Origin of the sequence: Nocardia sp. NPDC004151 (assembly GCF_042874235.1) — a bacterium.
Lineage (GTDB): Bacteria > Actinomycetota > Actinomycetes > Mycobacteriales > Mycobacteriaceae > Nocardia.
In genome coordinates this window covers 115,344-169,157 of record NZ_JBIAMR010000012.1, presented here as the reverse complement: position 1 = coordinate 169,157, position 53,814 = coordinate 115,344, and the positions used below count along the sequence as shown (strand labels likewise).

The window sequence follows — 53,814 nt, the reverse complement described above, 5'->3', positions numbered from 1 at the left end:
ATGCGCGCGGTTAGCTGAAGATCAACGGCCCCGGGTCATCTCGGGGCCGCCGTCGTGTCCGCCCGCACCGACGAGCGGACATCAACCGGCGAACTTCGCGGCGGCCTGCGCGGTGACCGGGGTGAAGAGGTTGATCAGGTTGCCGTCGGGATCGCGAAACAGCAACGACCGGTTCCCCCACGGCATCGTCGTGGGCTCGTTGACGAAATCCTCGACCGTATCTCGCAACCGCCGGTAATCGGCATCGACGTCGGGGACCAGGAATTCGATGATCGCCGTGTGATTGTCGGCTGGGTGCGCGCTGCCCGCGGCGAACAGCGCCACGGTGCGGGTGCTTCCGATCGCGAGGGTGCCGGCCGGCGTGACGATTTCGGCGAAATCCGGTGTAGCCCAGTTCGCTTCGATGCCGGTCACGTGCTGATAGAAACTGGCCAGCCGCTGGATGTCGTCAGTGATCAGACGGATCGAGACGAGCTTCATGGTGTGCTCCTGCTGTCGGATGAGGCGGAGGTTCCACCGCCGCACGCCACGGTAGAGCCAATACCGGACAGTTTCCGCCCGGTATGGATGCGAGAATTTCCTGATGACGCGCCCCACCGCCCGAGTGCTGGCCCTGCTGGAGCTGTTGCAGACCGGCGGTACTCATACCGTCGGCGAACTCGCCGGACGGCTCGGCGTCGATGAACGCACCGTCAGGCGATACGTCACACATCTCACCGACCTGGATATCCCGGTCCGATCGGTGCGGGGCCGCTACGGGGGATACCGGCTCGCTCCCGGATACCGAATGCCACCGCTGATGCTGACCGACGACGAGGCGGTGGCCGTGCTACTCGGGCTCCTCACCAGCCGCGCCGACCGGCCGACAGCGGCCGCCCGCGCAGCCGACAGCGCGACGGCCAAACTCCGCCGCGTCCTACCCCCACGTCTGACGGCCCGGCTGGACGCACTGATCGACACCGTCGAATTCACCGCCGACACGCGCCCGGAAGTGGCTGCCGAGACCGCCGTCCTGCTCCGGCTCGCCGAGGCCACCCGCGAGCACCGACCGGTCGCAATCGGGTACACCGACCGAAACGGGCGGTCCAGCCAACGGACCGTGCACCCCTACGGGCTCGTCGACCACTCCGGCCGGTGGTATCTGACAGGGATGGACAGCGACAGCGACGAATTACGCCAGTTCCGGCTGGACCGCATCACCGCGGTGAGCACACAGCCCGGAACGTTCACTCCGCCCACCGAATTCGAACCAGCCGCTCATCTGCTGTCCGCATTGGCCAACGCGCCCTATCGGCACGAGGTATCGGTCCGAGTCCAGGGCACACTCACCCAGGTCCGCCCACTGCTCCCTGCGACGATCGCGACCGTGCAGGAGATCGACTCGCAGCCCGCTGACACCAGCCCGTGGGTCCGGATCCGAATCCGCGCCGAACAACTCGACTGGATTCCCGCCCTGCTCGCCGGCCTGAACCGTCCGTTCATCATCGAGCACCCCGACACACTCAACGACGCCGTACGCGCCCTGGCCGGCCGACTCACCGCGGCCGCCGACGGCCGATACCAAACCCAGCCGCGCTGACCGCACCGGCCAGGGCAGGCATCGGAAGATCAACGGGCAGAGCGTCGTACGACCGCCGGTAGTGCCCGCTCATAGCCGACTACCGTGCTCGCCGGTCGGAAGTTGCTGTGAGGGGGATTCAGGTCGACTACCACACATTCATGTGCTTTCTGTAACGACCGTTGAGGGCGTCGGTTGCGGCGTCGGCGACGTCCTGTCGACTGTCTTGTGAGCATCGGGTCAGAAATGCCCGCACGCGAGGCCCGGACCACCCGGCTGCCGCGATCGCCGGCCAGTACGTCAGATTCATGCGGTTGGAATCATTGGCCTCGACGTAGTCGAGGATGGCGTCGACCGTGGTGTCGGGGAGCTGCAGTCGCAGCATCGCGACCGCGCGCAGCGCGCCGTATGCGAGAAGTTCGACGTCTTGTTGCAGGCACCACACGACAGGAGCCGGGTCGTTGTCGAAGTCTCGACCCAGGCGAACGATGGAGTCGCCGAGGGCACTGTTGACCGCTGTTGCCGATCGAGGTTGCAGCGCTAGTCTTTTCAACAGTTCGACATCCTCACGGCTGCCGGTCGTTCCGAGCGCCATGCTCAATTGGTACTTCGCCTCCCAGGTGGTTTCACGTTCGAGCGCGGCGCGGACCTGGGCCGCTGTGGTCGGGTCCGCGAGCGCGCGCAGCCGTTTCGCGCCGCGTCGCCGCCGTGCCGGGAGCGAGTCCGTCAATAGCGTCAACGCCTCATCGCGTGAAAGTGCCATCCAGTTCGGCCTATCCCATGTTCGCAGATTGTCGATACATCGCGGATAGTTCCACATCCCGGTGACAGGAATGGACTCCTGTTCCTCCACGAGCATCCGCTCATACCGCATACCGCGCTGACCGAACCGGCCAGCGCGGGGCGACGCCAGCCGGAACCTGGTGCGCCGCAGAACGTCCCCTACTGCCGCGACCCGGGCGGGTCCGGGTTAGTGGGCGATTGTCGGTACCCGCGCCTATGTTCAGCGCGGGAGGACACCATGAGCATGACCAAGATCATCTACAAGACCGGGGACGCGACGGTCCCCGATACCAGCGGATCCGCGGTCATCGCTCAAATCTGCAACGACCTCGGCCGCTGGGGCAAAGGCTTCGTCGTCGCCGTGTCAGCACGATGGAAGCAACCCGAGCTCGCCTACCGCGACTGGTACGAGCAGCGCGAGTTCAACGACTTCGGTCTGGGCGCGGTGCAGTTCGTCCGGGTCACACCAGATGTCCACGTGGCCAACATGATCGGCCAACACGGCATCCGGTCGAGCGCCGGCGGAGCGCCCATTCGCTACGAGGCGGTCGATCAGGCCCTGGAGAAACTCGCCGAGTTTGCCGCAGTATCCAACGCCTCGGTACAAATGCCGCGGATAGGGTGCGGCCTGGCAGGCGGAAGTTGGGACCGGATCGAACCGCTCATTCACGCGCGCTTGTCGAGCCGTAGCATCAGTGTCGTTGTCTACGACCTGGAATGATCCCGGCTCTCGAGAACGTCCTGAACTGCCGGATGGCGCTGTTAGAAGCGGCCAAGTCCGAGCCTCCTGGGCCGCAGCGTGATCAACTCTCAGGAGATAGCCGATGCGACGAGATCAAGTCCCAGGTGAATGTTCCCGCACTGGGGTCCTGGTGGACGGCGACGAAACATAGCTCGTCGATGGCGAGTTCGGTGGAAATATCGACAGCTTGCAGCGCACTTTCGAGTTGTTGCGAGTCGGCGTCGGCGACGCAGTAGCCAAGCGACACATGGGGCCTGGTCGGTGGCGTGGGTAGCATCCGACCGGCTCCGAAGATCTGCACAGCGGCGTCACGGGTGTCGTCGAGGAGCCGTCGCCACGGTGTGTTCGAGCGGGCCTCCATGCCGACGCTGGTCTCATGAGGAGTCGGACCAAGCATCTTGATCGTGAAGGCCGCCCTCTCGGTCGTCATCGCGTCGAGAGCCCGACCGAACTCCCGGAGTGCGCGATCGTCGACTTCGTGTCGCCACCAGGGAATCCGGGTGACTGTGGCGTGCATCCACTGTGGTGCCACCGGCACGCAGAAATCGAATTGCGCGATCACGTCGACCGCTGGCTGGACTGCACCAGCGAACTCCGGTCGAGGCAGGACGTAAACGTGCAGTGAGTCCAGCAGCTGCGGCCATCCGAGAGCACTGGGGCCGAACAGATTTCGCACGGTCGAATCGTAGAGAATGAAGCTCTGACACGGCGTCGACGAACGTCCGCAACTGCCGCTGATCGCACTGAGTGAACCGGTCAGCGCGGCGCCGCGGAAGATCAATGCGGTTCAAGGCTGGCGTGCCGGTCCTGGGGTACCCGACCGTGGCCTGCCCGCGTCAGTATCGGCCGGCGAAAGGTCCTGGCGTGATATTCACTTGACCGATCCGAATGAGACGGCAACTCATCCCTGCTCACCGCTCTGCACCTGATCCGGATCATACGGTTCGCCAGAAGGCGGGTCGGTGAAGATCTGGACGGGTACTGGAGGCAGGTCCAACTCCTCGCGGGCTGCTCTGACAAATCGTTCGAACGTAAGCCGCGCCGGCCTTCTGGCAGCGTTCCACTCAGATACGGTCGCGATTTTCTGTTCGACGACTGCGTACAGCTGTTGACCGACCGCTTCGTCCAATTCAGTCACCGCCTTAACCACATCAGCTGACCCGTGCAACCAGACAGCCGCCACCGCGCTGTCCCACGGTGCAAAGTCGTTGGTGCGGGTACGCGCAGCAAGGGCCTCGAACGTTCCGTCATCACCATCGGTGAGAGTGGCGGCTCGAATATTCTCGTAGAGAGCCTGGAATTGTTCGACAACCCGCTGATAGCAGGCCGTCTTCTGATCGCGGCGCCAGCGCGCAGACTCCGCGCGTACATCCCAGAGCCGACCGATCGCAATCCCGACGATCGCTGCCAGTGCCGCCAGCAGAGCTGATGTCACGGCAATCCTCCCCGCCCTGCACGAACAGTCAGCATCTTTCATCGTATTCGTGAGGGCCACAGCGGATTAGCAAAATCAAGCGATCCTTCCGACGAGTGAGCTTCGGGCGTGGGTTCCACAGTCAACTGGGGCGATTTTGCGGATCAGTTCTGGCAGACCGGGTAGGCGGCGGCCGGGTGGCAGTGGGTGGGGCAGGCCAGGATGTAGATCATGTTGCCCAGGAGGAGGCCGTCGTCGAATGCGGCGGGGTAGTCGGCGGAGTCGTCGAGGTCGTCGGGGAGGTAGTCGTCGAAGCCGAAGTCCTCTGGGACCTGGCAGAGGAAGGTCAGGTCGGCTCCGCATGGGCAGCGGTACTGCTCGGCGTCCTGTACCCAGTACGGTGCGCCGCCGACCTTGAAATCCTGCAGCGGGGAATCCTCGTTGTGGTGGTCGACATCTTCATCGCGGTGCAAGGTCAGGCGACTCGGCCGCAGGAAGGGGTCCGGGGTTTGCGCGGGGATACCATTGCGCTGCAGCAGGATTCGCCAGAAGGCGTGGGAGTTTGCGGGTGGTTTGTCCCAGAATCGCTCCGGCAGCCGGGAATCAGAGGCGGAGAAGCAGGCGTCGCTTTCCAAGGGGCACTGGAAGGCCAGTAGTTGGTCGCCGCCGAAATGCGGGACGTCATCAGGGATCCGGACCTGGAAGTACAGGGCCATCTGGGCGCCGCAGTCGCAGACCGGCCAGGGTTGGTCCGCATCGAGGATCGGCCAGCCGCCGATCGTGTTGCGGTCACCGGCGGCGGCGGGCTCGTCGCTGACGTCTATCACATAGGTCAGCGATGGTGTCGAACTCATTCTTCCCCGTTCCTCTGTGCGCTCGGTCGGCACTCAGGCGAACGATAACCACGATCTCTGACACGCCGACAGACATAACGCGACCTGGGCGGGAAAGCCGGGCGCAGTGGGCGCCCGGCGGGTGGGGCGCTCAGTTTCCGGCCGCGGCGCTGCCTGTGCCGAGGAGGCGCTCCAGCGTGCTGCAGCCGGCGGGCTTGGCGCTCGGGGGCGCGGGGGTGCTTCCGGCGGGGGCCGGCTGGACGGTCACGGAGAGCGTTTTGGCGGCCGTGCCGTCATCGGCGGTAATGATGTGGGTGCCCGCTGTCGAGGGGGTCCAGCTCACATAGGCGTAGGGGTCCAGTTCGGTTTCCGAACTGAACGTCGTTCTCGTGCCTCCGACGCACTGGCCGTTGTCGTAGAAGGTGATCCAGTGCGATCCCCAACCGGTCGATGCGTACAGCTGGTAGCTGGTGCCGGCGACGATGGTCTGATCGGCCGGGTGGATCGAGAGTCTCTGGACATCGGCGGACGCAGTGGGAGCGATGGCGACGACAGCCGTGGCGGCGGACAGTCCTGTTATGCCCCAGCCGATTCGGCGGCTGGGGCGGGTATGTGTGGTCATCGTTCTCCGGGATCGCTGGGCGAGGGGTCGGGGAACGTTACCGTCCGGAAAGACTGAAACGTGGGGATTTCAGTCGTTGGGTGTGCCTCGAGTTTTCGGGGCGAAACGGTTGGGGGTCAGTGGGGTTCGCGCCAAGGGGCCAGGAGGAGGGTGCAGGCTCGGTGGACGTCGGAGACGGCTTGGGGAGTGGTCAGGCGGCCGGCGATGGTCCAAGTGAGGATGCCGTAGACGCACTGTTCGAGGAGGCGGGCCAGACGGCGGTCCTCGTCGGTGGGGGTGGTGATGCCGGCGGCGGAGAGGATGCGCTCGGGCATGACGTGGTCGGTTTCGAGGGCGGCTGCCGCTGCGGAGGAAGCCGCGGCGGGGGGTTCGGCGCGCAGTGCGTGGCCTTCGGCGCGGACCGCGTTCATCGAGACGATCATGGCGCGGGCCAGGTGGGGATGACGGAGGAGTTCGTCGACCGCGGCGGCCAGGAATTCGGACGAGCCCGTGATCGGGTCGCCGGGAACCGGGGTGGGGTGGGGTAGTTCGCGGACGGCGCCGTCGAGGACGCCTGCGAAGAGGTGGTGTTTGGAGGGGTAGTAGCGGTACAGGGTGCCGAGGGCTACTCCGGCCGACTGGGCTACCTCGGACATCTGGACGCGTTCCAAGCCGTGCTCGGCGCCCAGGCGGGCGGCGGATCGGAGGATGGCCCGCTGGCGTTCCAGCTGCCGGGCCGTCGAGACGCGGCCGGGGGCGCGGGAGTCCTGGATGCGCGGCATGGAACCACCTTCTGTCCGATAACTAGAATTCACTCTAGTTTTTCTGGGCGGAAGTTTGTAGAACTGGAGGGTACCGAGTTCGATCTCACAGGCGAGGGAGTCGCAATGAGCGGTGTGGACCCGCAGCATTATGGGCCGTGGGCGGTCATCACCGGGGGATCGGAGGGGGTCGGGCGGTCGTTCGCGATAGAGCTAGCGCGAGCGGGGATCGGGCTGCTGCTGGTGGCTCGGCGCGCCGAACCGCTGGAGGCCACGGCCATGGAATGCCGGGAGCTCGGGGTCGAGGTGCGGACGCTCGCAACCGATCTGACCGACCCGGCCGCCGTGGGGCGGATCGTGGCCGCGGTCGAGGACGTGGAGGTCGGGCTGCTGGTGCTCAATGCCGGGGCCAACACCCACAGTGCGCCGTTCGTCGACGGGGATCTCACCGCGTTCCAGCAGGTCATCGATCTGAACATCACCGCGCCGCTCGGGCTGATCCACCATTTCGGGGCGCGCATGAAAACCCGTGGGCGGGGCGGGATCCTGATGGTCGGGTCGCTGGCGGGATATCTGGGGTCGCAGCATCACACCGTGTACGGCGGGGTGAAGGCATTCGGGCGGATCTTCGCCGAAAGCCTGTGGCTCGAACTCGGCGAATACGGGGTCGATGTCCTGGAACTGGTGCTCGGCGTGACGCGGACACCCGCCATGGAGCGGGTCGGACTCAACTTCGACGTGCCGGGCATGGCGGTGTCCGAACCCGATGACGTGGCGCGCGAAGGACTTTCGAATCTCGGACGTGGGCCGGTCCACATCATGTCCGGCAACGAGGCCGGGGCCGCGCAGCGCAACGATCCGGATCGGGCGACCGCGGTGCTGCGCGCCGATCGCGGGATGCGGCGGCTCATGGGTCTGCCGGAGCGGGTGGCGCGATGACGGTGAAGCTCGGGCTGTCCACGCCCATCGTCGTACAAGTACCGGGGATCGCATCGCCGTGGGAGGCCACGGCCGGGCCGGAGGAACTGACCCGGATCGCCAGAGCCGCCGACGAACTCGGATTCGACCACCTCACCTGCGCCGACCACGTCGGGGTGCCCGCCGCGGCGGCCGCGGTGCGGGGCGCGACCTACTGGGATCCCCTCGCGACGCTGTCCTACCTGGCCGCGCACACCAGCCGGATCCGGCTCGCCACCTCGGTGCTCGTGCTCGGGTATCACCATCCGCTGGCGCTGGCCAAGAGCTACGGGACCCTGGACCGGCTGAGCAATGGCCGTGTGGTGCTCGGCGTCGGAGTCGGTTCTCTCGCGGAGGAATTCGCGCTGCTCGGCGCGGCCTGGGAGGACCGGGGCGCCCTCGCCGACGCGGCCCTGGCGCGACTGAAGCGGGCCTGGGGTCGTCGAGAAGCCGAGGACTTCGTCATCGAACCCCATGCGATCGACCACGCCGTGCCGATCTGGGTCGGCGGCCGCACCCGCCGGTCCCTGCGCCGGGCGGTGACGCTCGGCACCGGGTGGGTGCCGTTCGGGCTGAAGGCCGAACAGATCGCCGACCTGCTCGCCACCGTCACCGTCCCCGAAAGGTTCGACATCGTGCTCTCGCCCGGCGCCCCGCTGGATCCGCAAGGCGACGAAGCGGATTCGCTGCGCAGGCTGACCGCATTGCGCGACGCGGGCGCCACCCACCTGACCTGCACCGTGCGCGCCACCGACGCCGGACACTACTGCGAGCAACTCGCCGCACTCCGCGAACTCGTCGACCGCCATCTCCGCTAGAAGAAGGACTCTCATGACCGACGAGCGTCTCGCCGCCCTCGAAGCCCGGCTGCTGCGCCTCGAGGACGAGCTCGCCATCACGCGCCTGATCGCCTCCTACGGCCCGCTCGTGGACGCCGGAGTCGCCGACGAGGTCGCCGAATTGTGGACCGAGGACGGCGAATACGACGTGGAGGGCTGGCACATGCGCAGCCGCGACGACGTGCGCGTGATGGTCGGCTCGACCGCGCATCAATCACTGATCGCGGCCGGATCGGCGCATTTCCTGGGCCCGGCGGCGGTCACCCTGGACGGCGACACCGCCGAAGCGGTGTGCGAATCCCTCCTGATCCGTCACCGCGACGGCGAGTTCTTCGTCTGGCGCGCCGGGGCCAATCATTTCCGGCTCGCCCGCACCCCCGGAGGCTGGCGGATCACCAGCCGCGTCACCCGCGTTCTGGACGGTTCCGACACGGCTCGCGGACTGCTCCGCGCACCCTGGACCGGCGCGAATATCACTTCCGAATAGAAATGAGGGTCCCCTAACGACAGGGCCGCTTCATCCAGTTATGGTTAGCGTCACCTAACGCCGAACCTGGGCGTTTCGTTGGAAGGACTGACATGAACGGACGAGCGAGCGGTACCCCGGGCCGCAACACCCTGCTGCGGCTGTCCGCGCTGGGTGCGGCGCTGGTCGTGGCGGCGGCGTGCAGCAGCACGAAGTCGGACTCCGACGACGTCAAGGCCCTTGACGGCAACCATTACGCCCAGGTCAACATCGCCTCCAACAAGGCCTCCGACAAGGCCCAGTTCACCGACCCCAACTTCATCAACGCCTGGGGCATCGCGGACCGGCCCAAGGGCGCGGGCGGCCACTTCTGGGTCGGCGCGGGCGGCTACTCCTTCCAGTACGTCGGCGACGTCACCAAGTCCCCGGACGCCAAGTACCAGAAGATGTTCCAGGACCAGCTCAAGCTGGTCACCATCCCCGGCGCCGACTCCATCCCGGACGAGGACGGCGACGAGGGCGAGGGCAAGACCACCGGCGTCGTCTTCAACCCGGCCCCCATCACCTCCGACATCTTCCTGGTGAAGGATCAGCCCGTCAGCTACGACGGCAAGGACGAGAAGCTCACCGGCTCCGCGCGATTCATCTTCGCCACCGACTCCGGCAAGATCTCCGGCTGGACCGAGCAGGGCGCGGGCGGCGCCATCGTCCGCCACGACGGCCCGGCCGTCCTCGAATACGACGGCACCGCCCAGGGCATGAACTTCAAGGGCATCGCCCTCGACCCGTCCGGCACCAAGCTGCTGGCCGCCGACTTCGGCAAGGACCCGCAGGTCCGCACCTTCGACAAGGACTGGAAGCTGGTGCCCACCACCGGTTTCGCCAACCCCTTCGCCACCGGTGACGCCGTCGACCCGGCCGACGCCACCAAGGGCAAGAAGATCAAGGTCGGCGACCCGGCCCCGTTCAACGTCGCCACCATCGGCGACCGGGTGTTCGTCACCTACGCCATCACCGGCTCCGAGGGCGGCGACCCGAACAAGCTCAAGGTCGGCGAAGAGGACTCCCTCGACAAGGACCAGGAGAAGAAGGAAGGCAACAAGGCCAAGAAGGGTCAGGTCGCCGAATTCGACAAGAGCGGCAAGCTGGTTCGCACCATCGACGCCGACGGCCGCCTCAACGCGCCGTGGGCCGTCGTCGTCGCCCCGCAGGGCTTCGGGCCGCTCTCCGGCAAGCTGCTGATCGGCAACTTCGCCGGCGCCGGCCACATCCTCGCCCTCGACGACCAGTCCGGCAAGTTCGTCGACTACCTGCGTGACGCCGACGGCAAGCCCGCCGAGATCGACGGCCTGTGGGGCCTGATGTTCGGCAACGGTGAGAGCCTCGGCGACGCCGACGCCCTGTACTTCACCGCCGGGCCGAACTCCGAGAAGGAAGGCCTCTTCGGCAGCCTGCGGCTGAAGTAAGCCGCGAAACCTGCGGGCCCCGAGCTGAACTCAGCTCGGGGCCCGAGTTCGTTTCCGGGGTCTCAGGGTGCGCCGTGGCGGAGGCCGTAGATGGCGAGGCGGACGCGGTTGGAGGAGCCGGTTTTCGCCATCAGGTTGGTGACGTGGGTTTTGACGGTGGTCACGCCGAGCATCAGGCGGGCGGCTATCTCGGCGTTGGACAGGCCCTCGGTGAGCAGCGCCAGCACGTCCGCTTCGCGGCGGGTCAACGGGAACAGGTCCGGGGGAGTGGCGAGTTCGGTGTCGGAGCGGGCGGCCACCGCGGATTCGACCAGGCGGTGCAGGACGTCCGGGGAGAACGGGCGTTCGCCGATCGCGGCGCGGCGGATGCCGTCGAGCAGGTCGGCGGGGGCGGCGTCCTTGACGAGGAATCCGCAGGCTCCGGCTTCCAGCGCCGGGTAGAGGTGATCGTCGTCGTCGAAGGTGGTCAGGGCCAGCACCCGGGCGGACGGGCGGGCGGCCAGGATTCGTTCGGTCGCGCGGATTCCGTCCATGCCGGGCATGCGCAAGTCCATCAGGATGACATCGGGTGTGGTGTCGGCGGCCAGTCGCACTGCGTCCGAACCGCCGGAGGCCTCGCCGATCACCTCGAGGTCGTCGGCGGTGTGGCACAGCATGCGCAGGCCCGCGCGGACCAGTTGCTGATCATCGACGATGAGGACGCGGATCGTCATGCGGCCGCACCGATGCGGCGGGGGAGGCGGGCGGTGATCCGCCAGCCGGAGCCGTTCGGTCCCGCGTCGAACACGCCGTCGAGCAGCTCGACGCGTTCACGCAGCCCGATCAGGCCTACCCCGCCGGGCAGCCGGGACCGGTCCGGTCGTGGAGAGCCGTTGTCCCGCAAGGTGAAATCGAGTTCACCGGAGGCGTCGACGGAGACGGTCAGCCACACGGTGGCCTCCGGCCCGGCATGTTTGACGACATTGGCCAGTCCTTCCTGGGTCAGTCTCAGCACGGTCAGAGCACGCAACGCGTCCACCGCGGTGACGTCCTCGGCCACGTTCGCGGTGACGGCCAGGCCACCGCGGCGGGCGCGCTCGACCGTCCCGGTGAGCGCGGCGGGCAGGTCCGCGGGAGCCAGGAAGGATGCGCCGTCACCCGCCGGGTCTCGCAGGATCGTCACCAATTTCCGCAGATCGGTGAGGGTTTGCTTGCCGGTCGAGTGAATGTCGTCGAGGACTTCCAGCAGTGCGGGCGGCGCGTCCGGCACCGCGTGGCGGGCGACTCCGACCCGCAGCACGGTCGAGGAGACATGATGGGCGATCAGGTCGTGGAGTTCGCGGGCGATGGCGGTCCGCTCGGTCTCCCGGGCCGCGGCGATCTCACTCGCCCGGCGCTGTTCGAGCGCGTCCGCCTCGCGGGCGGACTGTTCGGCGCGGGCCCACGCGGAGCGCAGCAGACCGCCGACGAACAGCGGCAATACGGCCATGACGACCGCGCGATACAGCATCACCGCGGTTCCGCCGACCGGATGCAGCAGGTAAGCCGCACCCAGTCCGCCCGCCGCCGGCCAGGAAGGCCGGCCGCCACGGCGAGCGGTCAGTTCGCCGAGCGCGAAGGCCGCCGCGACCTTCGCGACAATCGGTCCGGTATGGCCGAATTCGAAGCCGAGGACCAGCAGCCCGGTCGTCAGCAGCGAGGCCGCCATCGGGCGGCGCACCCCGAGGGCCGTCGCCAGCACCGCGAGCAGGCCTGTCGCCCAGTCGAAGACAGTCGGCTCGTTCCCGAGCAGCAGCAGACAACCCGCTGCCAGCGCTGTCAGCACGGCGAGCCGGACCGGCAGCATGCGCTCGCCGAGCAGCGACTCGGCACTTCGGGTCACGCCGGAGGAACCAACCACGCTCCCATCATGGCGTAACCGTGAGGACCGGCGATTCCTCCGCAGGGAGGAGATCGGTCTCCGACATCGGGCCGATCGGAGGGGCCCGTGGTCGGATCCCGCACGCCGGTTCGGCGGCGAGAGTGAAAGGCATGAGCAGCAACGACAATCCGGCGAACGACGACGCGAAGACGGGCAAGCTGGACGATCCGGCGGCGCAGCCACCGCAGCGCGGTCCCAGCCGCAGACGGGTCCTGGGCGCGGTGGCCGGGGGACTGGTGGCCGGCGCGGCCGCGGGCGTCGCGGGCGGAGTCGCGCTCGCGTCCGACGCGAATCCACCACACCTGCGGCCCTCGGCGCGACGGTTCGAGAACAAGGTCGTCGTGATCACGGGAGCCACCTCCGGGATCGGCGCCGCCGCGGCCCGGCTGTTCGCCGCCGAGGGCGCCCGCGTCGCGTTCTGCGGACGCCGCGTCGACCGGGGCCGCGCCGTCGAGCGCGAGATCCGCTCGGCGGGAGGCGAAGCCACCTACATCCACGCCGACGTGCTGATCGAATCCGACGTCCGCGACTTCGTCGACGCCGCCGTACAGCGCTACGGCGGACTCGATGTCGCGTTCAACAACGCGGGCATCACCATCCAGAAGCCGCTGCACGAGTACTCCGCCGACGAGTTCGACCGCGTCGTGAACACCAACCTGCGCGGCAGCTTCCTGGCCATGAAATACGAAGTCCCGCACCTGATCCGCCGCGGCGGCGGAACGATCGTGGTCACGGCGTCGAGCAATGCGCTGGCCACCGATTCCGGCCGTGCCGCCTACACGGCGAGCAAACGCGGTCTGGTCGGTCTGGTCCAGTCCGCGGCACTGGATTACGCGGGCCAGGGGATTCGGGTCAATGCCCTGGTCCCGGGTACAACGGACACCGACCTCGTCCGCGATGCCAGCCCGATCGGCCACCTACCCGACGACGTGTACCGGCTCGCGATGAAGCAGTGGGCGGCATCGAATGTGCCCGGCCTGGGCAGGCTCGCCACGCCGGAGGAGATCGCGGCCTTCGCGCTGACCCTGGCGTCACCGGAGTTCCCCTACCTGACCGGTGCGCAACTGGTGATCGACGGCGGAAAGACCGCGCACGCCTGATGGTTTCCTCAGCTGGCTCCTACCCCCAGCGCGGTGAGCAGCACCAGCACGACGGTGATCACGGCGAACAGGCCGTGGCCGCCGACGATCAACACGGGGAAATGTCGTTCGGCGGGTTCCCGCGCCGGGATCGATACCGGAGCCGGTTCCGCGGCAAGCGTCCGCGACTCCCGGAACACCGGGAGCCAGCGCAGCAGCATCACGAACCCGAGCGCCGCTACCGGCACCAGGAAGCCGAAGGCGACCCAGGCCAGGGCGTCGGAATCGACGACAAGATAGATGATCCACAGCACCAGCCCGATCACGGCCAGCAGGAAGTGGCCGAAGACGACAGGCGGGGGCAGATGGCTGGTACGCGGTTCGCGCACACCGCCTTTGGCGATCCAGGTGCCGAGCAGGACGAAGCCGCCCGTTGCGGTGAGCAGCCAGGTGATCAGTGCCGCGATGGCCATGACGAACTCCTGTCGAATGCGAGGGGATGGGGATTCAGCGGCGGAAACCCTCCGCCTGGGTGGACTCGTCGGCGACCCGGACGCCGTAGCGGTAGGCGAGCTTGCCGCCGAGATAGCCGGAGACCGACAACGTCGCCAGCGCGACGAGCGACAACACCAGCGGGCCGATCGGCACCGCGCCGTCCGGCGTGCCGCGCCACCAGAAATCCAGCGCGAACGCCACGGTCACCGCCAGATTCAGGCTCAGGTGCGTCAACCCGATGCGGAAGGCCGGGGTTCCGGCCGGAATGGCCAGGAAATCCAGGAACCCGACGGTCGCCGCGGCCAGCGCGCCCAGCACGCCGATGGCGATCAGCCACCGCGCGCCGTACGCCAGCGCGTCCGGATCCCCGGCGATGTGTGAGGCCAGATCGAACACCACGCTCGCCACCCACGCCCCGATGGGCACGGTGACCAGGATCGGATGGAACGGATGGCCGTAGGGCCCGGCCAGCGCCGCACTCACCGGACGCTTCGCCCGCTGTGGATCAGCGGTCATCGCAACCTCCCAACCAGGTCGAGCAGGACTACCTGCCGCATACCCGTTCCCGCTCGGAGATCACGATCGGCGCTATCGTGAGTCGCGTGACCAGCACTTCCGTGCCCGAGCCGACCTTGACCGCCGTGCTGGCCGACCTGGCCGCCCTGGAAGACCCCAAGGCCCGTGCCGTCAACGAGCGGCACGGCGACGACCACGGCGTCAACCTGACCACGTTGCGCGCCCTCGCCAAGCGTCTCGGCCCCCGCGAGGACTTGGCCCGCCAACTGTGGAAGACCGGCGACAGCGCCGCCAGACTCCTCGCGATCCTCATCTCCCGCCCCAAGCAGTACGGCCGCGCCGACCTCGACACCATGCTCCGCGAAGCGCGCACCCCCAAGGTCCACGACTGGCTCGTCGGCTACCTCGTGAAGAAGAACCCGAACACCGAGGTACTGCGCCTGGCTTGGATGAACGACCCCGACCCGGTCGTAGCGAGCGCCGGGTGGGCCCTCACCGCCGACCGTGTCACCAAACGCCCTGACGGCCTCGATCTACCCGCCCTCCTCGACACCATCGAAGCCGAGATGAAGGACGCTCCCGATCGCCTGCAATGGGCGATGAACACCTGCCTGGCCCAGATCGGCATCGCGCACCCGGACCTGCGTGCCCGCGCCATCGACATCGGCGAACGCCTGGAGGTTCTGAAGGACTATCCGACCCCGCCCCACTGCACCTCGCCGTACGCACCCATCTGGATCAACGAGATCGTGCGCCGGCAGCGATAGCCGAACGGTTCAGGAGTCCATCGCCTTGCCGACGAACCAGAGGGTGAGGACCGCGCCGGCGGCGATGACCGCGCCGTAGTGGCCGGGGGAGATGGCGTAGGTGTAGGTGGACGCGGCGAAGATGATCGCTGCCGCCAGGAAGAGCAGGCGCTTCACGGTGGGCTCCACAAGTCGGGATTCAACCGTATGAGGGGCGGGAGCGGGCGCACCATGGGATGGGCGGCGTGGTGGCGGCGGTGGGGCGCGCGGGGAGGAATCGGGGGGAATTGGGCAGGGAGCGATGAGATTCGGGCGGGGACGCCGTCGTATCAGGTGAGCGCGCGAGACATTCGACTACTGATCGGCGAGGAGCACACTGATGCGCAAGGTAACGGCGGGACTGTTCATCTCACTCGACGGAATCGTGGCGGAGCCCCAGGACTGGCACTTCCCGTACTTCAATGACGAGATGGGGGAAGCGGTTTCGGCTCAGGTCGCCGGGGCGGACACCCTGGTGTTCGGACGCGCCACCTATGAGGGGTTCGCGGGAGCGTGGCCCGAGCGGGAGGCCGCGGGCGGCGAGGACGCCGGGTTCGCGAAGGCGCTCGGCGATCTGCGGAAAGTCGTGGTCTCGCATGAGGAGCTGGAGTTCACGTGGCGAAACTCCGAGCAGCTGCGCGGCGACCTGGTCGAGGGCGTCGCGGCGCTCAAGGCGGAAGCGGGCGGAGACATCGCGATGAGCGGCTCGCCGTCGGTGGTGGTGCAGCTGCTCGCCGCCGGACTGGTGGATGAGCTGCACCTGCTCGTGCATCCGGTGGCCCTGCGCAACGGCGGGGTGCGGCTGTTCGACGAGGGGAATTCGGTTCCGCTGCGGTTGATCTCGGCCACGCCGTTCAAGACCGGGGTGGTGCACATGGTGTACGGGCCCGCCGAGGAGCCCGCTCCCGCGGGGTACGCGGACGCGGCGGGGCTCATCTCCTGATCACCCATCCACGGGAAAGCCGGTCCCGGGAACCGAACCCGGGACCGGCTTTTGGGCGTCGCGAAGCCTACTTGCCGTAGGAGCCGCCGGCCGATCCGCTGGCCACCAGGCACAGCGGGTTGTTGACCATCAGCATCTGCGCCGAACCCGACGACGAACCGGTGAGCCCGGAATCGAGGGCGGGCGTGTTCGGCGGGGTCACGGCGGGGTCGCCCGAGCCGCCCAGCCGCATGGACCGGCCGTCGGAGTTCGGATCGGCCGGGGCGCCCAGCAGATCCAGCACCGTCGGGGTGATGTCGGCCAGCGCGTAGCCGTTGTTCTGGGCGCCCGCGGTGAAGTCGGGGCCGCGCGCGATCACGAAACTCGCTGTCTCGTAAGCGCTCTGGCCGCCGTGGCCCCCCTCGGGCTTGTGGCCGTGATCGGTGGTCACCAGAATCGTCCAGCGCTCGTCGGCGTGCGTGCGGGCCCGGTCGTCCACCGCCTTGGTGATATTGCCGACCAGCGTGTCCACCCGGCCGATGGCGTCACGGTAGGCCTGCGGCCAGACCCCGCGCAGCGTGTGGCCGACGATATCGACCTGATCGAGGTGGGTGAAGGTGAAATCGGCGCCGTCGTCGGTGATCGAGGACACCACCTTCGCCGCCGCGGCCGAATCCGCCGTCGTCTCACAGACTCCCGCGCCCGTCGGGTCGACCTGCGTCACCGACACCTTGTCCGCCGCCGGACTTCCGGTCCGGGCGATCATGCCGATCTTGTCCCAGGTGCCCAGCGACGCCGTCGCCAGACTCGGCTTGTAGCGCTCCAACTGCGTGAACACCGTCGGATACTGCGCGAAAGGCGCGGGGTTGCAAGTGGCGTCGTTGTCCTTGATGCCGTGCTTGGTGTCCCACACGCCGGTCAACGCCGTCGCCCAGGAGACACAGGACATGGTGGTGTGCGGGGCGATCGAGGTCCGGGCCAGGGTGCCCTGCGCGGCGAGCAGGCCCAGGTTCGGCGCGTTCGCCGCCTGCACCTCGCTCCACAGCGTGCCGTCGATGCCGATCACCACGACCTTGTTCACCACGGGAGCGGCCGTGGCCGGGGCGGCCGACGCCAGCGGGAGTGCGGCCAGCGCGACGGCGGCCACCCATGCACGAGTTCCAGACATGCGCGGCAGGTTAGCGGGGGTGCGGCACTTCCGCAGCAAATTCGGACAATTGACCAGAATTGTCCCGCAGAGTGAAACTCCTGCGGGTCTCATTTCTGGTCGGCGCGGGGGTTCGAGCGCGACTGCCGGCGGCGGGCCCGCTCCCGCTCGATCGCGTCGAAGCGCAGTTGCAGGCCGTCGAGGAAGGCCGACAGGGCCAATTCGAAACTCTCCGCGTCGATTTCGTCGGCTTTGGCGCGCAAGAGGTGGGCCTGCTCCAGGTGCGGGTACCGGTCCCGGTAGACCTGCACGTCGTCGACGAAGCCGCGCGAGAACGAGCCCATGGTGGCGCCCATGACCAGGTAGCGGGTCGCCGCACCGATATTGGTGGCGTCGCGCGGGGGCCAGCCCGCGGCGACCAGGCCGCCGTGGACGGCGTCCGCGGTGCGCAGATTCTCGTCGCGGGTGCCGGGGCCCGCGGCCAGGTACGCGACGAAATTGGGGTGGCGGACCAGGGCGTCGCGGTAGGAGTGGGCCCAGTGGGTGATACCGATGCGCCAGCCTCGATCGAAGGATGAAGCGTCGACTCGGGACATGAGCATGCCGCCGATGTCGTCGAGGACGGCGTCCTTGGTGGGGTAGTGGGTGTAGAGCGAAGCGGCCTGCACGCCCAGCTCGGCGGCGAGCTTGCGCATGGACAGTTCGGCGAGGCCGTCGCGGTCGATCAGGGTCAGCGCGGCGTCGCGAATGCGTTCGCGGCTCAGCAGCGGCACTTTCGGCCTTGCCATGCGGCTCACCTCCTGGGGGTCCGGCGACACCGGTGGCGCTCCGGTGGCTCTCGAACTTATCACCGGATCCTTGATAAACCGAACGCTGTTAGGATACCGTCGAGTCATAAACCTAACAACGTTTGGTTAGGAGCTATCGCAACCATGGACTTCGAACTCGGCGAGTCGCGGCGCGAACTGCGCGAACTGGCCCGCGCCTGGGTCGACAGGGAAGTCGTCCCGTACGCCGCCGCCTGGGACCGGGCCGAATCGGTGGACACCGCCATCGTCGGCAAGCTCGGCGACATGGGCTTCCTCGGCATCGAGATCCCCGAGGCGTACGGCGGCTCCGGCGGCACCGCCCTGGACTACTGCCTGCTGCTCGAAGAACTCGGCCGCGGCGACAGCTCGGTGCGCGGCATCGTGTCGGTGTCACTGGGCCTGGTGTCGAAGTCGATCAAGACCTACGGGACCGAGGCGCAGAAACGAGAATGGCTGCCGCGGCTGTGCGCCGGGCAAGCGCTCGGGTGCTTCGGCCTCACCGAACCCGGCACCGGCTCGGACGCGGGCAGTCTGATCACCAAAGCCGTTGCCGACGGCGACGATTGGGTGCTGTCCGGCACCAAGATCTTCATCACCAACGGCACCTGGGCCGAGGTCGCCATCATCTTCGCGCGCACCGGCGGACCCGGCCCCAAGGGCGTCACCGCGTTCCTGGTGCCCACCGACGCGCCCGGATTCACCCGCACCGAGATCAGGGGCAAGCTCGGGCTGCGCGGCCAGGCCACCGCCGAACTGGTCCTCGACCAGGTCCGGGTGCCCGACGCCAACCGGCTCGGCGACCTCGGCCAAGGCTTCAAGATCGCCATGGCCGCCCTCGACAAGGGCCGCATGGGCGTGGCCGCCGGATGCGTCGGCGTCGCGCGCGGCTGCCTCGAGGAATCGGTGAAATACGCCGGACAGCGCGAGCAGTTCGGCAAGCCGATCGCCGCGTATCAGCTGGTCCAGGAACTGATCTCGGATATCGCCGTCGACGTGGAGGCGGCGCGGCTGCTCACCTGGCGGGTCGCGGACCTGGTGGAGAAGGGCAAGCCTTTCGGCACCGAGGCCTCGGTCGCCAAACTGTTCGCCAGCGAGGCCGCGGTGAAAGCCGCCAACAACGCCATCCAGGTGTTCGGCGGCTACGGCTACATCGACGAGTACCCGGTCGCGAGGTACCTGCGCGACGCGCGTGTCCTCACCCTCTACGAGGGCACCAGCCAGATCCAGAAACTGCTCATCGGCCGCGCCCTCACCGGCGTGAACGCCTTCAACTGACCACTCACACAGGGAGATAACCGGATGTCGAAAGTCGCAGTCGTCACCGGCGCCGCCCGCGGAATCGGCGCGGGCACCGCGGCCCGCCTGGCCGCCGACGGATTCGCCGTCGCCATCGTCGATCTCGACGAGGCCGCCTGCAAGGACGCCGTGGACGCCATCGCCGCCGCGGGCGGGACCGCGATCGCGGTGGGCTGCAACGTCACCGACGAAGCCCAGGTCGCCGCCGCGTTCGAACGCATCGCCGCGGAACTGGGCTCGGTGGACGTGCTGGTCAACAACGCGGGCGTGCTGCGCGACAACCTGCTGTTCAAGATGTCGGTCGACGACTGGGACCTGGTCATGTCCGTGCACCTCAAGGGCGCCTTCCTGTGCACCCGCGAGGCGCAGAAGTACATGGTGAGGCAGAAGTCCGGCAAGATCGTGAACACCTCCAGCGTGTCCGCGCTCGGCGCCCGCGGGCAGGCCAACTACTCGGCCGCGAAGATGGGCATCCAGGGCCTGACCCGCACGCTCGCCATGGAATTGGGGCCGTTCGGCATCAATGTGAACGCCGTCGCGCCCGGGTTCATCGTCACCGAGATGACCGACGCCACCGCCGCCCGCGTCGGTGTCTCGCCGGAGGAGTTCCGTGCCGAGGCCGCCAAGATCACCCCGCTGCGCCGCGTCGGTGAGCCCGCCGACATCGCCAACGTGGTGTCGTTCCTGGTCTCCGACGACGCCTCGTTCGTCACCGGCCAGACCATTTACGTCGACGGCGGACGCCGTCTCTAGGACACCCCGACTCTCGGGAGCTCGGGCCTCCTCGTCCCGCGGCCGGGCTTCCCCTGAAACCCCTTTCGCAAGAACGACTTCTGGAGAGCTCAGAATGCAGAGAACAGTTTTCGACAAGGATCACGAAGCCTTCCGCGAGACCGTGCGGGCCTTCCTCGAAGCCGAGGTCGTGCCGGTGTACGACCAGTGGTACGAGCAGGGCATCGCGCCGCGCGAGTTCTACTACAAGCTGGGCGAACTCGGCGTCTTCGGCATCGAGGTGCCCGAGGAGTTCGGCGGCGCGGGCATCGAATCGTTCAAGTTTCAGGCCATTCTCATCGAGGAATGCGCGCGGGCGGCGGTATCGCTCGGCGGGTCCGGGGTGCACGTCGGGCTGTGCCTGCCCTACATCCTGAACCTGGCCACCCAGGAACAGAAGGAGCGCTGGCTGCCCGGCTTCGTGTCCGGCGAGACCATGTTCGCCATCGCCATGACCGAGCCCGGCACCGGCTCGGACCTGGCCGGCATGCGCACCACCGCCAAGCTGTCCGAGGACGGCACGCACTACGTGCTCAACGGTTCCAAGACCTTCATCACCGGCGGCGTGCTCGCCGACCGCGTCATCGTCTGCGCCCGCACCGCCGCGCCCACGGAAGGCGATCGCCGCCACGGCATCTCGCTGTTCGCGGTCGACACCAAGTCGGCGGGCTACACCGTCGGCCGCAAGCTCGACAAGCTCGGCCTCAAGGTCTCCGACACCGCCGAACTCAACTTCACCGACGTCAAGGTGCCGGTCGAGGACCTGCTGGGCGAGGAGCACCAGGGCTTCTCCTACCTGGGCCAGAACCTGCCCCAGGAACGCGCCTCCATCGCAGTCGGCGCGTACGCGCAGGCCAAGGCCGCCATCCGGTTCGCCAAGGAATACACCCAGCAGCGCAACGTGTTCGGCCAGCCGGTCGCCGGCTTCCAGAACACCAAGTTCGAGCTCGCCGCCTGCCAGGCCGAGGTCGACGCCGCCGAGGCTGTGGTCGACCGCGCCCTCGACGCTCTCGACAACGGCACCCTCACCGCCGCCGACGCCGCCTCGGCCAAGCTGTTCTGCACCGAGGTCGCCCACCGCGTCATCGACCGCTGCCTGCAGTTGCACGGCGGCTACGGGTTCATCAACGAATACCCCATCGCCCGCCTCTACGCCGACAACCGCGTGAATCGGATCTACGGCGGCACCAGCGAGGTGATGAAGATGATCATCGCCAAGGACATGGGGCTCTAGGCCCGCACCCCGACCCGATCGAACCCGAGGTCTCCATGAACGCGACTCTCTCCCTGGCCAGCATCCTCGCCGAACCGGCGTGGCGGCGGCCCGACCACCTCGCTCTCATCGAGGGCGAGCAGCGCATCACCTTCCGCGACCTGTGGCGGCAAGCCCGCGAACAAGCCGGGGCGCTCATCGAACTCGGGGTACGGCCGGGGGACCGGGTTGCGCTCATGGGACCCAATACCGCCGACTTCCCGCGCGCGTACTTCGCCATCCTGGCGGCGGGCGCGACCGTGGTGCCGGTGCATCTGCTGCTCACCGCCGACGAGGCCGAGTACGTGCTGCGCGACAGCGGGGCCAAGCTGATGGTGTGTCATCCGATGGTCGAGGCCGTCGGCACGGAGGCCGCGACCCGGGTCGGCATCGATTGCGTGGATCCGAAAGAGCTTTCAGGCGAGGCGATTCCGGCGTTCGTCGCCTGCAGCCCGCTCGACACCGCCGTCGTGTTCTACACCAGCGGCACCACCGGCCGCCCCAAAGGCGCCGAGCTCAGCCACCTCAATATGGTCATGTGCGCGACGGTCAACGCATTCGACGCCAACGAGGTCACGCGTGAAGACATCGCGCTGGGCGCGCTGCCGCTGTTCCACGTGTTCGGGCAGACCGTGTCCATGAACTCGCACTGGCGGCTCGGCGCGACCCTGGTCCTGATGCCGAGATTCGATGCGGCACAGGCCATCGAGCTCATGGTGCGGGAGAACGTGAACACTTTCCACGGCGTGCCCACCATGTACCACGGGCTGCTCGAGGCCGCGGCGACCGCGACCACGCTGCCCGCGCTGCGGCTGTGCATCAGCGGCGGCGCGGCCATGCCGCCGGTCATTATCGAGGAATTCGAGAAGGTGTTCGGCGCGCACATCCTCGAGGGCTACGGGCTGTCCGAAACCTCGCCCACCGCGACGGTGAACCAGCCGCTGCTCGGCCCCGAGACCGGCACCGTCGGGCACCCGGTGTGGGGCGTCGACGTCGAGATCGCCGACGCCGCCGTCCGCGAACGCATCGACCTGCAACCCGCCGGAACCGTCGGCGAGGTCGTGATCCGCGGCCACAATGTGTTCGGCGGCTACACCGGACGGCCCGACGCCACCGCGGAAGTCATGGTGGACGGCTGGTTCCGCACCGGCGACCTCGGCGTCAAGGACGAGGACGGCTACCTGCGGATCGTGGACCGGATCAAGGAGATGATCATCCGCGGCGGGTTCAACGTGTACCCGACCGAGGTCGAGGCCGCGCTGCTGCGGCACCCGAACATCTCGCAGGTCGCGGTGATCGGTGTGCCGGACGAGAACTACGGCGAGGAGATCCTCGCGGTCGTCGTGCCGTCGGGGCCGCTCACCGCCGAGGACGTCATCGAGTACGCGAAAGAGCATGTGGCCCGGTACAAGTACCCGCGCCGCGTCGAGTTCGTCACCGAGCTCCCGATGGGCCCGACCCACAAGATCCTCAAGCGCGAATTGAAGCAGCGATACCTCTGAAGGGCAGGACCATGATCGACTTCAGCGACTTCGACGCACTGCGGGCCGCCGCCGGAACCGAACTCGGCGTCAGCGACTGGATGACCGTCGACCAGCGCCGCATCGACACCTTCGCCGACGCCACCGACGACCACCAGTGGATCCACGTCGACGCCGCCCGCGCCGCCGCCGGACCCTACGGCCGCACCATCGCCCACGGGTTCCTCACCCTGTCGCTGGTGGTGCCGATGACCGCGCGGATCATGACCGTCAGCGCGGCGACCATGGCGATCAACTACGGGCTCAACAAGGTTCGCTTCATCAACCCGGTGCTGGTGGACAGCCGCATCCGGGGACGGCTCACCCTCGACTCCGTCACCGACATCCCCGGCGGTGTGCAGGCCGTGCGCACCATGACCGTCGAGATCGAGGGCGCGGACAAGCCCGCCTGCGTCGCCGAGAGCATCGCCCGCTACCTCGCCTGAGGGCAGCGCACGCCGAAGGCCCGCCGATCGAATCGATCAGCGGGCCTTCGAGTTTCCGGGACCGGCCTACTTCATGCCCGGCCCGAACGGCTGGGCCGACAGCGGCGCGGAATCCGGGGTCAGGGTGGCCACCACCGAAATTCCGGCAGCCCGGAAATTCGTCAGCGCCCGCGCGATGTGATCCGCGGAGGTGATCAGGATCGCGGCGTGCGCGCCGATGACATCCATCAGATGCGCCGAGAAGGCGGCGTTCTGGACCGTCGAATTCGCTTTGGTCTCGGCGTGGATGCGATTGCGGTCGATGCCGCGCTCGACCAGCCAGTCGGTCATGGCATCGGCCTCGGTGACGCCGTTCTGCGGATTGCCGCCGGTCACGATGACCGGAGCCTGGGGCGACAGCAGCGCCGAGACGTAGCCGGCGTAGAGGCGGGCCATGAGTTCCGGGCGCATCTGGCCGTCGGGGAGCAGGCCGTAGCCGAGCACCACGATCGCGGTGTCCGGGGTGAACAGCGCGGGCAGATCGAGGCCCGGCAGATCCATGCCCGGAATATTGATGGACTTGACCGCGTCGAAGGTCGCCGGCAGGTCCTGGGACAGGCCGAATACCGGATCGATCTGCGGCGGCCGGTCCGCCGAGTCGCCCGGTAGTAGCCGGGTCTCCGAGACGGCCTGCTGCGGCGCCTCCCACTCGGCCGGTGGCTGGGTCCCCGAGTCCGCGAGCGGCGGGCCGGGCGTTTCGGCGGGAGCCGGGTTCACCACCTCGGCGTGCGCCGGGGTCGACACCGCCGCCAGGGCGACAACCGTCGCTCCGGGAAGCAGCGCCTGTAAGGTTTTGGTGCGCAAGGTGTTCGGTGTCTGCCGATGATGTCGGCCGGGCGGGGTGCGCCGCAGCTGCGGAACAACCCACTGCCATTGGCTCGCGGACGAGACGCGGCGGTGTCTGCCTGATTCGAGCATCGCAACCCCCTAGGTAGCCGGGATGTGACTACCGGTCGGTTCACAATCTACCGATTCATGATCGCGTGGGATCGTGCCGCGCGGAGGCGAATTGGTGAAATCCAGATTCACATTTCGCGCCAGACCCCTCTTTCCGGGGGTGACCGGGCTCACATGCGAGGCGATGTCACACCTCTGCGGGCCACGTCGTCAACCTCATGAAGCCAACGAACACCCACCAGAAAAGAGAGAACGATGACCCGCTTCGCCCTGTACGAGAACGAGATCGCCGCCAAGTTCAGCAAGCGCATCGTCACCGCCGCCCGCGTCATCGACGACTCCAGCCTGCCCAAGGCCACCCAGGAACTGGTCAAGATCCGCGCCTCGCAGATCAACAACTGCGGCATGTGCCTGGACATGCACACCAAGGACGCCGCCCACGCCGGCGAGACCCCCGTCCGCCTGGCCATGATCGCGGCCTGGCGCGAATCCACCGTCTTCACCGAGCCCGAGCGCGCCGCCCTGGCACTCACCGAGGAGGGCACCCGCCTGGCCGACACCTCCTCGGCCATCACCGAGGACACCTGGGCCCAGGTCCGCAAGCACTACGACGACGACCAGATCGGCGCGCTCATCTCCCTGATCGCGACCATCAACGCCTGGAACCGCCTCAACGTCATCTCCGGGCAACTGGGCGGCGAATACACCCCCGGCCAGTGGTGACCGCTCACCCGCCGCGGAAATTCGATACCGGTTTCCGCGGCGGGCGGCTACTGTCCTTGTCGCCACCGACGCCCTGGCGCGCAGGACGTGGGGTGGTCCAGCCGGTGTGATGGCAGAAGTCGCGGGTTCGAATCCCGCCACTGGCGCAAGGAGTTTCAGGGGGCTCCGTGTCCACTCGACGCGGTCCACAGACTATCGAGCGGGAGCACCAGGCTGCCTTCCTCATGGCGGTAGGCGTGTGGGCCGGTGTAGAGGATGATCGAGGTCGTCAGGCGGTTGCCGAGTTTGGTTCGGAGCGCGCGGATGCCGCGGAGATCTTCGCCGTGGATTCGGGTTCCGGCCTTGAACTCGAACGCGATCACGCAGCCGTCGTCCGCCTCCACCACGAGGTCGACTTTATCACCGGTACCGGTGCGGAAGTGGCCGACCGTGACCGGGGCATCCCACCAGCTGAGTTGTTTGAGAATCTCTCCGACCGCGAAGGTTTCGGTGAGATGGCCGTATTGGGTGAGGACTGCTGGATCTGCCGCGGCGATCTTGCCCGGTGTCAGGCCGAGCAGCCAGGCCGCGACGCCGGAATCGACGACATGCAGCTTCGGCTGGCGGGCAATCCGTGAGCCAAGGGTGGTTCCCCAGGCTGGCAGTCGGTGGACGAGGAAGACGGCTTCGAGCAGCCGGACATAGTTCTCGGCGCTGGACTTCTCCATGCCGATGTTCTGTGCTGCCGTGGAGATGTTGAGCACCTGCGCGGTGCGGGCGGCGAGCTGCTCGAGCAGACGTGGCAGCATCTCTCGTTGGCGAACGCGGCTGAGTTCGATCACATCCCGTTCGAGGACGAGCTCGAGGTAGTTCGCGAACCATCGGTTTCGTGATCGTCCCGGCGGGCGGCGCAGGGCGACCGGCATGCCGCCGGAGGTGATCCGGCGTGCGTACTCGTCCCGGCTGGTATCGGATGTGAAGCCGCTGAAGTCCGGCTGGTCGCCCTCCAGGAGGCTGTGAATCAAACTCTCTCGTGTGCCGGCGATTTCGCCCTGGGACAAGGGTAGGACGTCGAGGATATCGACTCGGCCGGTCAATGACTGGCCGGCCTGTGGGAGCGTTGAATAGCGAGTGGACCCTGCGAGTACGTACCGTCCCGGCCGCAGGTCGCGGTTGAGTTCGGCCTTGATCGCATCGAGTAGTTCCGGGACAAGCTGATACTCGTCGATCAGCACCAAGTCGTCTCCCCCGACGAATCGCCCCGGGTCGTTGCGGACCGCGGCCCGGGTCGCTGGATCATCACAGTCGATGACCTTCCGATTGGTGGCGGCCGCGAGGTGCGCCAACAGGGTGCTCTTGCCGACAGTGCGAGGTCCATTGAGAACGACAACGGGCTCCTCGGCGACCCGAGCCTGAAGCACGTTGCAGAGCCGACGAGGCGCGATTCCTGTGAGCAGGACATCCATGCCGTTACTATGCACTACAAGGCGGCTTTCCGGGGTAATATTTTCCGCATTTACACACTGATTTCTTCCGCGTTTTCACGGAGGATTCCTCCGTATCTGCGGAACATCGTCTCCGCACCTGCACCACTGTGATTCGTGGATACGGCAGGTTTGGATGGCTTCCGGTGTTGTGCCCGCCACCGCAATTGGGCGCAGCAGCTCGTTCGCCTCGGCTGGAATGCGCGGCCATGCAGACGGATTCGATGGAATGCGCTGTCGGAAGCTGACGGGGCTCGAAGTCGTGATACCTCGGCACAGGTCCGCAGGTTTTCCGGGGCCCCGGCACGTCCTGGGCGTCCGGGCACGGCTAGGTCATCAACAGGTCTGCGATGGTGACGGCCTCGGGCAAGGTCCAAGTCGCGGCTTCCGCAGCGAGCAGCTGTTCCCACGACGGTGCTCCGGCTTCCGCGCGGGCCGCGGCATCGGAGCGGACCTTCAGCGCGAGCATGCCGATCCGCATGAGAACAGGAATATTGAGATGTCGAGCGGCAACTGCGGTTTCACCAGCGATTGTCGCCGCCGCGGTCTTCGACAAGCTGACCGCTCCGGCTACCGAGTGCGCGGCGAGAAGCATCTCCGTGTGTTTGGCCCTCGCGGAGGTCGTCAGGCGTGCGGTGCCTGTGGAAAGGTAGGCCCCGAGGTGCGAGTGGGTTCGCACGACTATATCGGTCGCGACCATCCCCAGCCCAGGTGTCAATACTGCGGAGCGAAGGTTCAACCCGTTACCGGCATTGGTGCCTGCGTACGCGTCATTGGCGAACTTCCGCAGGTCGGGATTCGGCATCTCGCAGAGAAGCGTCCACCCGGGCAGCGGAAGGTTCATCGGGGTGACAAAGTCGGCGACCCAGTGCTTCAGCAAGAGAGCGAGCGCGAGACGTGGCTCGGGTGCCTGCACGAACGGTAGACCGGATCGAGTTGCCGTCACGCGCTCGACCATCCGTTGTCCGTCGTTCCACCAGGTTCCTTCGAAGGTTCCGGTGCGGATCTGATCGAGGGCGTTGAAGAACCGGCCGATGTCGTGGCCCGCGGACCGGACGCGATGGGCCGGACCGCCGAATCTTGGACCGGTGTAATCGATCGGAAGTCGGGCGGCCTCCCTCTCCCACCGGCGCAGCAGGTCGCTCTTCTTCAGTAAGGACAGGCCACCGAGAACCGAAGCGTCTACGCAGTTGTCGTAGAGGTTGCCGAACGCGCCGATAAGCTCCGCGATGCCGACCGTCACCAGGTCGCTTCGTTCCCACGAAATCCGTTGGGCTGCCCGCCATCCATCGAGCTGTTCCAGCGCGATCGGGTCGAGGATATCGGCCAGTTCGGGCTCTCCCCAACCCTCGACTGCGCGACGATCCTGATGACAGGATGTGAGTTCGGAATAGGTGAGGTCTGTCGGAATGCTCGCGATACGCTCACTCGCTGCCTGGTCGATCGGCTTGTCCGAAAGCGCTGTTGCGGCGATCAGCTCGATGTCGTCCAGGTCGCGTGTGAGTGCGTCCAAGTTGCCAATGTAGTCGTCATCGATCGGCGAGACCCGGTCGCTGGAGTCGTTGCCGGCGGTGCTCACGCCGCGTCCTCGAGGTCGTCTGCGAGGAGGCACACGCCCTGAGCAAGGCCCTCGACGGTCTTCTTCTCGCTCTCGAGGTCTTCGAGTTCGGCGATCAGGGCCTGGAGTTCCTCACTCTCAGGCCCGGCGACACGCTCCTTGAGCCGGTCGGCGACGATGCGGAAGCGAGCGACGCGATCTTCGGCAGCCAGGCGTTGGCCCCTCTCCGCGCTCAGCTCCGCCTGCTTGGCCTCGAGTTGCGCACGGAGATCGTCGATTCGCTCGGCAAGGGCCACGACGGTCTTGCCGAGGTTTGTGACTCGCTCGCGGAGACTGACGATGACGGCCTTCGCTGCCTCTTCGTTTCCGTCGACATCACGAAGGACAAGCTGAGTCACGACGTGGAGTCGGATGGCGTCGGCCGCGATGCGAGCTGCCGTGAACCCGGATGCCTTACCCGCGAGCGTGACTGCCCCGGCCCCTACGGCGCCGCTGACGCCGGTGATGATGGCAGCACCACCGGCCATTCCCAGACCACCGGCGGCAAGAGAGCCGCCACCGATCGCGGCCATGCCCGCGGAAGTAGCGACCGCGCCCGAATAGCCGAGAACAAGCGCTCCGTACGCACCCGCGATTGCGGGTGCGGCGAGACCGCCGGTCAGGACACCGAGTCCGAGACCGGCTCCGGCGAGGAGCGCGTACTTGCTCCAGTTACTCGCCTTCGACAGCTTCTTGATCGCGTCCTTGTATGCGGTTTCCACAGCATGGAGGTCTTCTGGATGAAGTTGATCCATCGACCCATGAGCTGCGACGAGAGCCTCGGCGCGGACAGCCTTCTCCCACCTGCCCTCCACCCATGGCTCGAAGCCATACAAGTCGATCAGCAGAAGCAGAGCTCGTGACCTTCGGGCCACGACCGAGAAGATCTCTGGCCCAGCGGATTCGAGCGCCTCGAGATTCGGAGACTCGCCCTCCACCAGGATCTGGCTGACAACCTCAGCGATAGCGCGGGACCAATCTTTCTCGCTGCGCTGCATGATCGCCGCAACCGCGGCGTCGCGGAAGGCATTGCGGATTTCGCGCTTGGACGGCAGGTGCTTGCCCTTCGATGCGGCGATGTCGCGCTGCATCATCCGGTACTGCCACACCGTGAGGATGAAGTCCTCATCAGGAGACAGCTCGAGCTTCTTCTGCACCTGCACCGCGTCCGTGCGCTCGACATTAGCGATCGAGCCTGCCAGGAAGTAGCGGTTCCGAGTACACCGGTCGCGGTTCGCATCCCGCGACCGGTGCAAAAGAATTCGGGGAGTCCGTCAGTCGGTGAAGGCGGTGCGGTGTGCCTCGCACCATGCCGCGAAGGTGTGTGGCGGGCGGCCGAGCAGTTCGGTGACGGTGTCGGTCCGGGCGTCGGCGCGATTGGCTCGCAGCAGTGCGAAGCCTTCGATGATGGCGGCGGTCAGGGCGGGGGGAGCGCCTTGGGGGTATCGGGCGGCAACCGCCTCCTCGGGTGTCGTCGTCTCGCGAACCTTGATGTCCCGGTTCAGGATTCGGGCGAGAATCGCGACCTGTTCGGCGACGGTCAGGGGGTCTGGGCCGGTGAGGTGGTAGGCCTGCCCGGTGTGGCCGGGCTCGGTCAGGCAGCGGGCCGCGACCTCGGCGATGTCGGCCGGGTCGATGGGGGCGAAACGGCCGGGGCCCGAGGGGTCCAGGATCGGGTCGCCGGAGCGGAGATGGGGGATCCACTCCAGGGCATTGGACATGTAGCCGCCGGGGCGCAGGATCGTGGCGGGAATTCCGGTGTCGCGCACCAGGTTCTCGCGATCGCGGTGCCAGGTGCCCATGGAGGGCAGGGGGTCGATCAGGACGTGGGCCGAAGAGACGAGGACGATTCGCCGCACTTCCGCTCGTTCGGCGGCGCGCAGCAGGGTGCGGGTGTGGTCGAGGCCGATGCCGGGGACCAGTAGGAACAGGGCGGTGACTCCGGACATGGCACGGTCCACGCTCGCGGGGTCGTCGAGATCGCCGAGTGCGGCCTCGGCGCGGGCGGGCAGGGTCGCCGCGCGCGCCGGATCGCGCACCAGGGCGCGGAAATCGGTGTCGCGGGAATCGAGAATCCGGGTGAGTTCGCGGCCGATGTTCCCGGTCGCTCCGGTCAGCAGTAGCATGAGATCTCCAGATCGTTAGCCGTCTAGTGAAAAACATTAGACGGCTAACGATTGAGCGTCAATGCCCGACCACACCCGTATGGAGGCTCCGTGACCGAGTTCCTCGATCTGCACGGCCGCACCTCGAAAGTCCTGCGCGCCCTGGCTGATCGCGATATGCGCCGCCTCGGCCTGCACCTGGGGCAGAACCACGTCCTGGCCGCGCTGTGGGAACGGGACGGGCGCACCCCGGGGGAGCTGGCGACCGCGCTGAACGTCACCACGCCGACCGTGGTCAAGATGGCCACCCGCATGGCCGCCGCCGGACTGCTCACCCGCCGCCGTGACGACAAGGACAACCGCCTGGTCCGGCTCTGGCTCACCGATCACGGCCGCGAACTGCGCGAACCCGTCGAAGCCGACCGGAAGGCGCTGTCGGACAAGGTCACCGCCGACCTCACCGCCGACGAACGCGAACACCTGATGTCCGCGCTCGCCAAGATCCACCACGCCGCCGCCGACCTGCTCGGCGAACCACTAGAGTTGGGCACATGATTACCGCGATCGTGTTGATCTCCGCCGAACCGGATCGGATTCCGGAGACCGCGCAGGAACTGGCCGACATCAAGGGGGTGACCGAGGTCTATTCGTGCGCGGGGGATGTGGACCTGATCGCCAAGGTCCGGGTCCGCGACCACGAGGAGATCGCCGACGTCGTCACCGGGCACATCAACAAGACGCCCGGCGTGCTGCGCACCGCCACCCACATCGCGTTCAAGTCCTACTCGCGCGCGGACGTGGAAGCCGGATTCTCGATCGGCGAATAGCCGCCCGGATCAGCGGGTCAGCACCGAGGCGCCCAGCGCCCGGCCGCTCCGACCCGGTTCGATCACGTGCGTCACCCCGCCCTTGCACCCGGGAAGCAGGTACACGCTGACCGGCAAGCTGGTCGAATTGGCGACCTCGAGCCGATGCGGCCAGCGGCGGACGGTCACACAATCGGACGGAACGCCGTAGCCGCGGCCGTCCACCGAGAGGCCTCCGGCATCGGTGGCCTCGGCCCGGGCCGAGGGATGAGCGGCGCTCACCGAGACTCCGAGGCCCAGAAGCACGACCACCAGGCCGGGTAGCACCACCGCGTATCGCATAGCGGAACTGTAACGCCGCCGTGGACGGCCGAACGACCACGCGCCGCCGAGGGACCCGAACTCCCAGGACACTCTGAGCAATCCGCCCAGGGAAAGGCAGGAACCCATGTTCGTGAAAGTCTGCGGACTGACCACCGAAGAACAGATCGACTGGGCCGTCGACCTCGGCTACACCGCCATCGGCGTGGTCGGCACCACCAAGAGCAAGCGGTACGTCGAACCCGCGAGAGCCCGCGAACTCGCCGCCTACGCGCGCGGCCGGATCGAATCGTTCGTGGTCGCCTTCGACCGGAGCGAAGTCGACGAGGTGATCGACGACTTCGACGTCATCCAGCTCTACCACTGGACCGACCTGCCGAACCTGGCCTACTGCTCGGCCGAGCGGCCCGAACCCGGCCAGAGCTGCCGGTACTTCTTCTACGACGCCAGCCACGGCTCCGGCGTCTTCGCCGAATTCCCCGACTGGCTCGAGAAAGCGCCCGGTCAGGTGGTACTGGCGGGCGGACTGACCCCCGACAATGTCGCCGAGGTCATCGCCACCCACCGGCCCTTCGGCGTCGACGTGTCCAGCTCCCTCGAAACCGCGCCCGGCATCAAGAGTTTCGATGGCATGCGCCGGTTCATCGAGGCCACGACCTAGGTGGCTAGTCCGCGCCGAGCTCGTTGGAGACGGTCACCCAGCGCTCCAGCAGCGCGGTGGCCGCACCCGAATCCACCGTCTCCGCCACCCGCTTCAGGGCCTCGGCCAGCTTGCCGTGCAGATCGGCGTGCACGTCGTCGGCGGTCAGGTCGAACGCGACCAGCGCGGCCGCCGAGTTCACCAGCACCGCGTCACGCACCGGACCCGGCTCCCCGGCGAACATCGCCCGCGCGATCGCCGCGTTCGTCACCGCGTCGCCGCCCTTCAGCGCCGACGGATCCACCCGCTCGATGCCGAGAGTCGTTGGGTCGATGGTGGTTTCGTGCAGCTTGCCGCCCGCCACCACCCAGACGTCGGAGGTGTCGGCGGTGGTGATCTCGTCCAGGCCGTCATTGCCGCGCACCACCAGGGCCGAGGCCCCGCGCTCGGCGAACACGCCCGCGATCACCGGCACCAGCTCCCGGAACGCGCAGCCGATCAGACCCGCGCCCGGCTGCGCCGGATTGGTCAGCGGGCCCAGGATATTGAAGACCGTCGGAATCCCGATCTCACCGCGCGCCTGCGAGGCGAACCGCAGCGACGGATGGAACACCGGCGCGAAACAGAACCCGATCCCGGTCCGCCGCACACACTGCTCGACCGACTCCGGGCCCAGGGCGATCTTCACGCCCAGCGCCTCCAGCACGTCCGCGCCGCCGCTCTTGGAGGAGGCCGCGCGGTTGCCGTGCTTGATCACCGGAACCCCGGAGGCCGCGACCACGATCGAGGACATGGTCGAGATGTTCACACTGCCCGAACGGTCGCCGCCGGTGCCGACGATGTCCACCGCCGCGCCGTCGTGGCGCACCCGGCGCGCGTGCGCGAGCATGCCCCCGGCCAAGCCGTTCAACTCCGACGGGGTCGGGCCCTTCATCTTCAGGGCCACACCGAAGGCCGCGATCTGCGCCGAGGTGGCGTTATCGGTGAAGATCTCGTTCATCGCCCACGCGGCCTCGTCCGAGGACAGGTCGTTGCCGTCGGTGAGGATGCCGAGAACTTCTCGCCAGCTGCGCGCGCTCATTGCCTTCTCTTCCCGTTGCCGGATGCCCGGACACCAGTGTGGTTCGGAGGCAAGCCTAGTGCCGAGAACCCGACTCCCGGGACTCTCAGGGTGCTTCGCCTCCGAACCCCCGACTATCGGGGCCGCTCGGCGGGTTGCAGGGCGTCCCAGCCCAGAGCGTCGCCGTCATGACGCTGGGCCAGGCCCGCCATGCGGGAACGCTCCTGGGAGCAGTGCACGGCGTCGAGGAGCTGCACTCGCTGCAGGACCAGCTTCGCGGGGTCCGCGGCGGAGACAGAGGCGGTTTCATAGCCGCCCTGCGCGGCAATGACTTGCACCGCATTCACCTGGGCCGCGGGCAGGCGCAAATGGTGCCTGAGCACCACCGGCTGGTCCGCCGTCCAGTCCATGGCCTTGCCCAGGGCCGCCGAACAGGCCTCCGCGTCATCGAAACTCGATGCCACCACCACCAGATCCGGGCGCGCCGGATCCAGTTGTGTTGCGCCGCCGCGCCCTCGCCACCGCCGCCACCACGACTTCACGTCCACTCCCTCTCGCGGGCCCCGAAACGGGCCTCAGCTTCCTCTTACCTGCGCAATCTAGGCTCTGCGGGGACACGCCGGGAACCCCGCGAGAGCCACGCTCGCCCTGGGCTTTCCGACACGGACGACAAAGTTTCGTACCCGCCTACACCTGTCGTACTACGACGAGTCATACTTACCGGCGTGACGACCGCAGTAGGGACCCCAGGATCGGCCATTACCCAGCGTGTGCATTCGCTGAACCGGCCCAACATGGTCAGCGTCGGTACCATCATCTGGCTGTCGAGCGAGCTGATGTTCTTCGCCGGCCTGTTCGCCATGTACTTCGTTGCTCGTGCCCAGGCACACGGCGTCTGGCCGCCGGAGCCGACCGAGCTGAATCTGAAGCTGGCCGTGCCGGTGACCACGGTGCTGGTGCTGTCCTCCTTCACCTGCCAGATGGGCGTTTTCGCCGCGGAGAAGGGCGACGTGTTCGGCCTGCGCCGCTGGTACCTGCTCACCTTCATCATGGGCGCGTTCTTCGTGGCCGGCCAGGGCTACGAGTACACCAACCTCGTGCACGAGGGCACCACGATCTCCAGCTCGGTGTACGGCTCGGTGTTCTACATCACCACCGGCTTCCACGGTCTGCACGTCATCGGCGGTCTCATCGCGTTCATCTTCCTGCTGGTGCGCACCAAGCTCAGCAAGTTCACCCCGGCGCAGGCCACCGCGGCGATCGTCGTGTCGTACTACTGGCACTTCGTCGACATCGTCTGGATCGGCCTCTTCGCGACGATCTACTTCGTCCGCTAACACCGGACACCCGCCGGAGCAGTCAGCCCCCGCCCCGGCAACCACAAACTTGTACAAGTCGGTTCCGTCTACTCCAAAGGGACACAGATGAGTTCATCTCCCCCGTCAGCGCCAGATCCCGAGGGGATCGGCCAGGCCACCAAGACCCGCAAGCAGCGCCGCATTCGCCGGAAGCTGGCCGGCGGTCTGGTCCTCCTGATGGGCCTCGTCGGAGCCGGCTTCGCGGCATCGGCCCTGACCCCGCAGGCTCAGGTGGCGACCGCGCACGAGGATCAGTCCGCGCTGATCCGCGAGGGCAAGCAGATCTACGACACCTCCTGCGTCACCTGCCACGGTGTCAACCTGCAGGGCGTCCAGGATCGCGGCCCGAGCCTGATCGGCGTCGGTGAGGCCGCGGTCTACTTCCAGGTCTCCTCCGGCCGCATGCCCGCCGCCCGCAACGAGGCGCAGATCGTGCGCAAGCCGGCGAAGTTCGACGCGCACCAGACCGACGCGATCAGCGCCTACGTCCAGGCCAACGGTGGCGGCCCCACCGTCGTGCGCGACGCCAACGGCGAGATCGCCCAGGAATCCCTCATCGAGGGCCGCGACCTCGGCCGCGGTGGCGAGCTGTTCCGCATGAACTGCGCGTCCTGCCACAACTTCACCGGCAAGGGTGGCGCGCTGTCCTCCGGCAAGTTCGCGCCGCCGCTGGAAGAAGCCAGTGAGCAGCAGATCTACCTGGCCATGCTGACCGGCCCGCAGAACATGCCCAAGTTCTCCGACCGGCAGCTGACGCCGGACGAGAAGAAGGACATCGTCGCCTACATCAAGGACCGCATGGAGACCCCGTCCGAGGGCGGCTACGGCCTCGGCGGCTTCGGTCCCGCGACCGAGGGCCTGGCCATCTGGGTCGTCGGCATCGTGGTCCTGGTCGGCTCCGCGATGTGGATCGGTTCCCGGTCATGAGCGAACAGGAGCGAAACACCATGGGGGACAACCCCACCGAACCCACCGATGAGCAGCTCGACGCCATGTCGCGTGACGAGCTGGTCAAGCTCGGCACCGAGCTCGACGGCGTCGACGTCGCCTACCGCGCCCCCCGCTGGCCGGTCGAGGGCACGCGCGCCGAGAAGCGCGCCGAGCGCCGCGTCGCCCTGTGGTTCGGCATCTCCGCGCTCGCGGGTGCCGCGCTGATCGGTGTCTTCCTGTTCTGGCCCTGGGAGTACAAGGGCCGCAACCAGGACGGCAACGCGATGTACACGCTGACCACTCCGCTGTACGGCCTGACCCTCGGCATCGCCGTGCTGGCCATCGGCATCGCGGTCGTGCTCATCCGCAAGCACTTCATCCCCGCCGAGATCTCCATCCAGGACCGCCACGACGGCCCGTCCTCGGAGGTCAACCGGCGCACCCTGGTCGCGCAGCTGCAGGACGCCGCCGACACCTCGACCCTGGGCCGCCGCAAGCTCATCACCCGCACCGCGGGTCTGGGCGCGGGCCTGGTCGGCGTCGGCGCGCTGTTCGTCTTCGTCGGCGGCATGATCAAGAACCCGTGGGCCAAGCGCGACAAGTCGCCGCTGTGGGTCTCGGGCTGGACCCCGGACTACCCGGGCGAGACCGTCTACCTGCGTCGCGACACCGGCCGTCCCGAGGACATCGTCCTCGTCAAGCCGGAGGACCTCGACGGCGGCGCCATGGAAACCGTCTTCCCCTGGAAGGAATCCTGGCGCGGTGACGAGCACGCGACCCTGCAGTCGCTGCGCGGCATCCGCAACGCGGTCATGCTGATCCGTCTGCGCCCGCACGACGCCCAGACCGCGATCAAGCGCAAGGGCCAGGAGAGCTTCAACTACGGCGACTACTTCGCCTACTCGAAGATCTGCACCCACCTCGGCTGCCCCACCTCGCTGTTCGAGCAGCAGACCAACCGGATCCTGTGCCCCTGCCACCAGTCGCAGTTCTCGGCGACCGAATGGGGTAAGCCGGTCTTCGGTCCTGCCGCCCGCGCGCTGCCGCAGCTGCCGATCACCGTCAATGCCGATGGCTACCTGGTCGCCGCCGGCGACTTCATCGAGCCGCTCGGCCCGGCCTACTGGGAGCGTCGTTCATGAGCCCTAGCAAAGCGGCCGTCCAGGCCAACGAAATGGACGAGCGCTACCACCTGGCGGCGTTCGCCAAGCGATCGATCAACAAGGTCTTCCCGACCCACTGGTCGTTCCTGCTCGGTGAGATCGCGCTATACGCGTTCATCATCCTGCTGCTGTCGGGTATCTACCTGACGCTGTACTTCGACCCGTCCATGTCGGAGACCGTGTACCAGGGCGCCTACCAGCCCCTGCGCGGTGTCACCATGTCGCGGGCCTACGAGACCGCGCTGAACATCTCCTTCGAGGTGCGCGGCGGTCTGTTCGTGCGCCAGGTGCACCACTGGGCGGCGCTGCTGTTCGCGGCGTCGATCATCATCCACCTGTTCCGCATCTTCTTCACCGGCGCGTTCCGCAAGCCGCGTGAGGCCAACTGGGTGATCGGCTCACTGCTGCTCATCCTGGCCATGTTCGAGGGCTTCTTCGGCTACTCGATCCCCGACGACCTGCTGTCGGGCACCGGTCTGCGCGCCGCCTTCGGTGGTATCACCATGGGTGTGCCGGTGATCGGCACCTGGATGCACTGGCTGATCTTCGGCGGTGACTTCCCGGGCACCATCATCATCCCGCGTCTGTACATCGCGCACGTGCTGCTGCTGCCGGGCATCATCCTGGCGCTCATCGCCGCGCACGTCGCGCTGGTCTGGTACCAGAAGCACACCCAGTTCCCCGGACCGGGCCGCACCGAGAAGAACGTCGTCGGCGCCCGCATCATCCCGGTGTTCGCCGCCGACCAGGGCGCGTTCTTCGCCTTCACCCTGGGCGTCGTCGCCATCATGGGTGGCGTCTTCCAGATCAACCCGATCTGGAACCTGGGTCCCTACAACCCGTCTCAGGTCTCCGCGGGTTCGCAGCCGGACTTCTACATGATGTGGACCGACGGCATGGCGCGTCTCATGCCGCCGTGGGAGCTGTACCTGGGTCGCTACACGATCCCGGCGCCGTTCTGGGTCGCCCTCATCATGGGCCTGGTGTTCACCGTGCTGATCGCCTACCCGTGGATCGAGAAGCGCCTCACCGGCGACACCGCCCGCCACAACCTGCTGCAGCGTCCGCGCGACGTGCCGGTCCGCACCGCCATCGGCGCCATGGCCATCACGTTCTACATGGTGCTGACCCTGGCGTGTGTCAACGACATCCTGTCGCTGAAGTTCGACATCTCGCTGAACGCCACCACCTGGTTCTTCCGCATCGCGCTGCTGCTGGCCCCGCCGCTGGCGTACTTCCTGGCCTACCGCTTCTGCATCGGCCTGCAGCGGTCCGACCGCGCGGTGCTCGAGCACGGCATCGAGACCGGTGTCATCAAGCGGCTGCCGCACGGTGAGTACATCGAGGTCCACCAGCCCCTCGGCCCGGTCGACTCGCACGGCCACCCGATCCCGCTGGAGTACCAGGGCGCCCCGGTGCCCAAGAAGATGGTCAAGCTCGGTTCCGCCGGCAAGCCCGGCACCGGCTCGTTCATGCGCCCCGACCCCGTGTCGGAGCAGGCGGAGAACGTCGCCATCGCCCACGAGGAAGAGCACAAGATGCTCTCCGTGCTGGAAGCGGCCCAGAACGCCGCCTCCGGCAAGCAGACCGATCACTGATCGGATCGTCACCAGGGAAGGCCCCGAGTCGAATTCGACTCGGGGCCTTCCCCGTTCCTAGGGCTTGGTCCAGATCAGGGAGAAGCGCCACAGGAGGTGGCGGCGGTAGCGGACGCCGGGGAGGAGTTCGGCCGCGGTGCGGCGGGTTTCGGGGTAGGTCTGGGGTGGGGGCCAGACGACGGGGGAGGGGTGGGCCCATTGGGCTCGGAAGAGACGGTCCTTGATGCTGGTGAGGAGAGCTGCCGCCTCCCAGGGGAGATCGGCGGGGAAAGTGCTGCGGGCCATGCCGATGACGGCCAGGGTGCCGCCGGGGCGGAGCAGGGTCCGCATGCGGGTGAGGGCCTCGACGGTGTCCATGTGGTGCAGGGCGGCGACGGAGACGATGCCGTCGAAGGACTCCGGCGGGAAGGAGTGGGTGAGGAAGTCGGCCTCGAGGTAGGTGATGTCGTCGTCCGGGGACTGCTCCCGGGCCAGCGCGATGCTCGCGGGATCGGGGTCGATGCCGGTGACCGTCGCGCCCGCGCGGCGGATTCGCCTGGCCAACATGCCTTCCCCGCAACCGACGTCCAGGACGTTCTCGGCGCCGGAGACCGCGTCGGCCAGCAGCGGGTGGTACTCGATGTTGTGGTTCCAGCGCTCGGCGTCGGGCAGGTACATCACGCCATTCTGGCAGCGATGGGGTGCGGCGGCTCGTCAGTCCGCTGGGTCGAGAGTCGAGCGCGCGGCCTCGGCGCGGTCGGCCCAGGCGAGCCAGGGGCCCGCGCCGAGGCGGGGTTCGCCGTAGCCGTCGGTGGTGCGGACGATGCGGGTGCCGGGCTGTTCGAGCCAGCGGACCAGCAGGCCCGCCTCCTCGGGGAGGGCGCCGCGCAGCGGAGGGAAGGCGGGGGAATCGCCGGAGTCCGGGAGCGGTTGGGGGAGGACGGTTTCGGCGGCGGCCGCGAGGCGGTCGACGACGGCCATGGGGGAGATGCCGCGGACCGCGGTGCCCGCGGCGGCCAGGCGAGCGTGGCGGATGATCGCGAACTGCCAGCCACCGGCGCCGTCGGGGTGGGCGGCAATCAGTTCGGGAATGGCGGCCAGGGCGGTGAGGCGCTGGGTGCGGCGCAGGGCGCGGACCACCGCGACCGTGCGGTCCCGGAGGCGGGCCGCTGCCTCGAAATGTTCTGCGGTGGACAGGGTTTCGAGTCTCGCGGCGATGGTGTGCAGCAGGGTGTCGTCCACCCCGGTGAACAGGGCGCGGATGGCGGCGGGCGCCGGTTCGTACTCCTCTATATATAGGGGGCTGTTCTCGGCGGCTGCGGGGCAACCGCCGACGACGGCGGGCTGGCAATCGTGGCGGCCCGTCCGCGGGATGCGGGTGGTGCACGTGCGCAGGCCCGACTGCTCGGCGAGGGTGGCCGCGATCTCCTGGGCGTCGGTGCGGGAGGTGAACGGGCCCAGCGCATCCCGGGTCGGAGTGCGCGAGACGGCGAAGCGGGGGAAGGGCTCGTCGGTGAGGGTCAGCCACCACGCGCGCTGCGGAAACTTCGAGCGCCGGTTGTAGGGCGGGGTGTGGGCGATCAGCAGCCGCAGCTCGCGCACGCCCGCCTCCAGGCCGTGCGCGCATTCGACATGATCGACGCGGGTGGCGAGCTGCACCATCTCGCGCATGCGCGGGCGGGTGTCGGAGCCGGTGAAGTAGTTGCGGACGCGGCGGCGCAGATTCACCGCCGTCCCTATATAGAGGACTTCGTCGGAGGGGCCGCGGAACAGGTACACGCCCGGGGTCGCCGGAAGGTCCGCGGCCATCACGCGTTTCGCGCGCTGGCGGCGGGTCACCTCGGGGAGATAGTCGAGCAGCTCGGTGAGACTGTGTACGCCCTGATTGCCGACCCGGGCGATGAGCGCGTGCAGCACGTCGACCGTCGCCTTGGCGTCGTCGAGGGCGCGGTGCGTCGGCCGGGTCTCCGCGCCGAGCAGTTGTGCCAGGTACCAGAGTTTGGCCGAGGGCGCCTCGTCCTTGGGCAGCACGCGGCGGGCCAGCTGGACGGTGCACACGTGTTGGAAGGCGGGCCAGGGCACTGCGCACTTCGCGGCGGCGGCCTTCAGGAAGCCCAGATCGAAGCGGGCGTTGTGGGCGACCAGCACCGCGCCCCGCGCGAACTCCAGGAATCCGGGCAGCACCTGCTCGATCCGGGGTGCGTCGATCACCATGGCGGTGGTGATGCCGGTGATCTGCACGATCTGCGGCGGGATGGCGCAGCCGGGATTGACCAGGGTCGCGAACTCGCCGAGCACCTCACCGCCGAGCACCTTGACCGCGCCGATCTCGGTGATCGAGTCGCCCTCGGGGCTGGTTCCGGTGGTCTCCAGGTCCACGACCACGAACGTTGTGTCATAGAGCGGGGTTTCGAGCTCATCGAAGGCCAGCTGTCCGGACACGAGGGGCAAGCCTAGGCGCAGGGTCCGACAACTCCGCCCGAAGTTGATCTTTCGAGGCGACCTGGGGAAATGATCGAATATGCGACGGCGATTCTCGAGATGAAATCCCCGAATTGAGCGAATATGCCGCTTTGTGGCCAGCGTCACAGTTATTCGCAAAATGGATCAAATTTGTTGGGGAGGGCGGCTGGTTCGGATTCGCGCGGGGCGGGTGCTGGCCCGGTGCCCCGCGCCCGGGCGCGCCGGATGTCGGTCCGGGAATCCCCCAGGTCGCGGTCCATGGCTCTGACCTGGGTTTATGCGGAATTCGCCAAGGTCGGAGGGGTCTTGGGTGGGCACTTGCTACCGACGGGTAGCTCTCAGGACGCTCTCAGAAAAACGGCTGCTGTTATCGTTTCGTGATTGTTGTGACGTTTGTCGCACCGAAATGCGAGTGCGCAACAATTTTGAGTCACGCGCCGGCGGCCTTGGCTTTACAAAGCACCGTTATGTCCTCGTAATCTTCCTGAGACCTCGCGGAGTCCGACGCACCACCGGGTGCGGCGTCGCGGGGCAGATTGGAAGTACCTCACCATGGCGACCACCACCGTCAAGCGACAGGTCCGGGGCATGCAGCGCACTGCGCGTCGCGCCGCCGCGGCCGGTGCCGTCGGCGCTGCCACGCTGAGCGCGCTGCTGCTGCCCGCCACGCCCGCGTCGGCCCAGCCGGTCAACACCCCCGTCGGAACCATCGACGTGCCCGACGCCATCCAGCTTCCCGCCGGGATCCCGGGCCTGCCCGAGTCCCTGCCGATCATCATCCCAGCCCTGCCCGGCATCGGGGTTCCGGGTGTCCCGGCTCCGGGCCCGCAGCGCAGCTTCCGCCAGGCCGCGGTCGACGCCGCCATGAGCCGCATCGGCGACCCCTACGTGTACGGCGCCGCCGGCCCGAACGCCTTCGACTGCTCGGGTCTGGTCCAGTGGTCCTACGCCCAGGCTGGTGTCAGCCTGCCGCGCACCAGCTACGAGCAGGCCGGCGCGGGCAGCCCGGTCTCCTACGACGCCCTCGAGCCGGGCGACGTGGTGTCGTTCTACGGCGGCGGCCACTCCGGCATCTACATCGGCGACGGCAATGTCGTGCACGCGTCGACCTCCGGTCAGCCCGTCAAGGTCGCCCCGATCTCGTCGATGCCGTTCTCGGGCGCCACGCGTATCTGATCCCTTGCTCTACCGGGGGATTCGTCTCCCAGCCGACCGTGGGCGGACGACCCGCGGGAGAAGCGGCGACCGTAATGCTTCCGTGGCCTGCTGGACACAAGCGGTCGCCGTTTCGTAATCTTACCGAGACCTTCTGACCGGCTCGGGGTAAGAGAACGGGACGACACCAGCGGTGGCAGCGCAGCAGCGACATCAGCGGACACACAGTGAGCGGACCAGGCGGCTGGTAGGAGGAGCCTTCACGGTCGGGGCCCTCATGGTCGGCACGTACGGCGGCTACGGCTTCGCCGGCGCCGATCCGGTGGCCGCACCGGCTTCCGCCGGGGACGCGGTGCAGAAGCTCATCGATCTCTCCCGGCAGTCCGAGCAGATGAATCAGCAGGCGCTCGACGCCCAGGCCGATCTCGACGCCAAGTCCGCCACCGCCGACGCCGCCGACCAGCGCGCCGCCGACGCGGCCGCCACGCTGGACGCCGCCAAGGCCGAAATCCGCCGCTACCAACCGGTCATCGAACGCGCCGCGACCTCCGCGCTGCTCGGCAGCCGCACCAACCGGATCACCTCGCTATTGGTCAGCAATTCGCCGCAGCAGCTGCTCGACCAGATGTCGATCGTGGACCTGGTGGGCGCGCGCACCAATGATCAACTGGCCCAGTATCAGAAGGCCACCACCGCGGCCGCCGCCGCCGAATCCGGCGCCCGCGCCGCCGCTGACTCGGCCCGCGCCGCCAGCGCCGCCGCCGACCGCGTCCGTACGGACCTGGAGGCCAAACGGGCTGCGCTGCAAGGCTCGATGGCCCAGGTCATCGCCGCGTGGGGCCAGCTCTCGGCCGGTGACAAGTCCGCGCTGGCGGGCTCCATGTTCCCGCCCGGCTTCGATCGCGACAGCCTGCTCAAGGGTTTGGTCCCCGGGTCGGGCACCAGCGCGCTGGCCGCGGGCCTGACCCGCGTCGGCGATCCCTACGTCTGGGGAGCCACCGGACCAGACCAGTTCGACTGCTCAGGCCTGGTGCAGTGGGCCTTCCATCAGGTCGGCAAGAGCGTGCCGCGCACCTCACAGCAGCAAGCCGGATACGGCACGCCGGTCGACCAGAAGGACCTACAGCCCGGTGATGTGGTCTTCTTCTACTCGGACATCTCGCATGTGGGCATCTACGCCGGCAACGGGTTGATGCTGCACGCTTCGACTTTCGGCGTTCCCGTCCAGGTCGCGCCGCTGGGTTCGACACCGTTCCATTCGGCTCGTCGGTACTGAACGAGAGGCGGCGATGAGCGCTCTGCGGCAGGTCCGCGGCTGGCTGTCGGCGAAACGACGGTTCCAGTTCGTGCTCACCCTGGTCATGGTCAGTGCCCTGACCGCCGCGTGCGGCGCGCTGCTCATGCTGCCGAACTCGGTGCTGCCGACGCTGCGCGCCGTGGTGCCGGGCCAGGACGCGAGCCAGGCCACCGATCCGCAGGTGCCGCTGGTGAAGCGGTCCATGGACGCCTACGGGAAGGTGGTCGCCGAACCGGTGCCGACCGGATCGGGCCGCACCGGCATCGTGCTCGGCCATCCGGGCCAGCGCGCCGATCTCGATGTGCTGGCGAGCGAACTCGCGGCATCCACCGCGGCGGTCTCCGCGCTGTGGGGTCAGGACTGGAATCGGGCGCCGGTCGTGGTGGTCGCCTCCAGCCCTTCGGAATTCGCGGCGCTGACCCGCGCCACCGGTGACGTGCCCGCCGAGGTCGCCGCCTCCACCGTCGCCGACCCGTACCGGCCCGGCACGCAATTGACCGGACAGCGCGTGGTTTTCGGGCCCGACGCCGGACGCCGCCTCGGCGCGGACGGCCTGCGCTCGGTGCTGCGCCACGAACTCACCCACATGGCCAGCCGTGCGGTGACCGTCGACGGTTCGCCGATGTGGATGCTCGAGGGTTTCGCCGAGTATTCGGCGCACCGCGGTATGCGCCACCCCATCACCCAGATCGCCCCGACCCTCACCGCCCGCGCCCGCGCCGGTGACCTGCCCGACGATCTCCCCGCCGACGCGATGTTCGAACCGTCCAGCGGCAAGGCCTCGCTCGCCTACGAACAGGGCTGGTCCGCCTGCGCTTTCATCGCCGACCGCTACGGCGATCAGGCCCTGGTCGACCTGTACCGGCAGCTGGCCTCCGGACCGAAGGACCGGGCCGCCGTGGCAGCCGTGCTGCGCGACTCGCTCGGCGCGACCTACACCGACCTGGTCGGCGAGTGGCGCGCCTGGCTCACCAGCCGTACGACCGAGGGCGCGTAAGGCCGCCTGATCCGCGGGTGCAGTAGGTTTGTCGCATGGGGCGAACTCTGCTGGTTACCAATGATTTCCCGCCGCGACCAGGCGGGATTCAGTCGTATCTGCACGCGCTCGCCCTGCAGCTGCCCGCCGACGAGCTGGTGGTGTACGCGCCGCGCTGGAAGGGCGACAGCCACTGGAAGTTCGACGCGCAGCAGCCGTTCCAGGTGGTGCGGCATCCCACGACACTGATGCTGCCGACGCCGCTGGTCGCGCGCCGGGCCAGGAAGCTCCTGCGCGACGAGCAGTGCGACCGGGTGTGGTTCGGGGCGGCGGCGCCGCTGGCGCTGATGTCGCCGGTGTTGCGCAAGGCCGGGGCCGAACGGATTCTCGCGTCCACCCACGGCCACGAGGTGGGCTGGTCGATGCTGCCCGGCGCGCGGCAGGCGTTGCGCGTCATCGGTGATCACACCGATGTCGTCACCTATGTCAGCAAGTACACGCGGCGGCGGTTCGCGGCGGCGTTCGGCGCGCAGTCGGCGCTCGAATACCTGCCGCCCGCCGTGGATGCCGAGGTGTTCAAGCCGGATCCGGCCGCGCGCACCGAACTGCGGGCGCGCTACGGGCTGGGGGACCGGCCGACCATCCTGTGCCTGTCGCGGCTGGTGCCGCGCAAGGGTCAGGATTCGCTGATCGCGGCCATGCCCGACATCCGCAAGCGGGTCAAGGGCGCGGTGCTGGTGATCGCGGGCGGCGGACCGTACGAGCAGAAGCTGCGCGAACTGGTCGCGGCCCTGGGCGTTTCCGACAGCGTGGTGTTCACCGGCCGGGTGCCGTCGCAGGAGCTGGCCGCCCACCACACCATCGCCGACGTGTTCGCCATGCCCTGCCGGACCCGGGGCGCCGGCCTGGACGTCGAGGGTCTGGGCATCGTGTTCCTGGAGGCCTCGGCCACGGGAGTGCCGGTGATCGCGGGCAATTCGGGCGGTGCGCCCGAGACCGTGCGTGAGGGCGAGACCGGCCGGGTGGTCAACGGCCGCAAGCTGGAGTCGCTCGCCGACGCCATCGTCGACATCCTCTCCGACCGTGACGCGGCGGCCGCCATGGGCGCGGCGGGCCGCGCCTGGGTGCAGCAGCAGTGGCGCTGGGACCTGATGGGTCAGCGACTACAGCAGCTGCTGGATCCGAACCACGCGGCGATGGGCACCAGGCGCTGAAGCCGCACCCGAAGGTTCACGCCCGTCTCGATTCTGGACTGCGCTCCGCCTCCCCGCGCTTGGAGTGGGGGAGCGGAGGAGGAAAGAATCGAGACTTCGGGGCCGCGAACCCGCCCGGAGCGAAGCGTAGGGCAAGATAAGCACTGTGAGCAGTATCCAGGTTGCCGATATGACTTTCATCGCCGCGCCGGGCGAGGCCGTCGCCGAGATCCTCGCCGATCGTGGCCGGTGGCGTCAGTGGTGGCCGGACCTGCAATTGGACGTGCGGGAAGATCGCGGCGACAAGGGAATCCGCTGGACCGTCAGCGGGGGCGCCGAGGGCACCATGGAGCTCTGGCTCGAGCCGATGCTGGACGGCGTCCTCATGCATTACTTCATGCACGCCGAACCGCGCGGCGGCGTCGCCGGTATGTCCGGGCGTGACCTGCTGGCGCTCAACCGCACCCGCCGGGTCGCGGGCAAGGTCATGTCGTTCGAGATCAAGGCCCGCCTGGAGGCGGGGCGCAAGGCCGGGGTCGCGCCCGCGGCCGCTCACTAGAAAGGAAGCGTTGCCGCCCATGGCCGATCGAACTCAGCGGTCGATCGTGATCGACGCCCCCTCGGACCGAGTGATGGCCGTCATCGCCGACCTGGAGTCGTATCCGGAATGGGTCTCCGCGGTCCGCTCGGTCGAGGTCCTCGACAAACTACCCGACGGCCGGGCCCGCACCGCGCGCTTCGTGCTGGACGCCGGGGTCGTCAAGGACACCTACACGCTGGCCTACACCTGGCGGCCCGACGGCCGCGCGGTCAGCTGGAGCCTGGTCGCCGGGGAGCTGCAGAAGGCGCAGGACGGCACCTACGAACTGATCGCCCTGCCCGACGGCACCACCCAGGTGGTCTACGAGCTGACCGTCGACCTGAACATCCCGATGATCGGCATGTTCAAACGCAAGGCGGAGAAGGTCATCACCGACACCGCCCTCAAGGAACTCAAGAAACGGGTCGAAGGCTGACCGCCGGCGGTACCGAACGCCCGACCCGCCCCGCCGCCCGAGTCGAGCTGTTCATCGGCAAGGGCGGCGTCGGAAAGACCACCCTCGCCTGTGCGACCGCGATCGCCTACGCGCGGACCGGGCGGCGCGTGCTGCTGGCCTCCCTCGATCAGGCGCATTCCCTGGGCGACGCGCTCGGCTACCGGCTGCGGCACGGCGCGAAACCGGCGGTGGCCAGTGTGCCGCTGCCCGTGTTCGCCACGGCCGCACCGGATCTCGCGAGCGACCCCGAGGCCACCGATCCGGGGCTGCCGGTGATCGGGTCCGCCGCCGCGCCGACCCTCGATGTCATCGAGGTGGATTCGCTGGCGCTGCTGGAGGATCGGTTCCGGCAGGTGCTGATGATGGCCTCCGGCGCCGGGCACGAGCACGGATTCGATCTGGGCGCACTGGATCCCGCCGAACTCACCGGGCTGCCCGGGGTGCAGGAACTGCTGGCGCTGCTGGAGATCACGCAGTTCGCGAAGGACAAGCGGTGGGACGTGATCGTGCTGGACTGCCCGCCCTCGGCGGACATGCTGCGCATCGTCACCGCCCCCGACACCCTGCTCGGCTATCTGGAACGGGTGTGGCCCGCGCACTCTCGCACCATGGAGGCCATCGGCGCCGACTTCCGCAAGGCGGTGCTGGCGGTGACCGTCGAGCAGATCGTGGAGGCGGTGACCGAAGCCCGTGACCTGCTGGCGGATCGGACCCGCACCGGCGCGCGCCTGGTGACCGTCGCCGAACAGGTGGCGGTGGCGGAATCGGCGCGGGTGCGCTCGGCCGCGGCACTGCTGGGCCTGCGTTTGGACGCGGTGCTGGTCAACAAGGTGCTGCCGGAGATGCCGGAGCCGCATCCGGCCGCGCCGCCGCATCCGGCCGTGCAGTGGTACTTCAACCGGCGCGGTGAGCAACTCGACGTGGTGACCGAGCTGCGCAAGCGGTTGCGCGGGGTTCCGGTGCAGGTGGTGGGGCATGCCGGGACCGAACCGGTGGGGTTGGGCTCGCTGGCCGCACTGTCCTACGCGGTGGACGCGAGTGGTAACTGGGTGGGATGGCGTCCGGTCCCTATGCTTGGCACAGATGCGGACGGGGAGCCGCCCGTCGCCGCGGAACCGGTGGTCCGGCTCGAGTCCGGGGCGGGGGTGGCTTCGGTGTTCGCGATGCGCATGCATCTGCCGGTGGTCGATGCGTCGACACTGCGGCTGGGACGAGTGGAGGACGATTTGATCGTGGGAGCGGACGGGGTCCGGCGGCGATTGCGGCTGGCCCCGGTATTGCGGCGGTGCACGGTCGACGCCGCCGAACTCGACGGCGACCACCTGGTGATCCGCTTCCGGCCCGACCCGCAGGTCTGGCCGAAATGACGACTACGCACCACCCGCGCCCCGGCCAACCGGACGAGAACCTCGGCGAATTCGCCGAGGAGCTACGGCTACTCGCCGAAGCCCTGCTCGAACGCGTGGAACCGGTGCTGCGCCGCACCGCCTCCGACGGGCGCACCGAATGGTCCAGTTGCAGTTGGTGCCCGGTGTGCGCGGCCGCCGCGATCGTGCGCGGCGAGCACCACGACGTGGTGGCCGCCATCGCCGAACACGGCACCGCCATCGTGACCGTGCTGCGCGAGGCGCTCGCCGGGGTGCCGGTGGACCCGGTGATCCCGCCGGATCTGGATCCGGAATCGCCGGAATATCAAGCCTGGCACCGGTATTCGCACGGGACCGGAACCGGGTCCGGTGCAGGCGATCTGCCGTTCGCCGACGCCTACGCGAACGCCCGCGGCGAACACGACGGGAAGGACGGGCCGGGCGAGGGACCCGAGTCCACGGCGAGCGCAGCCGAATCCGCCGGCCACCACGGCGCGGCCGCGAACCTCGCGGCGGTGTTCGCGCGCTTCGTCGCGGGCGCGCAGGGTCGTGCCGCGGCCCGGGCCCACCACAGCGACGGGTCCGACGAACCGATGGGGCAGGGCCCCGGTGCCGCGCGCCGTCCCGAGGACCCGGACCCGGTGTCGGGCACGGGCTTTCGCGCCGCGAACGGTGCCGACGATCGGGTCGGGGCCGCGGCGCAACCGTTCGGGCCGCCGGTGGCACGCCCGGCCGACGACCCCGGCCGATCGGCTGATGCGGGCGGTCCCGCCGCGGGACCCTCCGGTCGTGAAGCCTCCGTGTCCGGCCGCGCCGCGCAGTCCGGGCGGCGGCCGGCACGCGGCAAGTATGTGCCCATCGACGTAACCATCAAGGCATGACGGGCGGTGTGGATGTGCCGTTGACCGTGGGTATCGATGTGGGCGGCACCAATATTCGGGCGTCGGTGGTGGACGGTGCGGGCGAGGTCCTCGACACCGTCACCGCGCCGACCCCGCATTCGGCGCGCGCCCTGGAGGACGGCCTGGCCCGCGCGGTGCGCGAACTGCGCGGCCGGCACGCCATCGGCGCGGTCGGGCTGGCCGTGGCGGGTTTCGTCGACGAGGACCGCGCCACCGTGCGTTTCGCCCCGCATCTGCCGTGGGAGGACGCCCCGGTCGCGCAGCGGCTCACCGATCGGCTCGGCCTGCCGGTGATCCTGGAACACGACGCCAATGCCGCGCTGTGGGCCGAGTACCGGTTCGGCGCGGCGGCGGGCGGGCGCAATGTGGTGCTGGTGGCCATCGGCACCGGCATCGGCGCGGCTCTCCTGATCAACGGCCAGCTGTATCGCGGAAGCTACGGCGTCGCACCGGAACTCGGGCATCTGCAGGTCGTCCCGAACGGCCGGGCCTGCGCGTGCGGCAAGCGTGGCTGCTGGGAACGGTATTGCAGCGGAACCGCTCTGGTCGACACCGCCCTGGAACTGCTGGCCACCGACCCGCAGCGCTCCACGGTGCTGGCGCGCGAGGCGGGCCGGGACCCGGGCTCGCTGACCGGTCGCCGGGTGGCGGGCGCGGCCCAGGACGGCGATCCGGTCGCCCTCGAGGTGATGGCGGACTTCGCACGCTGGCTCGGCCTGGGTCTGGCCTTCGTGAGCGACCTCTTCGATCCGGACCTGATCGTGGTGGCCGGCGGCGTCAGCAGTTCGGCCCCACTGTTCCTCGACGAGGCCCGCGAGCACTACGCCGGTTCCATCACCGGCGCCCGGCACCGCCGCCTGGCCCGTATCCGCACCGCCCAATTGGGTGAGGCCGCCGGCATGATCGGCGCGGCGGAACTGGCGCGCGCGGCGGTGCTCGCGAAGTCCGCCGCCGTGCCGGTCGCTCCGGCGCGCCGCTGATCCGTACCTGCTCACCGGGTTCCGCATTCCGGAGCATGGGACGTTCGTCCCGACATTGGAGAATCCGGTCACCACGGTTGGTTGCTCTCAGGTCTCAGCGGTAGGGTAGGCAAGCGAGTGGTGGTGCCCGCAATGAGGCCGGTCCCGGGTATCGAAAACAGGGGAAAGGACGCAATGTTCTACTGGCTGCTGAAGTTCGTCTTGGTGGGGCCGCTGATGCATCTCATCAACCGGCCCGAGGTCGAGGGCGTCGAGAACATTCCCCCGAAGGGTGCGGCCATTCTGGCCGGCAACCACCTATCGTTCACCGACTGGCTGTTCACCCCGCTGATGAGCCCTCGCCGGATCACCTACCTGGCCAAGGCCGAATACTTCACCACCCCCGGTCTCAAGGGTCGGCTGCAGAAGTTCTTCTTCTCCGGCACCGGCCAGTACCCCATCGATCGTTCCGGTGCGGACGCCGCCGAGTCGGCGCTCAACACCGCGCGCAAGCTGCTCGGTGAGGGCCGCCTGGTCGGCCTGTACCCCGAGGGCACTCGTTCGCCCGACGGCCGCCTCTACAAGGGCAAGACCGGTGTGGCACGCCTCGCCCTGGAGACCGGAGTGCCGGTGATCCCGGTCGCCCTGATCGGCACCGACGAGGTGTGCCCGCCCGGTCCGTTCCGCTGGCGGCCGCGCAAGGTGACCGTGAAGTTCGGTGCGCCCATCGACTTCTCGCGCTACGAGGGCATGGGCGGCAACCGCTTCGTCGAGCGCGCCGTCACCGACGAGATCATGTACGAGCTGATGCGGATGGGCGACCAGGAGTACGTGGACGTCTACGCCGCGAGCCTGAAGAAGGGCGTGCCCTCGGGCAGCCGCCCCGACGCCGATCGCGTCCCCGAAACGATGGCGGGCTGACCACCGCCACAACGCAGTTCGCGAACAGGCCCCCGGAGCTCAGCTCCGGGGGCCTGTTCGATGAAAGGTGACGACTGATTTCGCATCGGTCGCGGTAACTCACCGGGTACGGCCGGAATCGTTTCGGCTCCCACCCGCCGGCACGGGTCCGAGACGGTTGGCGGCTCTCAGAGGCCCGCTGAAGTCGCGGAGTGGCGGCGGAGTCGGTGGGCTTCGATGGCCTCGAACTTGGCCAGGTTGTGGCGGGCGTCGGCCAGCGCGTCGTGCGCGTCCTTCGGCACCGGCGGCAGCGGCGGGCGGCCGTGCTGGTCCCAGTGCTGGCGCAGTTCGTTGGTGTAGCGGGGCAGCGTGTTGGGCAGGTCCACCATGGAACCCCACAGCTGGCACAGCGCGACGTGGTCGTAGGCGCCGACCCAGGCCCACAGTTCGGGTTCCACGCTGGGGCGCGGGACCAGGAACTTGTAGAGGTCGTCGCGGATGCGCTGACGGGAACGCCACAGCGGCGAGGACGGCGCCGGTAGCTTCGGCAGCACATTGCGGCGGACGAACGGCCCGGCCTTCTCGGGGTCGAATTCGGTGGAGACCGCGTAGAACTCGCGTCCGTCCTCACAGACCACCGCGATGGAGACGAGGTCGATGACGGTGCCGTCCTCGATGAATTCCGAATCGTAAAAGTACCGCAATGAGATGGGTCTCTCCTCAGCTCGGGTCCGGGATGCTTCCGGGCAATGCGGTCCCAGCCTAAGCGGCCGCGCCACGCGGCCCGACCGCGGTGTGAGCAATTCAAGCCCTGGGGGTAGTCCGGTTCACCCGGAGCAATCCGTATTCTGAAACAGTGAACTGGACTGTCGACGTACCGATCGATCGCCTGCCGGAACTTCCTCCGCTGCCTGATGAGCTCCGTCGGCGTCTCGACGAGGCGCTCGCCAGACCGGCCCTGCAGCAGCCGTCCTGGGATCCCGAGCAGGCCGAGAAGATGCGCACCGTCCTCGAGAGCGTGCCGCCGATCTGCGTGCCCGCCGAGGTCGAGGAACTGCGCCTGCGCTTGGCCGAGGTAGCGCGCGGCGAGGCTTTCCTCATGCAGGGTGGTGACTGCGCGGAGACCTTCGCCGACAACACCGAACCCCACATCCGCGGCAATATCCGCACTCTGCTGCAGATGGCGGTGGTGCTCACCTACGGCGCGAGCCTGCCCGTGGTGAAGGTGGCGCGCATCGCGGGCCAGTACGCCAAACCCCGTTCCGCCGACGTCGATTCGCTGGGCCTCAAGTCCTACCGCGGCGACATGGTGAACTCGCTGGTCGCCGACGCCGGGCTGCGCGAGCACGACCCGTCGCGCCTGGTCCGCGCCTACGCCAACGCCTCCGCGGCGATGAACCTGGTGCGTTCGCTGACCTCGGCCGGGATGGCCGATCTGCACAAGGTGCACGACTGGAACCGCGAGTTCGTGGCGCAGTCCCCGGCCGGGGCCCGCTACGAGCAGATGGCCACCGAGATCGACCGCGCGCTGGCGTTCATGAAGGCTTGCCGGGTCAACGACCCCAACCTGTCCAGCGCCCGCCTCTACGCCAGCCACGAGGCGCTGGTGCTCGACTACGAGCGAGCCATGCTGCGCCTGAGCGAGCACCCCGTCACCGGGGAGCCGGTGCTCTACGACCTGTCGGCGCACTTCCTGTGGATCGGTGAGCGCACCCGTCAGCTCGACGGCGCGCACGTCGGGTTCGCCGAGCTGATCGCCAACCCGATCGGCCTCAAGATCGGCCCGAGCACCACGCCGCAGCAGGCCGTGGAGTACGTCGAGCGCCTGGACCCCAACAACGAGCCCGGCCGCCTGACCATCGTGGCCCGCATGGGCAACCAGAAGGTCCGCGACGTGCTGCCCCCGATCATCGAGAAGGTGCAGGCCACCGGCCACCAGGTGATCTGGCAGTGCGACCCCATGCACGGCAACACCCACGAGGCGTCCACCGGCTACAAGACCCGCCACTTCGACCGCATCGTCGACGAGGTGCAGGGCTTCTTCGAGGTGCACCACGCGCTGGGCACCCACCCGGGCGGCCTGCACATCGAGCTCACCGGTGAGAACGTCACCGAATGCCTCGGCGGCGCGCAGGACATCTCGGACCTCAACCTGGAGGAGCGCTACGAGACCGCGTGCGACCCGCGCCTGAACACCCAGCAGTCCCTCGAACTGGCCTTCCTGGTCGCGGAGATGCTGCGTTAGCCGGATGCGGCTTGCCGATCCGAGTGCCCGGACCACGTCAGCGGTCCGGGCACTCGCGTCTGTATCGCCTTGTCCAAGGCGACTATTGATCTCGTAACGGTTGGGGTGACTCGTCGGGTACGTCCAGAATCGGTTCGGTACTCACCGAGGTCCGGATGCGGGACGGTCAGCGGCGCTCAGCTGCCCGCTGAAGTCGAGGGGAGGCGGTTACGGTATCGCGACGATGGTGACGGTGGAACCGGGTTCGACCGCGTCGCCGGGGGCGATGCTCTGCGAGATGACGATCGAGCCGTCATTGCTGGCCAGCTGGCGCACGGTGACCGACAACCCCATTTGCTGGAGCTTGCCGCGCGCGGTACCGACATTGGCGCCCAGCAGATTCGGCATGTCGAGGGCGCTGTTGACGATGAGGACCACGCCGGAGCCGGATTCGGCGCTGGCGCCCGCGGCCGGATCGGTGCCGATCACCTGACCGGACTTGATCTTCGGATCGAACTGCTCGCGAGTGGAGCTGACGGTCAGCCCGGCCTTCTGCAGGGCGATCTTGGCCTCTTCCTGCGTCTTGCCGCGCAGGTCCGGCACCTTCACCGGCAGGGATCCCTTGCTGCGGTAGACCTTCACCTGGCCGTTGGCCGGTAGGACGGTGCCGGGCGCCGGATCCACCTTGGCGAGCGAGCCTTTCGGTGCGCTGCTGCCCACCTCGCCCGCGTCCACGGGAGTGAGCCCGGCGTCTCTGATGGCCTTGTTGACCGAGCTGACGTCCTGGCCGGGGCTCACGTCCGGAACCTTCGGCTTGCCGCTGGAGACCAGCACCGCGACCAGGGAGCCCTTGGTGACGCGGGTGCCCGCGGGCGGATCGGTGCCGACCACATTGCCGACCGGGATCATGTCGGAGGGCTTGTTTCGGGTCTCGGTCTCGAAGCCCGCGTCCTTCAGCGTCGCGACCGCGCGCTGGGTGTCCATGCCGGCGATGGTGGGCACCGGCGAGTAGCGCCCGACGCCCAGCCACCAGCCGCCGATGCCCAGCAGCACCGCCAGCGCGACCACGATGCTCAGCCACACGACGACCCGGCGCCGCGACTTGCCGCGATCCTCGATCAGATCCGAGCCGGGGTGCTGGGTGCCCGGCGGCGGGGCGTAGTCGTGCTGCCGGTACTCGGCCGGGATCTCGCGCGCCGCGGTCATGACCCGGGTGTGCTGGGGCTGCTGAGTCGGCGCGAACACGGTCGGCGGGTCGGCCGGGAGCCGGGTGGTGGCATCGGCCTGGAACCGGGTGGTCTGGT

At 68.2% G+C, this 53,814-nt stretch carries 59 protein-coding genes (1 of these 59 cut by a window edge); 33 read left to right on the top strand and 26 right to left on the bottom strand.

Annotation, left to right across the window (positions count from 1 at the left end; translation table 11 throughout):
• Positions 1-81: 81 nt before the first annotated feature.
• On the bottom strand, positions 82-480 hold the full coding sequence (locus tag ACFYTS_RS25685; protein WP_357286541.1) for a VOC family protein: 399 nt from the start codon (positions 478-480) through the stop codon (positions 82-84).
• A gap of 103 nt (positions 481-583) precedes the next feature.
• Between ACFYTS_RS25685 and ACFYTS_RS25680 the strand changes: the two genes are divergently transcribed.
• The gene (locus ACFYTS_RS25680) at positions 584-1,579 is read left to right on the top strand and encodes a helix-turn-helix transcriptional regulator (RefSeq protein ID WP_387307691.1); all 996 of its coding nucleotides are present in this window, start codon (positions 584-586) and stop codon (positions 1,577-1,579) included.
• A 127-nt stretch (positions 1,580-1,706) separates the two neighbouring features.
• Here ACFYTS_RS25680 and ACFYTS_RS25675 read toward each other — a convergent pair whose 3' ends face one another.
• Positions 1,707-2,411 carry a hypothetical protein gene (locus ACFYTS_RS25675; protein WP_387307689.1) on the bottom strand — a complete coding sequence of 235 codons (705 nt, stop codon included), beginning with the start codon at positions 2,409-2,411 and terminating at the stop codon, positions 1,707-1,709.
• 168 nt (positions 2,412-2,579) lie between these two features.
• Here ACFYTS_RS25675 and ACFYTS_RS25670 point away from each other — a divergent pair, with 168 nt between their 5' ends.
• Positions 2,580-3,062: a macro domain-containing protein gene (locus tag ACFYTS_RS25670; protein ID WP_387307687.1), complete on the top strand. Its 483-nt coding sequence runs from the start codon at positions 2,580-2,582 to the stop codon at positions 3,060-3,062.
• Positions 3,063-3,144: 82 nt separating this feature from the next.
• Here the strand turns inward: ACFYTS_RS25670 and ACFYTS_RS25665 are convergent, their stop codons facing one another.
• The 5 genes from ACFYTS_RS25665 to ACFYTS_RS25645 form a co-directional block, all read right to left on the bottom strand.
• The gene (locus ACFYTS_RS25665; RefSeq protein WP_387307685.1) at positions 3,145-3,864 is read right to left on the bottom strand and encodes a hypothetical protein; all 720 of its coding nucleotides are present in this window, start codon (positions 3,862-3,864) and stop codon (positions 3,145-3,147) included.
• A gap of 120 nt (positions 3,865-3,984) precedes the next feature.
• On the bottom strand, positions 3,985-4,518 hold the full coding sequence (locus ACFYTS_RS25660; RefSeq protein ID WP_387307683.1) for a hypothetical protein: 534 nt from the start codon (positions 4,516-4,518) through the stop codon (positions 3,985-3,987).
• A gap of 143 nt (positions 4,519-4,661) precedes the next feature.
• Positions 4,662-5,351, bottom strand: coding sequence for a hypothetical protein (locus ACFYTS_RS25655; RefSeq protein ID WP_387307681.1), 690 nt, complete (start codon positions 5,349-5,351; stop codon positions 4,662-4,664).
• Between the two features lie 130 nt (positions 5,352-5,481).
• Complete coding sequence (locus ACFYTS_RS25650; protein ID WP_387307679.1) at positions 5,482-5,952, bottom strand: hypothetical protein; 471 nt, start codon at positions 5,950-5,952, stop codon at positions 5,482-5,484.
• Positions 5,953-6,068: 116 nt separating this feature from the next.
• Positions 6,069-6,713 (bottom strand): TetR family transcriptional regulator, encoded by a 645-nt coding sequence (locus ACFYTS_RS25645; RefSeq protein ID WP_387307677.1) that lies wholly within the window; start codon positions 6,711-6,713, stop codon positions 6,069-6,071.
• A 105-nt stretch (positions 6,714-6,818) separates the two neighbouring features.
• On the opposite strand from ACFYTS_RS25645, the gene ACFYTS_RS25640 reads away from it, so the two are divergent.
• The 4 genes from ACFYTS_RS25640 (at position 6,819) to ACFYTS_RS25625 (ending at position 10,420) form a co-directional block, all read left to right on the top strand.
• Complete coding sequence (locus ACFYTS_RS25640) at positions 6,819-7,631, top strand: SDR family NAD(P)-dependent oxidoreductase (RefSeq protein WP_387307674.1); 813 nt, start codon at positions 6,819-6,821, stop codon at positions 7,629-7,631.
• 2 nt (positions 7,632-7,633) lie between these two features.
• Positions 7,634-8,467: a TIGR03619 family F420-dependent LLM class oxidoreductase gene (locus ACFYTS_RS25635; protein WP_387307793.1), complete on the top strand. Its 834-nt coding sequence runs from the start codon at positions 7,634-7,636 to the stop codon at positions 8,465-8,467.
• A gap of 13 nt (positions 8,468-8,480) precedes the next feature.
• Complete coding sequence (locus ACFYTS_RS25630; RefSeq protein WP_387307672.1) at positions 8,481-8,975, top strand: nuclear transport factor 2 family protein; 495 nt, start codon at positions 8,481-8,483, stop codon at positions 8,973-8,975.
• 92 nt (positions 8,976-9,067) lie between these two features.
• Positions 9,068-10,420 (top strand): TIGR03118 family protein, encoded by a 1,353-nt coding sequence (locus ACFYTS_RS25625; protein ID WP_387307670.1) that lies wholly within the window; start codon positions 9,068-9,070, stop codon positions 10,418-10,420.
• 62 nt (positions 10,421-10,482) lie between these two features.
• Here the strand turns inward: ACFYTS_RS25625 and ACFYTS_RS25620 are convergent, their stop codons facing one another.
• On the bottom strand, positions 10,483-11,133 hold the full coding sequence (locus tag ACFYTS_RS25620; protein ID WP_387307668.1) for a response regulator: 651 nt from the start codon (positions 11,131-11,133) through the stop codon (positions 10,483-10,485).
• Positions 11,130-12,281 carry a sensor histidine kinase gene (locus tag ACFYTS_RS25615; RefSeq protein ID WP_387307666.1) on the bottom strand — a complete coding sequence of 384 codons (1,152 nt, stop codon included), beginning with the start codon at positions 12,279-12,281 and terminating at the stop codon, positions 11,130-11,132. The genes ACFYTS_RS25620 and ACFYTS_RS25615 overlap by 4 nt, the downstream gene beginning before the upstream one ends.
• Positions 12,282-12,430: 149 nt before the next feature.
• Here ACFYTS_RS25615 and ACFYTS_RS25610 point away from each other — a divergent pair, with 149 nt between their 5' ends.
• Positions 12,431-13,420 (top strand): SDR family NAD(P)-dependent oxidoreductase, encoded by a 990-nt coding sequence (locus tag ACFYTS_RS25610; RefSeq protein ID WP_387307664.1) that lies wholly within the window; start codon positions 12,431-12,433, stop codon positions 13,418-13,420.
• Positions 13,421-13,428: 8 nt separating this feature from the next.
• On the opposite strand, the gene ACFYTS_RS25605 is transcribed toward ACFYTS_RS25610, so the two are convergent.
• Both ACFYTS_RS25605 and ACFYTS_RS25600 read right to left on the bottom strand, forming a co-directional pair.
• Positions 13,429-13,872, bottom strand: a complete 444-nt coding sequence (locus ACFYTS_RS25605; protein WP_387307662.1) for a hypothetical protein — start codon at positions 13,870-13,872, stop codon at positions 13,429-13,431.
• A gap of 34 nt (positions 13,873-13,906) precedes the next feature.
• The gene (locus tag ACFYTS_RS25600) at positions 13,907-14,410 is read right to left on the bottom strand and encodes a DUF2231 domain-containing protein (protein WP_387307660.1); all 504 of its coding nucleotides are present in this window, start codon (positions 14,408-14,410) and stop codon (positions 13,907-13,909) included.
• Between the two features lie 86 nt (positions 14,411-14,496).
• Between ACFYTS_RS25600 and ACFYTS_RS25595 the strand changes: the two genes are divergently transcribed.
• A complete protein-coding gene (locus ACFYTS_RS25595; RefSeq protein ID WP_387307658.1) occupies positions 14,497-15,177 on the top strand; it encodes a DNA alkylation repair protein in 681 nt (226 codons plus the stop codon).
• A gap of 9 nt (positions 15,178-15,186) precedes the next feature.
• Here the strand turns inward: ACFYTS_RS25595 and ACFYTS_RS25590 are convergent, their stop codons facing one another.
• Positions 15,187-15,333, bottom strand: a complete 147-nt coding sequence (locus tag ACFYTS_RS25590; RefSeq protein WP_357286567.1) for a hypothetical protein — start codon at positions 15,331-15,333, stop codon at positions 15,187-15,189.
• 202 nt (positions 15,334-15,535) lie between these two features.
• Here ACFYTS_RS25590 and ACFYTS_RS25585 point away from each other — a divergent pair, with 202 nt between their 5' ends.
• Positions 15,536-16,138, top strand: coding sequence for a dihydrofolate reductase family protein (locus tag ACFYTS_RS25585; RefSeq protein ID WP_387307656.1), 603 nt, complete (start codon positions 15,536-15,538; stop codon positions 16,136-16,138).
• 67 nt (positions 16,139-16,205) lie between these two features.
• On the opposite strand, the gene ACFYTS_RS25580 is transcribed toward ACFYTS_RS25585, so the two are convergent.
• Together ACFYTS_RS25580 and ACFYTS_RS25575 are read right to left on the bottom strand one after the other, a co-directional pair.
• The gene (locus ACFYTS_RS25580) at positions 16,206-17,285 is read right to left on the bottom strand and encodes an alkaline phosphatase family protein (RefSeq protein ID WP_387307654.1); all 1,080 of its coding nucleotides are present in this window, start codon (positions 17,283-17,285) and stop codon (positions 16,206-16,208) included.
• Between the two features lie 89 nt (positions 17,286-17,374).
• A complete protein-coding gene (locus tag ACFYTS_RS25575) occupies positions 17,375-18,052 on the bottom strand; it encodes a TetR/AcrR family transcriptional regulator (RefSeq protein WP_387307652.1) in 678 nt (225 codons plus the stop codon).
• Between the two features lie 144 nt (positions 18,053-18,196).
• On the opposite strand from ACFYTS_RS25575, the gene ACFYTS_RS25570 reads away from it, so the two are divergent.
• From ACFYTS_RS25570 to ACFYTS_RS25550, 5 genes are all read left to right on the top strand, one after another.
• The gene (locus ACFYTS_RS25570; RefSeq protein ID WP_387307650.1) at positions 18,197-19,348 is read left to right on the top strand and encodes an acyl-CoA dehydrogenase family protein; all 1,152 of its coding nucleotides are present in this window, start codon (positions 18,197-18,199) and stop codon (positions 19,346-19,348) included.
• A 24-nt stretch (positions 19,349-19,372) separates the two neighbouring features.
• Entirely contained in the window at positions 19,373-20,122 is a 750-nt protein-coding gene (gene fabG, locus ACFYTS_RS25565) for a 3-oxoacyl-ACP reductase FabG (RefSeq protein WP_357286577.1), read from the top strand.
• Positions 20,123-20,216: 94 nt separating this feature from the next.
• Entirely contained in the window at positions 20,217-21,374 is a 1,158-nt protein-coding gene (locus tag ACFYTS_RS25560; RefSeq protein WP_387307648.1) for an acyl-CoA dehydrogenase family protein, read from the top strand.
• Positions 21,375-21,409: 35 nt separating this feature from the next.
• A complete protein-coding gene (locus ACFYTS_RS25555) occupies positions 21,410-22,894 on the top strand; it encodes a long-chain fatty acid--CoA ligase (RefSeq protein ID WP_387307646.1) in 1,485 nt (494 codons plus the stop codon).
• 11 nt (positions 22,895-22,905) lie between these two features.
• Positions 22,906-23,358, top strand: a complete 453-nt coding sequence (locus ACFYTS_RS25550; protein WP_387307644.1) for a MaoC family dehydratase — start codon at positions 22,906-22,908, stop codon at positions 23,356-23,358.
• 66 nt (positions 23,359-23,424) lie between these two features.
• On the opposite strand, the gene ACFYTS_RS25545 is transcribed toward ACFYTS_RS25550, so the two are convergent.
• Complete coding sequence (locus ACFYTS_RS25545; RefSeq protein ID WP_357286587.1) at positions 23,425-24,201, bottom strand: YdcF family protein; 777 nt, start codon at positions 24,199-24,201, stop codon at positions 23,425-23,427.
• 348 nt (positions 24,202-24,549) lie between these two features.
• On the opposite strand from ACFYTS_RS25545, the gene ACFYTS_RS25540 reads away from it, so the two are divergent.
• Positions 24,550-25,017: a carboxymuconolactone decarboxylase family protein gene (locus ACFYTS_RS25540; RefSeq protein WP_357286590.1), complete on the top strand. Its 468-nt coding sequence runs from the start codon at positions 24,550-24,552 to the stop codon at positions 25,015-25,017.
• A gap of 155 nt (positions 25,018-25,172) precedes the next feature.
• On the opposite strand, the gene ACFYTS_RS25535 is transcribed toward ACFYTS_RS25540, so the two are convergent.
• The 4 genes from ACFYTS_RS25535 to ACFYTS_RS25520 form a co-directional block, all read right to left on the bottom strand.
• Positions 25,173-26,462: an ATP-binding protein gene (locus ACFYTS_RS25535; protein ID WP_387307642.1), complete on the bottom strand. Its 1,290-nt coding sequence runs from the start codon at positions 26,460-26,462 to the stop codon at positions 25,173-25,175.
• Between the two features lie 346 nt (positions 26,463-26,808).
• Positions 26,809-28,059 carry a hypothetical protein gene (locus ACFYTS_RS25530; protein WP_387307640.1) on the bottom strand — a complete coding sequence of 417 codons (1,251 nt, stop codon included), beginning with the start codon at positions 28,057-28,059 and terminating at the stop codon, positions 26,809-26,811.
• Entirely contained in the window at positions 28,056-29,234 is a 1,179-nt protein-coding gene (locus ACFYTS_RS25525; RefSeq protein WP_387307638.1) for a hypothetical protein, read from the bottom strand. The genes ACFYTS_RS25530 and ACFYTS_RS25525 overlap by 4 nt, the downstream gene beginning before the upstream one ends.
• Before the next feature lie 117 nt (positions 29,235-29,351).
• Positions 29,352-30,203 carry an NAD(P)H-binding protein gene (locus ACFYTS_RS25520; protein WP_387307636.1) on the bottom strand — a complete coding sequence of 284 codons (852 nt, stop codon included), beginning with the start codon at positions 30,201-30,203 and terminating at the stop codon, positions 29,352-29,354.
• Between the two features lie 90 nt (positions 30,204-30,293).
• Here ACFYTS_RS25520 and ACFYTS_RS25515 point away from each other — a divergent pair, with 90 nt between their 5' ends.
• A complete protein-coding gene (locus ACFYTS_RS25515; RefSeq protein ID WP_357286607.1) occupies positions 30,294-30,737 on the top strand; it encodes a MarR family transcriptional regulator in 444 nt (147 codons plus the stop codon).
• Positions 30,734-31,009, top strand: coding sequence for an Lrp/AsnC family transcriptional regulator (locus tag ACFYTS_RS25510; RefSeq protein WP_213560441.1), 276 nt, complete (start codon positions 30,734-30,736; stop codon positions 31,007-31,009). The genes ACFYTS_RS25515 and ACFYTS_RS25510 overlap by 4 nt, the downstream gene beginning before the upstream one ends.
• A gap of 9 nt (positions 31,010-31,018) precedes the next feature.
• Here the strand turns inward: ACFYTS_RS25510 and ACFYTS_RS25505 are convergent, their stop codons facing one another.
• Entirely contained in the window at positions 31,019-31,330 is a 312-nt protein-coding gene (locus ACFYTS_RS25505) for a hypothetical protein (RefSeq protein ID WP_357286610.1), read from the bottom strand.
• A gap of 106 nt (positions 31,331-31,436) precedes the next feature.
• On the opposite strand from ACFYTS_RS25505, the gene ACFYTS_RS25500 reads away from it, so the two are divergent.
• On the top strand, positions 31,437-31,970 hold the full coding sequence (locus ACFYTS_RS25500; protein WP_387307633.1) for a hypothetical protein: 534 nt from the start codon (positions 31,437-31,439) through the stop codon (positions 31,968-31,970).
• Positions 31,971-31,974: 4 nt separating this feature from the next.
• Here ACFYTS_RS25500 and trpD read toward each other — a convergent pair whose 3' ends face one another.
• Entirely contained in the window at positions 31,975-33,030 is a 1,056-nt protein-coding gene (trpD, locus tag ACFYTS_RS25495) for an anthranilate phosphoribosyltransferase (RefSeq protein WP_357286616.1), read from the bottom strand.
• 113 nt (positions 33,031-33,143) lie between these two features.
• Positions 33,144-33,557, bottom strand: coding sequence for a hypothetical protein (locus ACFYTS_RS25490; RefSeq protein ID WP_357286618.1), 414 nt, complete (start codon positions 33,555-33,557; stop codon positions 33,144-33,146).
• 177 nt (positions 33,558-33,734) lie between these two features.
• Here ACFYTS_RS25490 and ACFYTS_RS25485 point away from each other — a divergent pair, with 177 nt between their 5' ends.
• From ACFYTS_RS25485 to ACFYTS_RS25470, 4 genes are all read left to right on the top strand, one after another.
• Positions 33,735-34,346 (top strand): heme-copper oxidase subunit III, encoded by a 612-nt coding sequence (locus ACFYTS_RS25485; RefSeq protein ID WP_357286621.1) that lies wholly within the window; start codon positions 33,735-33,737, stop codon positions 34,344-34,346.
• 87 nt (positions 34,347-34,433) lie between these two features.
• Complete coding sequence (locus ACFYTS_RS25480) at positions 34,434-35,294, top strand: cytochrome c (protein WP_357286623.1); 861 nt, start codon at positions 34,434-34,436, stop codon at positions 35,292-35,294.
• The gene (locus ACFYTS_RS25475) at positions 35,291-36,439 is read left to right on the top strand and encodes a ubiquinol-cytochrome c reductase iron-sulfur subunit (protein WP_357286626.1); all 1,149 of its coding nucleotides are present in this window, start codon (positions 35,291-35,293) and stop codon (positions 36,437-36,439) included. The genes ACFYTS_RS25480 and ACFYTS_RS25475 overlap by 4 nt, the downstream gene beginning before the upstream one ends.
• Complete coding sequence (locus ACFYTS_RS25470; RefSeq protein WP_357286628.1) at positions 36,436-38,058, top strand: cytochrome bc complex cytochrome b subunit; 1,623 nt, start codon at positions 36,436-36,438, stop codon at positions 38,056-38,058. The genes ACFYTS_RS25475 and ACFYTS_RS25470 overlap by 4 nt, the downstream gene beginning before the upstream one ends.
• 57 nt (positions 38,059-38,115) lie before the next feature.
• Here ACFYTS_RS25470 and ACFYTS_RS25465 read toward each other — a convergent pair whose 3' ends face one another.
• Both ACFYTS_RS25465 and ACFYTS_RS25460 read right to left on the bottom strand, forming a co-directional pair.
• Positions 38,116-38,715: a class I SAM-dependent methyltransferase gene (locus tag ACFYTS_RS25465; RefSeq protein WP_387307629.1), complete on the bottom strand. Its 600-nt coding sequence runs from the start codon at positions 38,713-38,715 to the stop codon at positions 38,116-38,118.
• 36 nt (positions 38,716-38,751) lie between these two features.
• Positions 38,752-40,479, bottom strand: a complete 1,728-nt coding sequence (locus tag ACFYTS_RS25460) for a DEDD exonuclease domain-containing protein (protein ID WP_387307627.1) — start codon at positions 40,477-40,479, stop codon at positions 38,752-38,754.
• A gap of 573 nt (positions 40,480-41,052) precedes the next feature.
• Between ACFYTS_RS25460 and ACFYTS_RS25455 the strand changes: the two genes are divergently transcribed.
• The 10 genes from ACFYTS_RS25455 to ACFYTS_RS25410 all read left to right on the top strand — a co-directional run bounded on the left by ACFYTS_RS25455 (position 41,053) and on the right by ACFYTS_RS25410 (position 50,307).
• Positions 41,053-41,676, top strand: a complete 624-nt coding sequence (locus ACFYTS_RS25455; protein WP_387307625.1) for a C40 family peptidase — start codon at positions 41,053-41,055, stop codon at positions 41,674-41,676.
• 256 nt (positions 41,677-41,932) lie between these two features.
• The gene (locus tag ACFYTS_RS25450) at positions 41,933-42,931 is read left to right on the top strand and encodes an NlpC/P60 family protein (protein WP_357286640.1); all 999 of its coding nucleotides are present in this window, start codon (positions 41,933-41,935) and stop codon (positions 42,929-42,931) included.
• Between the two features lie 13 nt (positions 42,932-42,944).
• Positions 42,945-43,949: a hypothetical protein gene (locus ACFYTS_RS25445; protein WP_387307623.1), complete on the top strand. Its 1,005-nt coding sequence runs from the start codon at positions 42,945-42,947 to the stop codon at positions 43,947-43,949.
• Positions 43,950-43,984: 35 nt separating this feature from the next.
• Positions 43,985-45,142, top strand: coding sequence for a glycosyltransferase family 4 protein (locus ACFYTS_RS25440; RefSeq protein WP_387307621.1), 1,158 nt, complete (start codon positions 43,985-43,987; stop codon positions 45,140-45,142).
• 145 nt (positions 45,143-45,287) lie between these two features.
• Positions 45,288-45,680 carry a polyketide cyclase / dehydrase and lipid transport gene (locus ACFYTS_RS25435; RefSeq protein ID WP_357094963.1) on the top strand — a complete coding sequence of 131 codons (393 nt, stop codon included), beginning with the start codon at positions 45,288-45,290 and terminating at the stop codon, positions 45,678-45,680.
• Between the two features lie 19 nt (positions 45,681-45,699).
• Complete coding sequence (locus tag ACFYTS_RS25430; RefSeq protein ID WP_387307619.1) at positions 45,700-46,137, top strand: SRPBCC family protein; 438 nt, start codon at positions 45,700-45,702, stop codon at positions 46,135-46,137.
• Complete coding sequence (locus ACFYTS_RS25425; protein ID WP_387307791.1) at positions 46,134-47,525, top strand: ArsA-related P-loop ATPase; 1,392 nt, start codon at positions 46,134-46,136, stop codon at positions 47,523-47,525. Before ACFYTS_RS25430 ends, ACFYTS_RS25425 begins: the two co-directional genes overlap by 4 nt.
• A complete protein-coding gene (locus tag ACFYTS_RS25420) occupies positions 47,522-48,406 on the top strand; it encodes a hypothetical protein (protein ID WP_387307617.1) in 885 nt (294 codons plus the stop codon). Before ACFYTS_RS25425 ends, ACFYTS_RS25420 begins: the two co-directional genes overlap by 4 nt.
• On the top strand, positions 48,403-49,407 hold the full coding sequence (locus ACFYTS_RS25415; RefSeq protein WP_357286657.1) for an ROK family glucokinase: 1,005 nt from the start codon (positions 48,403-48,405) through the stop codon (positions 49,405-49,407). Before ACFYTS_RS25420 ends, ACFYTS_RS25415 begins: the two co-directional genes overlap by 4 nt.
• 174 nt (positions 49,408-49,581) lie before the next feature.
• Complete coding sequence (locus ACFYTS_RS25410; protein WP_357286660.1) at positions 49,582-50,307, top strand: lysophospholipid acyltransferase family protein; 726 nt, start codon at positions 49,582-49,584, stop codon at positions 50,305-50,307.
• A gap of 167 nt (positions 50,308-50,474) precedes the next feature.
• On the opposite strand, the gene ACFYTS_RS25405 is transcribed toward ACFYTS_RS25410, so the two are convergent.
• Positions 50,475-50,990, bottom strand: coding sequence for a polyadenylate-specific 3'-exoribonuclease AS (locus tag ACFYTS_RS25405; protein ID WP_387307614.1), 516 nt, complete (start codon positions 50,988-50,990; stop codon positions 50,475-50,477).
• A 152-nt stretch (positions 50,991-51,142) separates the two neighbouring features.
• On the opposite strand from ACFYTS_RS25405, the gene ACFYTS_RS25400 reads away from it, so the two are divergent.
• Complete coding sequence (locus tag ACFYTS_RS25400) at positions 51,143-52,531, top strand: class II 3-deoxy-7-phosphoheptulonate synthase (protein ID WP_357094978.1); 1,389 nt, start codon at positions 51,143-51,145, stop codon at positions 52,529-52,531.
• 207 nt (positions 52,532-52,738) lie between these two features.
• On the opposite strand, the gene pknB is transcribed toward ACFYTS_RS25400, so the two are convergent.
• On the bottom strand, positions 52,739-53,814 hold the 3' portion of the coding sequence (gene pknB, locus ACFYTS_RS25395) for a Stk1 family PASTA domain-containing Ser/Thr kinase (protein WP_387307612.1). 952 nt of this gene lie beyond the right edge of the window; the window shows 1,076 of its 2,028 coding nt (coding positions 953-2,028); its start codon lies off the right edge, out of view; it ends in the stop codon at positions 52,739-52,741.

Excerpts from the sequence above, each read along its gene's own strand:
- ACFYTS_RS25685 (WP_357286541.1), bottom strand. The coding sequence starts at position 480 with ATGAAGCTCGTCTCGATCCGTCTGATCACTGACGACATCCAGCGGCTG.
- ACFYTS_RS25680 (WP_387307691.1), top strand. The coding sequence starts at position 584 with ATGACGCGCCCCACCGCCCGAGTGCTGGCCCTGCTGGAGCTGTTGCAG.
- ACFYTS_RS25670 (WP_387307687.1), top strand. The coding sequence starts at position 2,580 with ATGAGCATGACCAAGATCATCTACAAGACCGGGGACGCGACGGTCCCC.
- ACFYTS_RS25655 (WP_387307681.1), bottom strand. The coding sequence starts at position 5,351 with ATGAGTTCGACACCATCGCTGACCTATGTGATAGACGTCAGCGACGAG.
- ACFYTS_RS25650 (WP_387307679.1), bottom strand. The coding sequence starts at position 5,952 with ATGACCACACATACCCGCCCCAGCCGCCGAATCGGCTGGGGCATAACA.
- ACFYTS_RS25645 (WP_387307677.1), bottom strand. The coding sequence starts at position 6,713 with ATGCCGCGCATCCAGGACTCCCGCGCCCCCGGCCGCGTCTCGACGGCC.
- ACFYTS_RS25640 (WP_387307674.1), top strand. The coding sequence starts at position 6,819 with ATGAGCGGTGTGGACCCGCAGCATTATGGGCCGTGGGCGGTCATCACC.
- ACFYTS_RS25630 (WP_387307672.1), top strand. The coding sequence starts at position 8,481 with ATGACCGACGAGCGTCTCGCCGCCCTCGAAGCCCGGCTGCTGCGCCTC.
- ACFYTS_RS25625 (WP_387307670.1), top strand. The coding sequence starts at position 9,068 with ATGAACGGACGAGCGAGCGGTACCCCGGGCCGCAACACCCTGCTGCGG.
- ACFYTS_RS25620 (WP_387307668.1), bottom strand. The coding sequence starts at position 11,133 with ATGACGATCCGCGTCCTCATCGTCGATGATCAGCAACTGGTCCGCGCG.
- ACFYTS_RS25610 (WP_387307664.1), top strand. The coding sequence starts at position 12,431 with ATGAGCAGCAACGACAATCCGGCGAACGACGACGCGAAGACGGGCAAG.
- ACFYTS_RS25605 (WP_387307662.1), bottom strand. The coding sequence starts at position 13,872 with ATGGCCATCGCGGCACTGATCACCTGGCTGCTCACCGCAACGGGCGGC.
- ACFYTS_RS25600 (WP_387307660.1), bottom strand. The coding sequence starts at position 14,410 with ATGACCGCTGATCCACAGCGGGCGAAGCGTCCGGTGAGTGCGGCGCTG.
- ACFYTS_RS25585 (WP_387307656.1), top strand. The coding sequence starts at position 15,536 with ATGCGCAAGGTAACGGCGGGACTGTTCATCTCACTCGACGGAATCGTG.
- ACFYTS_RS25580 (WP_387307654.1), bottom strand. The coding sequence starts at position 17,285 with ATGTCTGGAACTCGTGCATGGGTGGCCGCCGTCGCGCTGGCCGCACTC.
- ACFYTS_RS25575 (WP_387307652.1), bottom strand. The coding sequence starts at position 18,052 with ATGGCAAGGCCGAAAGTGCCGCTGCTGAGCCGCGAACGCATTCGCGAC.
- ACFYTS_RS25570 (WP_387307650.1), top strand. The coding sequence starts at position 18,197 with ATGGACTTCGAACTCGGCGAGTCGCGGCGCGAACTGCGCGAACTGGCC.
- fabG (WP_357286577.1), top strand. The coding sequence starts at position 19,373 with ATGTCGAAAGTCGCAGTCGTCACCGGCGCCGCCCGCGGAATCGGCGCG.
- ACFYTS_RS25560 (WP_387307648.1), top strand. The coding sequence starts at position 20,217 with ATGCAGAGAACAGTTTTCGACAAGGATCACGAAGCCTTCCGCGAGACC.
- ACFYTS_RS25555 (WP_387307646.1), top strand. The coding sequence starts at position 21,410 with ATGAACGCGACTCTCTCCCTGGCCAGCATCCTCGCCGAACCGGCGTGG.
- ACFYTS_RS25550 (WP_387307644.1), top strand. The coding sequence starts at position 22,906 with ATGATCGACTTCAGCGACTTCGACGCACTGCGGGCCGCCGCCGGAACC.
- ACFYTS_RS25540 (WP_357286590.1), top strand. The coding sequence starts at position 24,550 with ATGACCCGCTTCGCCCTGTACGAGAACGAGATCGCCGCCAAGTTCAGC.
- ACFYTS_RS25535 (WP_387307642.1), bottom strand. The coding sequence starts at position 26,462 with ATGGATGTCCTGCTCACAGGAATCGCGCCTCGTCGGCTCTGCAACGTG.
- ACFYTS_RS25520 (WP_387307636.1), bottom strand. The coding sequence starts at position 30,203 with ATGCTACTGCTGACCGGAGCGACCGGGAACATCGGCCGCGAACTCACC.
- ACFYTS_RS25510 (WP_213560441.1), top strand. The coding sequence starts at position 30,734 with ATGATTACCGCGATCGTGTTGATCTCCGCCGAACCGGATCGGATTCCG.
- ACFYTS_RS25505 (WP_357286610.1), bottom strand. The coding sequence starts at position 31,330 with ATGCGATACGCGGTGGTGCTACCCGGCCTGGTGGTCGTGCTTCTGGGC.
- ACFYTS_RS25500 (WP_387307633.1), top strand. The coding sequence starts at position 31,437 with ATGTTCGTGAAAGTCTGCGGACTGACCACCGAAGAACAGATCGACTGG.
- trpD (WP_357286616.1), bottom strand. The coding sequence starts at position 33,030 with ATGAGCGCGCGCAGCTGGCGAGAAGTTCTCGGCATCCTCACCGACGGC.
- ACFYTS_RS25480 (WP_357286623.1), top strand. The coding sequence starts at position 34,434 with ATGAGTTCATCTCCCCCGTCAGCGCCAGATCCCGAGGGGATCGGCCAG.
- ACFYTS_RS25475 (WP_357286626.1), top strand. The coding sequence starts at position 35,291 with ATGAGCGAACAGGAGCGAAACACCATGGGGGACAACCCCACCGAACCC.
- ACFYTS_RS25470 (WP_357286628.1), top strand. The coding sequence starts at position 36,436 with ATGAGCCCTAGCAAAGCGGCCGTCCAGGCCAACGAAATGGACGAGCGC.
- ACFYTS_RS25465 (WP_387307629.1), bottom strand. The coding sequence starts at position 38,715 with ATGTACCTGCCCGACGCCGAGCGCTGGAACCACAACATCGAGTACCAC.
- ACFYTS_RS25455 (WP_387307625.1), top strand. The coding sequence starts at position 41,053 with ATGGCGACCACCACCGTCAAGCGACAGGTCCGGGGCATGCAGCGCACT.
- ACFYTS_RS25450 (WP_357286640.1), top strand. The coding sequence starts at position 41,933 with ATGGTCGGCACGTACGGCGGCTACGGCTTCGCCGGCGCCGATCCGGTG.
- ACFYTS_RS25445 (WP_387307623.1), top strand. The coding sequence starts at position 42,945 with ATGAGCGCTCTGCGGCAGGTCCGCGGCTGGCTGTCGGCGAAACGACGG.
- ACFYTS_RS25440 (WP_387307621.1), top strand. The coding sequence starts at position 43,985 with ATGGGGCGAACTCTGCTGGTTACCAATGATTTCCCGCCGCGACCAGGC.
- ACFYTS_RS25430 (WP_387307619.1), top strand. The coding sequence starts at position 45,700 with ATGGCCGATCGAACTCAGCGGTCGATCGTGATCGACGCCCCCTCGGAC.
- ACFYTS_RS25420 (WP_387307617.1), top strand. The coding sequence starts at position 47,522 with ATGACGACTACGCACCACCCGCGCCCCGGCCAACCGGACGAGAACCTC.
- ACFYTS_RS25415 (WP_357286657.1), top strand. The coding sequence starts at position 48,403 with ATGACGGGCGGTGTGGATGTGCCGTTGACCGTGGGTATCGATGTGGGC.
- ACFYTS_RS25410 (WP_357286660.1), top strand. The coding sequence starts at position 49,582 with ATGTTCTACTGGCTGCTGAAGTTCGTCTTGGTGGGGCCGCTGATGCAT.